Here is a 56,800-nt window from a genome sequence, read left to right as displayed (position 1 = left end):
TGGGTGCTGCGTTCGCAGTTGAAGCGCCTGCACAAGCAGTTCGGCTTCACCATGGTCTATGTGACCCACGATCAGACGGAGGCGCTGACCTTCGCCGATAAGGTCGTCGTCATGTACGATGGGCAGATTGTCCAGATCGGCACGCCTGCAGAGCTTTTCGAGCGACCGAGCCACACGTTCGTCGGCTACTTCATCGGCTCACCGGGCATGAACGTTCTGCCGGTGCAGTTACAGGGCAATGCCGTCCGCATCGGCAGCGAGACACTGTCATTGGACTATGCACCGCAAACGGCTGCCGGGGCCAAGACCGAGCTCGGCATCCGTCCGGAATTCGTCAATCTCGGCCGCGAGGGAATGCCGGTCACCGTCAACAGGGTGGAGGACATCGGTCGGCAGAAGATCGTGCGGGCGACGTTTGCCGGGCAGCCGATTGCCATCGTCGTGACGGAGGACTTTGAAATCCCGGCCGATGCGCGGGTGACCTTCGATCCGGCTGCAATCAATATTTACGCCAATTCCTGGCGCGTCGGCAGGGAGGGCTGAGCATGGAAAAGACCTGGAACAACAAAGCCTGGTTTCTGGTTCTGCCGGTTCTGGTGCTGGTGGCCTTCTCAGCCGTTATTCCGCTGATGACCGTTGTGAACTATTCGGTGCAGGATACGTTCGGGAACAACGAGTTCTTCTGGGCGGGTACGGACTGGTTCGTGCAGACGCTTCATTCCGACCGTTTCTGGGCGGCGCTGCAGCGGAACCTTGCCTTCTCGCTGATCATTCTGGCGCTGCAGATCCCGCTCGGCATCTTCATCGCGCTCAACATGCCGAAGAAGGGTCTCGGCGTGCCAGTCTGCCTCGTGCTGATGGCGCTGCCACTGCTCATCCCATGGAACGTGGTCGGGACCATCTGGCAGGTTTTCGGTCGTGTCGACATCGGCCTCCTCGGCCATACGCTTGAGGCAATGGGGTTTGACTACAACTATGTCCGCGACCCTCTCGATGCATGGATCACCATCATTGTGATGGACGTCTGGCATTGGACAAGCCTTGTGGTGCTGCTCTGCTATGCCGGCCTCGTTTCGATCCCGGACGCCTACTATCAGGCGGCGAAGATCGACGGCGCGTCGCGCTGGTCCGTCTTCCGGTACATTCAGCTGCCGAAAATGAACCGGGTCTTGCTCATCGCCGTGCTGCTGCGCTTCATGGACAGCTTCATGATCTACACCGAGCCTTTCGTCGTCACCGGCGGCGGCCCGGGCAACTCGACCACGTTCCTGTCGATCGACCTTGTGAAGATGGCAGTCGGCCAGTTCGACCTCGGTCCCGCAGCGGCAATGTCGATCATCTACTTCCTGATCATCCTGCTGCTGTCGTGGGTCTTCTACACCGTCATGACCAGCAGCGACGCGAACGCCTGAGAAAGGAGAGGACCATGGCTCAGACAATGAAATACAAGCCTGCGGGCAACTTCTCCTGGGTCGTTTCGACGATCTACATCATCTTCCTGCTGCTGCCGATCTACTGGCTGATCAATATGAGCTTCAAGGAGAATGCCGAGATCACCGGCACCTTCTCGCTTTGGCCGCAGAACCCGACACTGCGCAACTATGGTGTGATCTTTACGGATCCGTCCTGGTACAACGGCTACATCAATTCGATCATCTATGTCGTCATGAATACGGTGATCTCGGTACTGGCGGCGCTGCCCGCGGCCTACGCCTTCTCGCGCTACCGGTTTCTGGGCGACAAGCATCTGTTCTTCTGGCTGCTGACGAACAGAATGGCACCGCCGGCGGTCTTTGCGCTGCCGTTCTTCCAGCTTTACTCCGCCTTCGGCCTCATCGACACGCACATAGCGGTGGCGCTCGCCCACTGCCTGTTCAACGTGCCGCTCGCGGTCTGGATCCTGGAAGGCTTCATGTCCGGCGTGCCAAAGGAGATCGACGAAACCGCCTACATCGACGGCTATTCCTTCCCGCGTTTCTTCGTGAAGATCTTCATGCCGCTGATCGCATCAGGCATCGGTGTCGCCGCCTTCTTCTGCTTCATGTTCTCGTGGGTGGAACTTCTGCTTGCCCGGACGCTGACGACGACTGCCGCAAAACCGATTTCGGCGATCATGACGCGCACCGTCTCCGCTGCAGGGATGGATTGGGGCGTTCTGGCGGCTGCCGGTGTGCTGACCATCATTCCCGGCGCGCTCGTCATCTACTTCGTACGCAACTACATCGCCAAGGGCTTCGCGCTCGGCCGCGTCTGACAAGGGAGGACCACTCATGAACTTTTCCTGGATGGCGTGGACGCTGCCGACTGCATTGTTTTTCCTGACGATTTTCATGCTCTTGGTTGGCATGAGTGTCTGGGAGTATTTCGCACCGGGCGGTTCGCCGCGTGTGGGAATCCTCAGGTTCGAAACCACGCGAGGAGATCGGCTCTTCGTATCGCTGCTCGGCGCAGCATTCATTCATCTCGCATGGTTGGGTCTTGTCGGACCCAACCTGTGGTGGGCTCTTGCCCTCTCCGTAGTCTACGCCATCGGCGTCTTCCGCTACGTGTGACGGTAGGAAAAGACAGATGGCCGGGGGTACTGGCCGCCTGAAACGTGACGACTGCAATCGCAACCCTGGGAGGATACTATGCGAAAGCATTTACTAGCGACAACAGCAGGCATGTTGCTGGCCATGGCGGGCTCCGCCTACGCCGGCATGGATGAGGCGAAAACCTTCCTGGACAAGGAAGTCGGTGAGCTCTCGACGCTTTCCCGCGCCGACCAGGAAAAGGAAATGCAATGGTTCGTTGATGCGGCCAAGCCTTTCGCCGGCATGGACATCAAGGTGGTTTCCGAAACGCTGACCACCCATGAATATGAATCCAAGGTGCTGGCGCCGGCGTTTACCGCAATCACCGGCATCAAGATCACCCACGACCTGATCGGCGAAGGCGACGTCGTCGAAAAGCTGCAGACGCAGATGCAGTCGGGCGAGAACATCTACGACGCCTACATCAACGACTCGGATCTGATCGGTACGCATTGGCGCTACCAGCAGGCTCGCTCGCTGACTGACTGGATGGCGAACGAAGGCAAGGACGTTACGAACCCGGGCCTCGACGTTGACGACTTCATTGGCAAGTCCTTCACCACCGCCCCGGATGGCAAGCTCTACCAGCTGCCCGACCAGCAGTTCGCGAACCTCTATTGGTTCCGTTACGATTGGTTCAACGACGAGAAGAACAAGGCCGACTTCAAGGCGAAGTACGGCTACGATCTCGGCGTTCCGGTCAACTGGTCGGCCTATGAGGATATCGCCGAGTTCTTCACCGGCCGCGAGATCGGCGGCAAGAAGGTCTACGGCCATATGGACTACGGCAAGAAGGACCCGTCGCTTGGATGGCGCTTCACCGACGCGTGGCTCTCCATGGCAGGTAACGGCGACAAGGGCATTCCGAACGGCAAGCCGGTCGACGAGTGGGGCATCAAGGTCGACGAGAACTCGCGGCCGGTCGGCTCATGCGTCGCGCGCGGCGGTGACACCAACGGCCCGGCAGGGGTCTATTCGATCCAGAAGTATCTGGATTGGCTCAAGGCGTACGCGCCGGCGGCGGCGCAGGGCATGACCTTCTCCGAGGCCGGTCCCGTTCCGTCCCAGGGTGAGGTCGCGCAGCAGATCTTTACCTACACCGCCTTCACCGCAGACTTCGTCAAGAAGGGCCTGCCGGTGGTCAACGACGATGGCACGCCGAAATGGCGCTTTGCGCCATCCCCGCACGGCGTCTACTGGAAGGACGGCATGAAGCTCGGCTACCAGGACGCCGGTTCCTGGACGCTGATGAAGTCGACGCCCGTCGACCGCGCTAAGGCGGCATGGCTCTACGCGCAGTTCGTCACGTCGAAGACGGTCGATGTGAAGAAGAGCCACGTTGGTCTGACGTTCATTCGCGAATCGACCATCCGCGACAAGAGCTTCACCGAACGCGCTCCGAAGCTTGGCGGTCTGATTGAGTTCTACCGCTCTCCGGCTCGCGTCCAATGGACACCAACCGGCACGAACGTTCCTGACTATCCGAAGCTCGCGCAGCTGTGGTGGCAGGCAATCGGTGATGCGTCTTCCGGCGCGAAGACCGCGCAGGAAGCCATGGACTCGCTTTGCGGTGAGCAGGAAAAAGTGCTGCAACGCCTGGAGCGTGCGAAGGTTCAGGGCGATATCGGTCCGAAGCTCGCCGAAGAGCATGATCTGGAATACTGGAACAAGGACGCGGTGGCCAAGGGCAACCTCGCTCCGCAGTTGAAGATCGAGAACGAGAAGGAAAAGCCGGTTACCGTCAACTACGACGAACTGGTCAAGAGCTGGCAGTCGAAGTGATCAGCGGCCTTTGGTCGGGTACGAGGCCCGGCCAATAGCAATGCCGGCGGCGCTAGGTCGCCGCCGGCACCAAACCCTTAGAAATGACTATCGTATGAGCCGGCGCGTTTGCGGCGGCAAGGCGAACTACTGCGCCGGAGAAGACAATGAGCGGCCATATTCTCGCGATCGACCAAGGCACGACGTCATCACGTGCGATCGTCTTCGACGCCGGGATGAAGATGATCTCGTCCGCACAAGAGGAGATCAAGCAATACTATCCGCAGCCGGGCTGGGTCGAGCATGATCCGGATGAAATCTGGACGAGCGTGGTCAGCACGGCGCGGCAAGCGCTGACGAATGCCGACATTCGGCTGGCCGATATCGCCGCGATCGGCATCACCAATCAGCGCGAGACGACCGTTGTCTGGGAGCGCAAGTCGGGTAGGCCACTTCACAAGGCGATCGTATGGCAGGACAGGCGGACGGCGGAAGTCTGTGACAGTCTGAAGGCGGACGGCTATGAGAAGTTGTTCAGCGCGAAGACGGGGCTTCTTCTCGATCCTTACTTTTCGGGCACGAAGCTCCGCTGGCTGCTCGACAACGTCAGTGGATTGCGGGAACGCGCCGAGGCCGGCGAGGTATGTTTCGGCACTGTCGACAGCTGGCTGATCTTCAATCTGACTGGTGGACGTGTTCATGCGACGGACGCCACCAATGCATCGCGAACGCTGCTTTTCAACATAACGGAGGGTCGCTGGGACGAAGAACTGCTCGGGCTTCTCCGTATCCCGGCGTCCTTGCTCCCTGAAGTCAAGGACTGCGCCGACGACTTCGGCGTCACCGATGCTGAGATCTTCGGCGCGCCGGTCCCGATCCTCGGGGTTGCTGGCGACCAGCAGGCGGCGACGATCGGCAATGCCTGCTTCAAGCCGGGCATGATGAAATCAACCTATGGGACCGGCTGCTTTGCCCTGCTTAATACGGGGCAGGATTGCGTCACCTCCAGCAACCGCATGATTACGACCATTGCCTATCGGCTAGCTGGCAAAACGACCTATGCGCTGGAAGGGTCGATTTTCATCGCCGGCGCGGCCGTTCAGTGGCTGCGTGACGGTCTTGGCCTTATTTCACAGGCGTCGGAAAGCGGCGCCCTGGCGACGCGAGCAGATCCCAATCAGCAAGTGTATGTCGTGCCCGCCTTTACTGGCCTCGGTGCTCCCTATTGGGACCCGGAGGCGCGGGGTGCGATCTTCGGTTTGACCAGAAACAGCGGGCCGGCGGAGTTGGCACATGCCGTTCTCGAATCCGTCGCCTACCAGACGCTCGATCTCCTCATCGCGATGCGGAAGGATTGGGGCGGCCATCACATCGAGACGGTCCTGCGCGTCGATGGTGGCATGGCGAGTTCCGACTGGACGATGCAACGTCTAGCCGACGTTGTCGGCAACCCGGTGGACCGGTCAGCTGTCGTCGAGACAACGGCACTGGGCGCTGCCTGGCTTGCCGGTTCCAGAGCGGGAGCCTGGCCGGATCAGGAGAAATTCGGAAAGGCATGGGCGTGCAGCCGGCGGTTCCAGCCTGCGATGGAGGAGGCAGAGCGACAGACAAAGATCGCTGGCTGGCGTAACGCCGTGTCGCGCACCTTGTCGGGCGCACAATACGGCAATCAGTTGGTCTGAACGCCCGAGGCCGTCGCTGGAGTTGATTTCTCTACGCGTCCTTTGGACGCTTCGTCCCCAAGCATTCAGGTGACTGTCAGAAAATCTGGCCATGGCTGGCAAATATTGTCGACGCCGTGGACTATCTATGATTCGATCCTGCCGCCGTCGACCCCGAGATCTGGACGCGGAGACGACCAATTGAAAGATAGTGCCACCAAGGTCCGCCTGATTGAACGGCGGCCTGCAATCGGCAGCGTGACGCTTTGCCTTGTTACCACTCTCTACTTGCTTCTGGTGACAAATAGATCGTTCTGGAGCACCGCGTACGGCTATTTCGCGACCGATCATCTGTCATTTGTGCTTTTTGTGATCGGTATTTCAGCGGTCAGCATGGCAATTATTACGGCCTTTTCGGCCAAGTATGTCACCAAGCCGTTTTTGATCCTCTTCATTCTCGCGGCCGCCGCCGGCTCCTGGTTTACCGATCAGTTCGGCGTGATCGTGGACAAGGAAATGATGCGCAACGCGGCAGTGTCGACGGGCGCGGAGGCGGGGCATCTGATAACGCCACGCTTTGCGCTTCATATGTTGCTCACCGGCATAGTGCCGTCATTTCTCATTATGTGGGTGCGCATCCGGCATCGCCCGCTGCTGTCAAAACTTGCTCACAACACCGGCGTGATCGTGGCTTGCCTGGCAGTCTTCGTGGTCGTCGGGTTCGGTGACTATCGCGCCTTCGCTGGCGTCGGGCGCGCGCACCGGGACATCCTCGAGCGGCTGAACCCTTTTGTGCCGATCACCAGCACCATTCGCTTTGCCGTTTCATCAGAGGAGGATGCGCACGTCGTTGCCGAGCCGCTTGGCACAGATGCCCATCGGGTCAACCGGGCGGGTCTCAACAAGCCGCGTGTGACGATCATCGTTGCGGGCGAGACGGCGCGTGCCGATGATTTTTCTCTTGGAGGGTATTCGCAGAAAACCAATCCGGAACTCGAAAAGCAGAATGTCGTCTATTTCCCGAAAACGAGCAGTTGCGGCACGGCGACTGCAATCTCGATCCCGTGCATGTTCTCCATCTACCCGCGGACTGCCTATACGCATCGCAAGGGCCTCGCGACCGAGAACCTTCTCGACGTGCTGAGCCACGCCAAGGTAGACGTATCGTGGCTGGATAATGACACTGGCAGCTATCATGTCACCGACCGCGTTGCCTACACCTCGTTGCCGCAGTCTGCCGATCCGCGCTTCTGCAAGGACGGTGAGTGCCTTGACGCTATTCTGCTCGACAAGGTCGATGACTGGCTCGATCACGTGAAGGGCGACAGCGTGCTGGTGCTGCACCAGCTCGGCAGCCACGGGCCAGCATACTTCGCGCGCTACCCCGACGAGTTCCGACGTTTCGTTCCCGACTGTAGGGCCAATGACTTTGGCAGTTGCACGCCTCAGGAGATTACCAACGCCTACGACAACACGATCCTCTATACAGATCACATCGTTTCGACGGTGATCGACAAGCTGAAACAGCATGCCGACAAAGTTGCTGGTTCGGCGATCTATCTCTCGGATCACGGTGAGTCGCTTGGAGAGAACGGCATTTATCTGCACGGTGCGCCTTATATCGTGGCGCCGTCACAGCAGACGCATGTGCCGTTCCTTGTCTGGGTCGGCGACGAACTCGCTAAATCCGCCGGCTTCGATATGAGCTGTATGGCCAAGGAGGCCGACGTCGAGCGCTCGCATGACAACCTCTTCCACAGCGTGCTTGGGCTCATGGACGTGGCGACCAAAGTGTATGATCCGCATCTGGATGTTTTCGCGGCGTGCCGCCGGCAGACGGATAAGGTTGCAAGTATCCCGTGATGAGCTAACTGGGCGATGGCTCTGCTGCCGCAGCGGCTGAGAGCCTCCCGCTGGTACTGGCCGCCTCTTTCTGGAGCGGCCAAATCAGTCTTAATGCTTGCGGTTTGCCGCTTTCATGCGCTCGGAAAGTTCGGAAAGCCCGAAGGGCTTCACCAGGAAATCGTCTGCGCCACTTTGCAGGCCCTCGATCTGATCCGAGGCCTGGTCATACGCTGTCAGAATAATGACGGGGACGGCATTTGCTTGTCGTCTAAGCGCCTTTAGCAGAGTAAGGCCGTTGCCATCAGGCAGTCGCAGGTCGAGCAGGATTACGCCGTAGCTGCCGGTTCCGGCCGCCTCTGTCGCTTCCGCAAGGTTGAGGCACCAGTCGACGGAATGACCGTCGGCCGCGATATGATCGCGCACGGCGTCTCCCAACAGGACATTATCCTCAACCAATAATACGTTCACGCGTCATCTTCCCTACGGCGTGCCTGCCTTTCGGCAGCATGCCCAGCCATCACGATGGTTTGCTTGGGGGCGTCGCGCAGCGCCGCCAGGGTTTCTAATGCGACCGCTAGCTGACAATGGCCTTAAAGCTGTGTGGGGTCGTGTTGAAATTGCTGTGGCGGGTGCGTCGAGGCGGGACGGCGGTAAGCGGCCAGGACGGATATCCTTCAAACTCACGCCGGTGTTCTGACGTCTGAGCCGGCCAAAAGCGAAAGCTCGCCCGCAGTCTTCATCACCATGGCGATCGTCTGGCTGATGTCAGGCGCGTCCGGCGCATTGACCAGGGCGATATAGGGGCAAGTGAGGGCTGCAATGCAGCGTCCGTCCGGCCCAAGGATCGGCGCCGAGAGATTATGGACGCCAGCTGTTTGAGCGCTCGCCATCATTTCGTAACCGCGCTCGCGAATATGGGCGAGCCGCGCGTAAAATGCCGGGCCGAGCATGACTTCTTCACGGCTTCGGGCATGTTCCGCGATCATCATCTTCCGCTCTTCGTCGCTTCGAAAGGCGAGAAGCACGTGGCCGGACCCAGTGTCGAACAGGCTCATATGCGAGCCGACGCGGATCGAGATACCCCAATAATCCGGCGCCTCGTGCTGGGCGATCACCACTGCCGACCCGCGATCAAAGACGACCAGGTGGTTTGCCTGCTTGGTCCGCTGAGCGAGGTCACGCATCAGTGGTGTTGCGAAGGATGCCAGTCGGCGCGTTGGCGCATGCAACTGGGACAGGCCGAACAGTTTAAGCGTGAGGGTGAACCGATCGCCCTCGAGCTTCGTGACGTAGCCGCGCCGGACGAGGCGGTCGAGCATGCGATAGAATTCGTTCGGGCTGCGATCGAGACGTTTGGCGATCTCCGCTTGGGTCAGCCCTTCCTCGACACCGGCCAAAAGCTCAAGGATATCGAGCCCCTTGTCCAGTGCCGGAGCACGGTACCGATCGACGTCTTCTGCTTCCATCAACTTCCCCTGTGAATATCAACTTACATATACAAATGTGTCGTTGCCGAAAAGCGGGAGCTTATGCAGCGAACTTCTCCATCGACTACGAAAAACGGACAGGCTAGGTTCGAGCTTCACGTGGTAAGGCCACTTGTATTCCGGGGATGTCGACGATGTTTTTGACGGATGGAGAGCTCAGCGAAATCAAGATGTTTCGACGAGAGCTTCACCGCAATCCAGAAGTCTCCGGGGAGGAGGCGAAAACCGCGTTGCGGGTAACGGAAGTGCTGAGTACCACCGGACCCGATCAGATCGTTGCTGGCATCGGCGGACACGGCCTTGCTGCTGTCTATGAGGGGGTAACCTCAGGACCAACCATGATGATCCGTGCGGAGCTTGACGGCCTGCCGATCGAGGAAATCGGCGATATTCCGCACCGCTCGACCGTACCAGGCAGGGGCCACCTCTGCGGCCATGACGGCCATATGGCGATCCTCATGGCACTCGCGAAGGGGCTCGGACGAAGGCGGCCCGCGAGAGGGCGGGTAGTCCTGATGTTCCAGCCAGCCGAGGAAAATGGCGCGGGCGCGGCGGCGGTGCTCGCGGATCCGAAGTTTGCCTCGCTGATGCCCGACATGTCGCTCTCGCTTCACAATTTTCCGGGCATCCCGCTTGGACACGTCCTCCTCAAAGAGGGACACGTTAATTGTGCGTCGCAGGGAATGAAGGTCGTTCTGAAGGGCAAGACATCGCATGCTTCCTATCCGGAGCAGGGCACCGCACCGACTTTCGTGCTGGCCCGGCTGCTTGGCGATCTGACGGCATTGGGCAACAATCGGCCGCTCGGACCGGATTACTCGCTGGTCACGGTCACGCATGCGCGTCTCGGTGAGCCGGCTTTCGGCATAAGTCCCGGTGAGGCGCAAATCTGGGCGACCTTGCGCACGCTGACGGATGAAGCGATGGCCGCGTTGGTCTCACGCGCCGAGCAACTTGTGTTGACCGAGGCGAAGGCCGGACGGTTGCAGGTGGAGATCAGCTACGAGGACGTGTTCCACCAGTGCTACAATTCCGCCGAAGCGGTTACGGTGTTGCGGCGCGCTCTGGGTGACGAAGGTGTCAGCCACGACAAGACAAGCAGCCTGCTGCCAATGAAAGCATCGGAAGATTTCGGTCTGTTCCGGACCGTGGCGCCCGCTGCGATGTTCTTTCTCGGGGCAGGCGAAGACCATCCGCGGCTGCATAACCCGGATTACGACTTTCCCGATGAGCTGATTGCAACCGGTTCGCGGGTTTTCATGCGAGCCATCAGGAACATTCTCGGCTGAGGGCGCCGTGCTGGCCTTGCCTATCAACTACTGAACATTCCGGCCGAGGAGCAAGGCGAGGTGCCGCTTCCAGGGGGCTTTGACCCCGTTCAGCGCACCGTCTCCGCAATTGCTTGCGCTCGCAATTGCACTAAACTCTCTGGTTGAAATTAAGATCACGATCACTGATCGACTTGTGGGTGGATTTGCGCAATATTTTTGGCGACCGATATGTGCGCTGTTTGCGCCGGGCATCAGATCGGCACCATTCGACTTCCTCCAGAGCGCAATGGGATTATCATGTTTGCTCAAGACATCATGAACACCGACATCACGACGATCAGCGCCGACAGCAGCATACATCAGGCAATCGACCTGATGGTTGCCAAGGACATCAGTGGCCTGCCTGTCATCGACAATGACGGCAATCTTTGTGGCGTGCTGACGGAGGGCGACCTCATGCGGCGGATCGAGTTTGGTGGCGGCAGATCTGCCGGTAACTCTGATGAAACATCACTCGTCGATTTCGACAACTATATCCGCAGTCGCAGTTGGCGGGTTTCAGATGTTATGTCCGCGAGCGTGATCAGTGTCACACCGGATACACCGGCGGCTGCTATCGCCGAAGTGATGTTCCAGCGCAAGGTCAAGCGCGTTCCCGTCGTCAGCGGCAAGCGCCTTCTCGGCATTGTCAGCCGTATCGATCTCCTCAAGGGCATCGTTGCAGCACCAACCGAGAGAACGGCAAGCGGTGACGATGCCCTCGCTCGTGCCATTCGCGCGCGACTGCAGGGCGACCTTGGTCTCGACATCCATGCGATCAAGGTAACAGTTCAGGATTCCAGGGTCGTGCTTGAGGGGACCGTCTCCAGCGAACTGGAGCGCCGCGCCATCCGGGTGCTGGTGGAGAACGTCAAGGGCGTCAGCGGCTTCATCGACAAGCTGGGCCTGGCCTAGTCGGCGACCCTCATGCTGCCGAGCGGAGGAGCTTTCTGGCATAGGTTGCCATAAGGCGTTCCTCGTTTGTCGGGATCACGAGCATCTTGAAATCGCCGAGGAAGCGGAGCCTTCTGAGGATTGCTTCGCGAACGGGGGCGGCGTGCTCGCCGATCCCGCCAGTAAAGACGAAAGCATCGATGCCACCCATGGAGACGGCCATCATCGCGGCATGCTGGGCCGTCTTGAGGGTGAAGTATTCCAGCGCGAAGGCGGCTTGCGGATCGTCGCTGCGAAGCAGCGCCTCGACGTCGTTGCTGATGCCGGACAATCCCTTCAGGCCGGAGCGCTCGTAGAGGATGTCCTGAACCGTCTCGACGCCAAGATCGAGGTCGTGAAGCATGTAGAGGACGGCGCCGGGATCGATTGATCCGCTACGCGTTCCCATGGGTATGCCGTCAAGCGCGGTCATGCTCATCGTGGTATCGACGCTGATGCCGTTCTTCAGCGCGCAGAGGCTGGCGCCATTACCGAGGTGGCCGACGACGACGCGACCGGCATAGAGGTCCGGGTAGTCCTGCGCCAGTACCCGCGAGATCCAGTCATAGGAAAGCCCGTGGAAGCCATAGCGGCGTATGCCTTTGTCGCGCATTTCCTGCGGCAGGGCGAAACTGCTGGTCAATATGTCGTGCCCTGCGTGGAAGGCGGTATCGAAGCAGGCGATGTCAGGCGCTCCGCTTGCGAGCCTTGCCGAAGCGGTTATGCCGGCGAGGTTGTGCGGCTGATGAAGCGGCGCCAACGGGATCAGCGCTTCCAGACGACGCGTGACGTCCGGGGTGACAATGACAGGCTCTACGAAAGCTTGCCCGCCGTGGACGACGCGATGGACGACCGCCGCCGTGCGCCAGGCACGGTCGTGGCCGTCGATGAGCTCCATTACGGCGCTGAGGGCCGAATCGTGATTAGTGTCCGCGGGCAGGGAGGTTTGCGTCTCCTGTCCATCGGGGAGCTTTGCGCGCATCTCAGCTGTATCACCAATGCCTGTAACCTTGCCGCTCATCAGCACGTTCAAGTCCCTGTCCTCGAAGATCTGAAACTTGAGGCTCGATGAACCGGTGTTGAGAACAAGCAGCGTGTCGATCATCGAAATATGCTCCAAGTCCCTGAGTCGGGAGCGCGGTGCCGCAGCTTCGCCGCTCTTGCGCGCCACGGTGGCCGCAGAAGGTATAGCTGTCAATTGTTCTCGCTTCGTAACTTCGCACAGAGCGAGTTGCATACGGCGTGGGTGGGCCGTCTTTTGAAGATCAAAATCCTTTGAGATCTCAGGATTTTCTCTTTCCGCGCCACGCCGATCGGCCTATCTAGCGGAACTGCCATCAGGCACACATTGGACTCGGCTTCTCTGCCTGTTCTTTCCCAAGGCATCCAATTCACATTGGCAGATCAATGACAGCTACGCAGACGATAGAGAAAGACGATGCGGAGAGCATCCGCAGGGCAAAGATTGTCGCGCTGGTCGTTGCCGTTTCGTTTTTCATGCAGATTCTCGATGGCACCATCGTCACCACGTCCCTCCCACAGATGGCAGCCAGTTTCGGCGTTCAACCCGTATCGATGAGCATCGGCATCACCGTCTACATGTTGACGATGGCGGCCTTCATTCCGCTCTCGGGATGGCTTGGGGATCGGTTCGGCGCTCGTCGGATCTTCATGGCGTCCATTGCCGTCTTCACGATTGCCTCGCTGTTCTGCGGGCTCTCCGACGGCCTTGCCGAGTTTGTAGTCGCGCGCGCCGTGCAAGGAGCCGGTAGCGCACTCATGACGCCGGTCGGCCGGATCATTGTCCTGAAGAATGCCCGCAAATCCGAACTCGTTCAGGCGATCGCGCTGATTACCTGGCCTGCGCTGACGGCTCCGGTCATCGGTCCGCTGCTTGGCAGCTTCATCACCACCTATGCAAGCTGGCATTGGAACTTTCTCATCAATCTGCCGATCGGGGTGCTCGGCATGGTGCTGGTTCTCCGTTTCGTGCCGGAACAGCGTGAGGAGGAGGCCGGGCGGCTGGATGTGCTTGGGTTCATTCTCAGCGCCAGTGGGTTGACCTTCCTGCTTGCGGCGCTTGAACTCTCGGTGAAATCGCACGGTGGTTTGTTACCAATCCTGCTGATGCTGCTGGCGGGCATTGTCCTGTCCGTCATGGCGACGCTGCATTTCCTTAGGGTCAGTAGTCCGCTGCTCGACCTGTCCGCTTTCAGAGCGCAGACCTTTGCCATCGCGACCCTTTCAGCCGGAACGGCGAGCCGTGTCGCGATCAATGCGACGCCGTTCCTCTTGCCGCTCCTCTTCCAACTCGGCTTCGGTTTGAGCTCGATCGCGGCCGGCGCCTATCTCTTGGTCTACTTCCTTGGAAATCTCGGCATGAAGGCCGTGACGACGCCGCTGCTTGCCAAGCTCGGATTTCGGACCGTGCTCTTCTTCAACGGCATGATCGCTGCATTGTCGATTGCGGCCTGCGGCTTTCTGGTACCCGAGACTCCGCGCGCCATCATCTACATGTTGCTGGTGATTGCCGGTCTCTCGCGGTCGATGGAGTTCACGGCACTGAACACTCTCGCTTTTGCCGATATCAATCCGGCGCAGCGCAGTTCCGCTTCGACGCTGTCGAGCATGTTGCAGCAGGTTTCAATGCTGCTTGGTGTCGCGATTGCGGCAGCGGTGCTCAACATTTCCGTTGCCTTGCGCGGTGTCGAGGGGCCGGAGCTCGTCGATTTCCGCTGGGCCTTTCTTGTCGTTGGTGCGATCGGCGTCATATCGTCATTGCGCTTCCTGCAATTGGCGCCGGATGCAGGCGCCGAGGTGTCAGGTCACAAGATCGGTACGAAATAGTCGGTCAGCTTGGAGTCGACCGGCCTTTGTCGGGAGGAAAGATGGAATTTGGATATGTCTGCACGCCTCAGGAAGTCTACGACTTCTGGTTCGAAGAGTGTGGGCGGGATCAATGGTTCAAGGCGACGTTGGAGCTCGATCGAAATATTCGCCGGCGCTTCCGTGACACCCATCTTGCGCTCGCGCGCGGGGTGACGGAGGAATGGCGCTCGACGCCGCACAGCAGGCTTGCCGCGGTGATCGTGCTCGACCAGTTTCCACGCAACATATATCGGGCCACACCGCTCGCCTTTGCCACCGACGGGGTTGCGCTGCGCGAGGCAAAGCTCGCGTTGGAGGCTGGAGCGGATCAACAGGTTGACCCGGAATGCCGGACATTTTTCTACATGCCTTTCGAGCATTGCGAAGATCTGGAGGAGCAGGAACGTTCAGTCGCTCTGTTCAAGGCGCTTGGTGACGAGGAATATCTCGATTATGCGCTTCGCCATCGGGAAGTGATTGCGGCCTACGGTCGCTTTCCGCATCGCAATGCTCTCGTCGGACGTCGATCGACGACGGCAGAACTGGAATATCTGGCACAGCCGGGCACAGGCTTCTGATCACGTCGCCTTTCTGTCGCCTTTCTTTCTTATGAAAAGCTGGAATCCAATCTGATCCAGCCAACCCGAGCGGGGATATTTTGCGGCCGACACAACTCTTGCTTCGCATTTTCCTAGTCGCAGCGCTGGCGGGCGCCGGTGCGAACCTCGCGGGCGCGCAGACAGCCGCACCGCAGGCCTCGCAGCCGCCGCAGGCGACCGAGGCGTCTGTCGCTGACAGCCCAATCGAGCAGGCGGCGAAAGCGATCGAGAAAGCAAAGCAGGATCTCGTCTCCCTGGAGGATGGCGTCAAGCAGAAGAACGACGATGACGACGCGTTGGTGGCTCTCGCCGGAAAGACCGACGAACTCGGTCGCGCGGTTCTGAACATTTCCGTTGGCCCCAGACCGCGGCTCGATCAGATCAAGAACCGCCTTGCCGAGCTGGGCGATCCGCCGAAGGAAGGTCAGCCAGCAGAAGCGGAGATCGTTACGACAGAACGCAACGCTTTGACTGCGGAGCGCGCCCAGATCAACGCCGTTACCGGTGATGCCGAAACGCTGTCAGCTTCCATCGGCAAGCTTGGCAACCTTATTGCCGAAACCCGCCGACAGCTCTTTGCTGCCACCTTGCTGCGGCGCACCGATGTCTCGCTTTCCGTTATCGATGATGCGGCGAGCGCCTTCGTCCGGGAGGGCACGGAGTTCATCCAAGCCCTCGGCAGCTGGCTGGGATTCGTACTGAAGTTCAAGGCTTTCGCGTTCTTTGCGGCCATCGCGATGTCGCTCGTGACGGCATTGGTGCTCTTGTCCGGCGGCTACCGCATCTTCGGCCGCTACCTTCAGCGCAAGGAGACCGTCGAGCAGCCCTCGTATATCAACCGTCTCTCCATCGCTTTCTGGTCCACCCTGATCCGGACGTTCGCTCTCGCGGCGCTCTTGGTGACGTCTTACTTCTTCCTCAATAGTTTCAATGTTCTGAGGCCGGATATTGCGCCGATCATCGGGGCGCTCTTCGGCGCGATAGGGCTGATCTATTTCGTCAGGCGTTTCACCAACGCAGTGTTTGCGCCGAAGGAACCGCACTGGCGTCTCGTAAAGCTTTCGAACCGTGGCGCGAGCTCGATCGGCGCCTGCCTGCTGGCGATGGCCATCGTCAACGCGCTCGATTACCTCTTCGGCAGCATCAGCGAAGCGATGGGCTCTCCGCTCGTCCTCACCGTCGTCAAGAGTCTGATAGCTGCCCTGATCATCGGTTTCATCCTGATCGCGGCGTCGTTCGGTCGTCCGATGTTGGCTAGGAACGGGGATCCGGACGCGCCGGGACGCCATTGGCCGCACGGCATGGCGATCATTTTGCGCGTGCTGGGCGCAGGTCTGATCATAACGGCGCTGACCGGCTATGTCGGGCTTGCGCGCTTCGTTGCAACGCAGCTGATCATCACCGGTGCCATCATCGTCACGACCTATATTGGTCTTCTGTCCGGTAAGGCTATTTCACGCAGCGAGACTTTTGGCGAGACATCGCTTGGTCGGTTCCTTCAGAAGCGTTTCAAACTCGGCCCCGTCGCCATCGACCAAGCGGGCCTGTTGGTTGGCATGTGCATCTCGGCCATCGCGCTGATGGTTGGAATTCCGTTGGTGCTGCTCCTGTGGGGTTTCCATATTCAGGATCTTGAACTGATCGGCTACCGCCTTCTTACCGAGGTCAGGCTGGGCGGGATCAGCATCTCGCTGATCGGGATAATGACCGGCATTCTGCTCTTTGCGGGCGGCTACCTGCTGACGCGCTGGATCCAGCGCTGGCTTGACGGCAACATCATGGCGCGCAGCCATGTCGACCTCGGGGTCCGGAATTCGGTCAAGACAGGCATCGGGTATCTCGGTGTCGGTCTTGCGGCGATTGTCGGCGTTTCCGCCGCGGGCATCGACCTCTCAAGCTTCGCACTTGTTGCCTCCGCGCTGTCGGTCGGTATCGGTTTCGGCCTCCAGAACATCGTGTCGAACTTCGTCTCCGGCCTGATCCTGCTCGTCGAGCGTCCGTTCAAGGTCGGCGACCACGTCGTCTCCGGCACGGCTGAAGGCATCGTGAAGCGGATTTCAGTTCGCGCGACCGAGATCGAGACGTTCCGCAAGCAGTCGATCATTGTTCCGAATTCCGAACTGATCAATGCTTCCGTGGGCAACTGGACCCATCGCAACAAGATGGGCCGGTCGGAAATTCCGGTTTCGGTGAGCTATGATTCCGATCCGCAGAAGGTCATGGATATTCTGCTCGAGCTCGTCAACGCGGTACCCGTGGTCCTGCGCAATCCTGAGCCGCATGTGGAGTTCCTGCGCTTCGGGCCGTATTCGCTGGACTTCGAGCTTCGCTTCATGCTTGCCGACATGGGTGATGGTCTGAAGGTTCGGAACGATCTGCGTATCGCGATCCTCAAAAGGTTCCGGGAAGAGGGGGTCGAAATCCCGCTTCCTCAGAGCGATGTCGTGTTCCATCGCCAGCCGGATCAGGTCGGAACCACGACTACCGCAGGCAAGGTGCCGGTGAAGATTGAGGACGTCTCCGAGGCGAGCGAATTGGACGAAGAGGCCGGGACGGTGCGGCGGTTGCGCGGCAAGGCGGCTGATGGCAATCTCAAGGGGTGAAGGCGTTGTTCAGCGGCCGTTCAGAGCGGTCGCCATATAACGTCTGCAATCGGGTTTTCGTTGCTGGGGGCAGCAGCGCCGAGACGCTCCAAGGGAGGGCGCTTCATCCGCGCCACACTTTATGGCAAGATTTGCCGTCGTATTGTTTCTTTCACTCGCGGCCGCAGGCCAAACTCACGCAGCTTCCATCACTAATACCGACAGCGCCGCCGTCGTGATCGTCCTCACTGAGGGCGGCAACAAGATGCAGCTTGTGCTCGATCCCGGCGCATCGGAGACGTTCTGCGGGTCGGGCTGCTTTATCACCGCACCCGACGGTGACCGGATCGGCCTCGACGGTGGCGAAACGATCGACATCGTCAACGGATCGGCCGTCGTAAAGTGAACGACGGGTCTCTCTGATCACAATTTTTGTCCACGGATTTTCGGCCAAAGGCCTTTTGCGGCTTGCCTATTTGCATGCAGTCGCGGCTAGCTTTCTCTATCACCTTGCCAAGAAAGGCTGGGACGATGTCGTCCTGATTGAACGCAAGGAACTGACCTCCGGTTCGACGTGGCATGCTGCTGGTCTGCTGCCTCTGTTCAACATGAGCTACTCGGTTGGTCAGATCCACAAGTACTCGGTTCGCTTCTATCAGGAGCTTCAGCAGGAAACCGGCATGAATGTCGGCTTCAGCCGGGTCTCCAACATCCGCCTGGCACGTACCAAGGATCGCTGGGACGAGTACATGTACTATGCCGGCATCGCCGAGACGATCGGCGTCAAGGTGAACGTGCTGACGCCCGAACAGGTCAAGGAAATCTGGCCGCTCTGCGAGACCGACGGTCTGCTCGGTGCGATCCAGCATCCCGATGACGGCTACATCCAGCCGGCTGATCTGACATAGGCGCTTGCCAAGGGTGCACGCGAGCGTGGCGCTACGATCTACCGCAACACCACCGTCACAGCGATCGAACAGCAGCCGGACGGTCTGTGGAAGGTGACGACAGACAAGGGCGAAATCACCGCCGAGCATATCATCAGCTGTACCGGCAACTTTGCCCGCAAGACCGGTGAGATGGTCGGGATCAACACTCCAGTCATCCCGGTCGAACACCAGTACATCGTCACCGAGCCGCATCCGGCCATCCTCGAGCGCAAGGCCAAGGGTCTGCCAGAGATGGGCGTGCTGCGCGAATCCGACAGCGCCTGGTACATGCGCGAGGAAAACGACGGCCTCATTCTCGGGCCTTATGAGCACGGCGCACCGGTCTGTTATGTCAACGGTCCATCGGACGAGCGAATACGAACTCTTTCATGAAGAGCTTGATCGCCTGATGCCGCATATCGAGACCGCCATTGCCTGCGTCCCGGCCTTCGGCGAGGTCGGCATCAAGAAGGTATATAACGGTGCCATCGCCTACACGCCTGATGGTAACCCGATTGTCGGCCCGGCGCCGGGCCTCAAGAATTTCTGGCTCAACGAAGGTCACTCCTTCGGTATCACCGCAGCAGGCGGCGCCGGTTGGCAGTTGGCGGAATGGATCGTAGACGGCGAGCCGACCGGGTGTCGACCCCCGCGATCAAGATCCTCGGCACGACGTACAACGCGACGGTCGTTGGCGAGAGCCCCTTCGATCCAGACAACGCGGCGCTGCGCGCATAGTCTCTTAAGCATGTTTTGAAGAATGTCAGGGCGGCCCTCGTGGCCGCCTTTTTGTTGGTCAATGAAGGCGGCCGATTAATACTTATTCAAATCAGGTATTGTACCGATTTCAGCCGGGGACAGGAGTTTTATCAAAAGGTTTCGAAATGGCATTTTTGGGTATTTCGGGAATGCAATATTCCGGAGGCATGTTTGCTGATGCGCGCGTTATTCTGGCCGAGGATTCGAACGTATTCACGTCGATGATCGGCAAGCGGCTGAAGGAACTGTTCGATATTGACGTGGAAATCTGCCGGTCTTTCGAAGACCTGCAGCTGTCCTACGACAAGTCGACCGACCCGATTACGCTGGCCATCTCCAACATCAATCTGCCGGGTGCCGAGAACGGCGAGGCACTGGAATACCTGGTCGATCTCAGCATCCCGACCATCGTCTTCACCGGGACCTTCCAGGAAGGCATGCGCGACAAGCTCATGGCCAAAGACATCGTCGACTACATCCTCAAGGACAACGTCTTCGCCGTCGACCTTCTTGCGGAGTCGATCTGCCGCTTCCTGACCAACCATCGTCATCACGTTCTGATCGTCGATGACAGCCCGACGGCTCGCGCGCTGTTGTCGAGCCGCCTCAAGCGGTACAATTTCCGGGTCAGCACAGCCGACAGCGGTGCCAAGGCGCTCGAGATCCTCAAGGCCAACCGCGACATCGGTTTGATGATCACCGATTACAACATGCCCGATATCGATGGCTTCGAACTGACCCGGCGCATCCGCGCCAGCATCGGTTCGCATGAGCTGCGCATTATCGGCGTGTCGTCATCGTCGAACCGGCTGCTGTCGGCGCGCTTCCTCAAGGCCGGTGGCAACGACTTCATGCTACGGCCGTTCATCGATGAGGAGTTCTACTGCCGCGTCAACCAGAACCTCGATACCCTGCTGCAGATCCAGTCGATGCGCAAGGAACGGGCCGTTGCCTGACACACAGCCTCCGCCCGACGATGTTAGGCGGAGGCTCGCCCGCCCGCTAGAAATCGAGATTTATGCAATTTCAAGTATTGCCAAGTTCCGATATCTTCTCACGCGTGTTTCTGTGAGTTATCTTCACATAAGTCGAGAAGATGGTCGATTCGGACCGCTGCGGCTTTCTGGGGGATAGGGGTGAATGGCTTTCCAGGAGGATCTCCATCGGGATGGATCCGGACCACGTTTTGGCGGTCAATTGATACTCTTGGTTGAAGATTCCCGGATGTTTTCCGTCGTTCTCTGTCACCGCCTTCATGCGGAACTCGGGCTAAACGTCAAGCCGTGCTCTTCCTTGAAAATCCTTAGAGAAACGATCGCCCAGGCGCCGAACGATTACACAATGGCGATTGTCGACCTCAATCTGCCCGACGCGCCCTATGGCGAAGCGCTCGACTGCACCATACAGGCTGGCATTCCGGCCATTGTTTTCACCGCCACTTTCGACCTCGATACGCGCAACCGCATCATGGAGCGCAATGTTATCGACTATGTGCTGAAGGACAATGAGTTCGCGCTCGACAACGTTGTCGCCAGCGTCAGACGGGTGTTGTCGAACAGGAAAACGCGGGTTCTGGTGGTCGACGATGTTGATTCCGCGCGCCATTTTCTTGTCAGGCTGCTCGAAGCGCAGCAATACGTGGTTGTCGAGGCTGCGTCCGGGCCCGAAGCCTTCGCCGCGCTCGAGGCCTACGACGATATCGAGATTGTCGTCACGGATCATCATATGCCCGACATTAGCGGCTACGAATTGACGCGGCGGATACGGCGACGCTTCGGCTCGGACAGGCTGCGGATCATCGGGGTTTCGTCTTCGAACGATCGCATGCTCTCTGCAAGCTTCCTGAAGGCCGGTGCATCCGATTTTCTCTACAGGCCGTTCGTGGCCGAAGAATTGCAGTGCCGGATCGCCAATAACGTCGAGACCTTGACACAGATGAAGCAACTCCGGGCAGTTGCTGCCTGCGACTACCTGACTGGGCTCTACAATCGCCGCTATTTCTATGATCTCGGGCCGAAGCTGGTGAATGACTGCCTGCGTCAGAACGCCACGGCCGCCGTTGCGGTGCTCGACATCGATCATTTCAAGCGGCTGAACGACACCTATGGGCATGAGATAGGCGATGAGGTGCTGAAGGCGGTTGCAGATCGGCTGGCGACGATCTTCGACGGGGGCGACAACCTGCTTTCGCGCCTTGGCGGGGAGGAGTTTGCGATCCTGTTCCCGATGATGGATTCGATTGCCGCGAGCAAGCTGTGTGACGAGATACGGTCAGATATCTCACGTCTGAAGGTTATGGCGGATGACGAAGAGCTTTCCGTTACCGTATCGATTGGCGTTGCCGAAATTTCCGACTACGAAACCTTCGACAACTATCTGAACGCCGCTGACCAGTTTCTCTATATGGCAAAGCACAAGGGGCGCAATCAGGTCTATTCCGACGCGCGTATGACGGAGGAGGCGGCCCAATAGCCGCCCCCGGGCTGACATCACGCAGCGATAGACTGGCGTGCTGTTGCCATCGTCATCTTGCGCTCTGCACGCTCCTGCTGCGGCGAGCGATGATAGAGTTCGCGATAACACTTGGAGAAGTGCGAGGCCGAAACGAAGCCGCAGGCAACGGCCACTTCGACGACCGGCATGGAAGACTGCACCAGCAGATGGCGGGCGCGATCAAGCCGTATTTCCAGATAATAACGGGCGGGCGAGCGCCCCATTTCCTGGCGAAACAGCCGTTCGATCTGCCGGCGTGACAGGTCGACGCCGTCTGCGATTTCCAGAAGCGACAGTGGTTCGGAGAGATTGCCTTCCATGAGTTCGATGATGGAAAGAACCTTGGCATTCTGGACGCCGAGACGCGCGCGCAGCGGCAGGCGCTGGCGGTCGTTCGGGCTGCGTACGCGATCGGTCAGGTGCTGCTCACAGACTCGGTTCACCAGTGTTTCACCGAAATCCTGGCCGATCAGATTGAGCATCATATCGAGCGACGCGGTGCCGCCGGCACAGGTATAGAGATTGCTGTCCACCTCATAGAGATCGGCATAGACCTCGGCCTGCGGAAAGGCTTCCGAAAAGCCAGGCAGGTTTTCCCAGTGGATCGCACAGCGCTTGCCATTCAGAAGCCCCGCCTGCGCGAGGATATGTGCGCCCGTACAGAGGCTGCCGACGGCAACGCCGCGATTGTAGGATTCGCGCAACCAGGCGCTGACCGACTTGTTATTGAAGTCCTCGACATCAATGCCGGAACAGACCAGCACCATGCTCGGGCGATGCTCGCCACCGAGGTTGCGGCGCTCGTCGGAAAGCGACGTGTTTGCCTCGACGCCGATGCCGCAGGAAGAATAGACCTTCTGCCCGTCAACCGAAGTCAGCCGCCATGTATAGGCTTGGTAGCCAAGCATGCGATTGGCGATACGCAGCGTATCGATTGCCGCCGAGAAAGGCAGCATCGTAAACTGCGGGACCATGAAGAAGACGAGAGACCGTTGCTTATGCGACATCTTGTTCATGAGACAAATCCCTGCTGGAGGTGCGAATGCACTATTCGTTGCTTGGAATACGTCGTTTCGATATCCTGAAAGCGACATTCTCATGGATAAATGCGGCCGCAAAGAGTAAATTTGCGACATTGCTGAAATTGACGATGATCAAATGATGATCGTTGTCTTCAAAAGTTCAAAAACAGGCGATTTTGCAGAATACATGTATCTGAAATTCAAGATTTAATTGGGTGGCCCTAAAGACGGAGAAAGCGGCGCTGCACGAAGGCACGGCGCCGCTTTCACGCGGGGAGGAATGTCGGGTTCATTACATAGCCTTGCGTTCATCCGCGTCATCCGCTGACGGCCAGCCAATGTCCTTGCGCATGTCGAAAGGCATGGATTCGATTTCGCGGGCAACCTGCCACTGATGCCATGCATGAACCAGCTTGCGGGCGTAGTCAGCAAGATGCAGATGGGCTTCGCTTGAGGGCGTCTTGGTATGGCTGAAGGTAATCGTCGTCATGTCCGTTTTCCTTTCCTCGTCGGATGACGCTTGTTTCATGGTTAGAATATGGGTGTTTCGCTCCCATCAATCAAACGAATAGAGTTTATGGATACCATCAGTGTTTTTGAATGATGACGGCAGGCATGCACAGACCGAGCGGAGGCGCTCATCGCAATTGCGACGATAAAGCAGATAGGAGGATTTCACGGGATAGGGGACACTTCAGCACTGTGCCGCCGAACATGGCAACCATACCGCCGGCGCGGTCTCACCCAAGGGCATACGAGCGGCGTCGAATGCCGGCCGTTGCTAGGGGCCTGCGATCGGGCCAGCTACTCCAGCTTCGAGGCGCGACTCCTGCGATCCAATCACCATCCTGTTTCCGCGCCAATCAAAGCTTCCCGCCAACCAGCTCCGCATCCAGATGATTGGAAGCAAGGCATCGCGCGTAACCATTGCGACAAGTGACAGCGGGGATAGGTGCCAATTCTTGCGAACCGCAAGAATAAGCTCCGGCATGTAGGCGGCGCACAAAACTGTGAACCCTGTTGCGAAGAGGCTGGCTCCCGACACGAAGGCAGCACCCAAGCATAGCAACAAGGGTGGCGCCACACCAAGCAGGATCTCCGGTGCGAAGAAGTGCGGGAAGGTGACGCGTCGCAGCCGCGCCCAACGGCATTGCCTTGCCCAGATCTCGCGGAAGGTCCGTCTCCCCAGGGGCTGCTCGAAAGGCCCGGCGACGAGATGCACCTTGAGGCCCATGCTGTTCACCAGCTTTGTGGCGGCGGCGTCTTCGGCGATTTCTGCGGCAAGTGCCTGAATGCCGCCGTGGGCGTCGAGCATCTTCTTGCGCCATAGCATGCTCTTGCCTTGCGCGAAGCCAACTCCAAGGGCCTCCCCGGCATATTGCCAACGCGCTTGATGCGTGTTGAGGAAGGCACATTCGACCTCCGCCCAAAATCCGTTGGGACGGGACCCAAGTGGCGTCGAGCAGACAAGCCCGCTGTCGTGCCGCCAGCCGGCCAACAAGCGTGTGAGATAGTCCGTCGGCATCATGACGTTGGAATCGGCAAGGACGACCCATTCATGCGACGCCGCGTTCCAACCCTTGACGCAGTTGTTGAGTTTCGGATTTGCGCTGATGCGGTCGTCTCCGACAAGGAGCTTCGCCTTTGCGAGCGGCTTTGTTCTGAGGGCATGCTCGACCAAACCAATGATGGGATCGGCCCTGTCGGCAACGCAGAAGATGACCTCGTAGTCGGGCCAATCCAGGCTAAGCGCGCTTTGGAGTGTCTCGCGTGAGAATTGTTCCACTCCACAAAGAGGTATCACGATCGAGACAGGCGAACGCGTGGCGACGCCTGGCGTCCTGTCTTGGCGGGAGCGAATCCGCCATCCCGCAATCAGAAGGCTGAGGGTATTGGCTGCCAGCAGGGCACCGGCGACGGCAATGATATACAGCATCAGTCATTCCAGCGGTGAACAGCGCCGGAATGAAAAACGAGTCGCAGCGCTCGGTGCGTTAAGACATCACTGTCAGATGACGCGCTGATGACATATGTATGCCCGGCGACATCTCCGTCCATTCCGAGATGGCAGGAACACCGCCACGGCGTACGGCCTCCGCGGGGGCAACGCGCTCAGTGCTTTTTCCTTAGAGCTCTCTGAATCTTGACGATCTCGCCCTTCATCAGGATCAGAAAGTGCTTCTTGTCGAGTCGATTGGCGACGTCGCCATCTACGGTCATGTAATCTGTCCGTGGGCCGGCGACTGCCTCATCAGCAATCCTGATCTGTTCGATGACGACGCAGGCATTTCCAGCGTCACTGGTGCATTTGAACCGCCGCGTCTCGTGGTATTGTGACATCGGTACCCCTCCTGGCTGAAGGCAAGCATCATCATTACGGAGACGGCGATTTCAAGCTGTATTTTAGATGGCTCTGAATTATCTAGAGGGTGAATGGTGAGCGAGAGAAAAGCCCGGTGCTGGTTTGGACAGCGCCGGGCCTCTGTGACTGCAGTTGAGGGAAACGCAGTCAGTGCAACGACAAAGGGTGCGTTGCATAAAGGGAACGTCGCTCCGCACAGGATGTTCCGACAGTGTCAGAATCGTTTTGGGTGGCTTTATGGGCGACGCAGTCGGTCGACCCCCTATTTGATGACCGAGGTTGCTTCTGTGCCATGGAAACGGATCGCCCAGAGCTGCTAGGTCTGGCGCGGGGCCTCGGCTGTGAATACAAATGCAGACATTCCGCCCTCGATCGGTCCCTTGCCGAAAACCTGCTCTAGCGTATCGGCCACACGAGCAACGACATCGACCTTTGACTGGCGGGCGTCTATTTCCGCGCGGAGCGGACTACCCTTGCAGAAGCCTGTCGCAGCGTCCCTTGCCGAGGGCGCACGGGCAGTCTTTTCGACCCTTGCGAAGGTCACCGACTGGAAGCCGGCTTGTTCCAACTCCAATAGGATCGCCTCGGCGTCAAAGTAACTATGCGGCGTGCGCTGGAAGAAGCTCAGCGGATCATCCCGAAACAGGGCATCCGTCGAAGCTTTGACCGCTTTTGCGAAGGCGTTGTTCTCGACTGAGTCCCAGGTGTTGAAAAAGAACGTGCCCTTCGGCTTCAGCACGCGGAGGATTTCGCGGTAGGCGCGACCCTTATCGGGAAAGAACATGACGCCGAACTGGCTTGCGATGGCGTCAAAGGTCTGCGCGGGAAAGGGTAGGCTCGATGCGTCAGCCTGTCGCCAAACGACATGCCCCCCAGAATGTCTCAATGCGGCGACATCCAACATGGCCTGGTTCAAGTCGGTGGCGATGATTTCGGCGTGCGGAAGTGCTGACGACATCGCGCGCGTCAGAGCGCCGGAACCCGCTGCGACCTCGAGAACGCGGTGCGGATGAATCGACGCCACGCGCTGCGCCAAATCAGCTGCATAAGGGTCAAACAACATCGGCACCATGTACCGATCATATGCTGAAGGGATATCGCCGTGGAAACACGCGTCGTTCGTCGCCATGGTCGTTACGCTCCGTAGTCGCGCCGCGGAGCGTATATTAGAGCCTTTCACCATGTCTTTGAAGCCGCTGACGGGATCTCGCGTCTCAGCGAGGCTCGGTCATGCCCAAGGCTTGCAGATCGAGATCATCGGCGAGATGTCTCGGCAGCCGCGCCAACTGATCGCGTGTGCGATTGCGTGTCTGGCGGGAGATCTGTCGCGATCTGAATGCGTAGAAGATGTCAAAGATAGCGTTAAGCGTGTTCATCGCGGCCTCCTTTCATCAATATTAGCCGCTAGGAAGGAAGAGTATTGCCGGGTTGACTTTCAATCAAACAAAATGATATGGAATTCAAATTCAGAAAAATTGAAAGATGTGACGATGAGCATTCCCTTTCGCCGTCCCATTCCTTTGCTTGATAACGACGTGCTGCGCACCTTCGTTGCCATCGCAGAGACCGGCAATTTTTCCACCGCTGCCGAGGCGGTCTACCGGACGCCATCGGCGGTCTCCATGCAGATCAAGAAGCTCGAAGAACAGCTTGGTGCCACGCTGTTCCTGCGGGATGCGCGGTCGGTCAGCCTGACCCAGCACGGCGAGGTGCTGCTTTCCTACGCGCGCAACATTCTCGCTTTGTCCAACGAGGCGGTTTCGCGGTTCATCATGCCCGAACTCAGCGGCGTGGTGCGGCTGGGTGCGCCGGAGGATATCGGCGAACGACTGCTACCGAGCATCCTGAAAAGCTTCGCGGAGAGTTTTCCGAGCATCATGGTCGATGTCACGATCGACATGAGCATCGGGCTCAAGAAGCGGATGGAGGAGCAGCGCCTGGATCTGGCGCTGATCAATTGCGCGACGCGCCCGCTGCCGACTGACGGCGAGATTGTATTTCGGGAGCGACTGGTATGGGCCGGCGCCAAGTGCGGTACGGCGCATCGTCGTGATCCGCTACCGATCTCGATCTGGGAGGATGGCTGTATCTGGCGCTCCGAGGCGCTGTCTCAACTTGAGCGCATGAAGCGCGGTTATCGTGTCGCTTTTCTCAGCGGCCATACCATGGCACAGCGAGCGGCCGTGATCTCCGACCTGGCAATCGCGCCGCTGCCGCGCTCCTACGTCACCGATGAGATGACGATTCTCGGCCTGCAGGAAGGATTGCCCGAGCTTGGTTCCTTCGACATCAGGCTGCTTACCGCGTCACAGATGAACAACCCGATGCGGGCTGTCGCCGAAAGCATCCGCTTTGCCTTTGCCGAAAAAGCAAAGGCCGTTGCGGCTTGACAACATAGCGGGGACCTCTTTTCTTCCTCCGGGGTTTAACGCGCGTGGCGGGAGTCGCCGCGCCTGGACGATTGAAAAAGAAGGATTTCGCAATGATGACAATGGCCAAGATCGGCTCCGCCCTCGCAATTCTGCTCGTGCTCTCTTCGTGTGGAAACACGATCCGCGGCATCGGTCGCGACACGGCAAATGCCGTCAATGCGACGCAGGATGCTGGTCGTTCGGTCGGTCGCGCTGCAACCCGGTAAAGCTACGTCAGATCGCTGCCGGCGGGTAGGCCTTTTCCAGCCCGCCGGAACGCGAAAGCCCGGTCCGGAACGCCGCATAGGCAGGATGCTGGCTTGATTTCGCAGCCTCCATTAGGCGTATCTGCAGTCGGGCCGGTGCCGCCTCGCCAATCCATTTCCCAAGGTTCTCGAGTCTCAGCGTGTTCAGGAATGGCGCGCTTGCGGCGTTGTTCAGGTGGCGGTGCAGGCCCTCGATGAGGTTTTCGTCCTGTGCCGCGTTTTCCATCAAAAGGGCAACGTAGGCTTTTTCCTGCTCGCCAAGGCTCGCAAACTTTGAAGCGATTGTGTCTCGGTCGGGAAATGGAGCGGATGTCATCTTTGTTCTCCTTGTCTGGGGCAAGCGGTTTGGCGCGATTCGGGCGCAAGCAGTCGCTGCTTATAGGAAAACCGCAACATCACAGGGAAGAGGTGCTCATCGTATGCGCGACCGATCGTTCGGCGGGCGATCGTCTTGCTCGCCCTAGAGCGCGGCCTTGACCTTCTGAGCGACATCGGTCGGAACCCATTTGGTCCACAGGGCGGCATAGTTCTGCAGGAAGTAAATCGTGGCTTCCTCGTTGCTCTTGTGGTTTTCGTCTTGCCAGGCCAGCACTTCGTTGATCGTCATGTTGTCCCATGACCGGACCTTCAGGTAATCCATCGCCGGTCCGGCCCGATCGGCGAAGGACTTGGTGACGATCGTGTAGGCCCGCGAGACGGGATAAGAATTGACTTGCGGCCGGGCGCAACCGGGGACCGATGTGCATTTGTCCCATTCTGCCTTGTTATGACCGACGCCGAAGCTGAGGAGGGTCATGTCGTATTTGCCGAGAATGGCTGTAGGGGCCCAGTAGTAGCCAAGCCAGCCGATCTTTTTCTGGAACGCGGTTGCGATGGAATCATCAAGTTCTTGCGGGCTGCTCGTCTCAACAAGCTGAAACCCATTCTTGTCGGCTCCCAGCGCGCGGAACAGATTTGCCGTTGAAATCTGGCAGCTCCACCCGACGGGACAACTATAGACCGCGCCCTGCGATGAATTGCCTGGTGCCGGGAAGAGCTCGGGATGCCTGAGCGCGTCCTCTACGCTGCGGATATCTGGATTGGCATCGGCGATAAATTTCGGTATCCACCAGCCCTCGACAGCACCCTCTGAGAGGATTTCGGCCGCCTGGATCAGCTTGCCCTCCCTGACCGCGCTGTCGAGTTCGGTGCGCACTGAATTGATCCAGAACTCCGAAGCAATATCCGGCTCACCTTTTCCGTTCATCGAGAGGAACGTCGGCATCGTGTCGCCGGGGACGATTTTGACCGAGCAGCCGTACCCCTTCTCGAGAATGAACTTATCGAAGTTAGCTGCAATGCCGGCCGAAGCCCACTTCATCTCAGCGATGGTGACGTTACCGCAGTCCGCAGCCTGCGCGGATGCGGCCGCTGCATAAATTCCGAGGGTGAGCAGGATTGAAGTGCAGAGAGATCTCATCTTGCGTTCCCTTTTGCTGCCGCGGCCACAACCTAGGAGTTCCGCTTGCGGAAACCCCTTGTGCTGTTTGTCCTGGCTATCGCTGTGGCGCTCGTCTTGGCACCTTGATGCGCAGCCTACGCGTTCGGTTGCGGAAATCAATTGTCTTCTGCGCTTGAGGTACGGAGTCTAAGCGTATGATTTGAAATCGTTAATGCCAGTCTCGCCAAAAGGTTACCGCCTGCGCCGTAAGATCGCGCCGGCAAAGCAGCCAGCGCCGCCCTGATCGTCGAGAAAAGTCAGAAGATGCCGAAATTCATCTTTGCTTAAGGGGCTGCTAACCTTCCGGTAACAATGTGGCGCTATCTGTTGTTGCGTAGCGGGGGACACCGCTGCTTCTCCGGATCAGGTAGTGCGTCCCGGAGAACGTGAGCTTCGCCGTGTATGGGCGAACGCGCCAGCGTATTTCGGCAGGCCGCGCAACCGAACGGTTGACGCGGCCTTCGCATTTTCAGCGCCTGAGATTGACCGCAGCAGAGACGCCGTTGTAGGGCGGGTCGAGTTCTCCGGAGTTCCACGACAATGACCAAGGCCATCATGCTGCAAGGGACCGGCTCCGATGTCGGCAAGACCGTTCTTGTTGCGGGTCTTTGTCGGCTTGCTGCCAATCGTGGCCTCTCGGTTCGTCCTTTCAAGCCCCAGAACATGTCCAACAATGCTGCCGTGGCTGACGACGGCGGCGAGATCGGTCGCGCGCAGTGGTTGCAATCGCTCGCCGCGCGGGTGCCGTCCTCGGTGCACATGAACCCGGTGCTGCTCAAGCCGCAGACCGAATTCGGCAGCCAGATCATCGTTCAAGGGAAGGTCTGGGGGCAGGCTAGGGGACGAGACTATCAGAAGCTCAAACCGGCACTGCTCGATTACGTCATGCAGAGCTTTTCCCAGGTTTCGGTCGGAGCGGATCTTGTGATCGTGGAAGGTGCTGGCTCGCCTGCCGAGATCAATCTCAGGGCCGGCGATATCGCCAATATGGGGTTTGCGACACGCGCCGGCGTGCCTGTGGTCCTCGTTGGCGACATCGATCGCGGTGGCGTGATCGCGTCGCTGGTCGGCACCCACACGATCCTCTCCGCTGAAGACCGGGCAATGATATCCGGCTACATCATCAACAAGTTTCGCGGTGACGTTTCGCTGTTCGATACGGGCATCGACGCGGTGCGCCGCTTCACGGGCTGGCCGTGCTTTGGCGTTGTGCCATGGCTCAAGCACGCATCGCGATTGCCGGCCGAGGACTCGGTGGCATTGGAGAGGCTGGCAAGCGGTGGCAGCGGCGCACTCAAGATTGCCGTGCCGGTCTTTTCCCGGATCGCAAATTTCGACGACTTCGATCCGCTAAGAGCCGAGCCGGATGTCGAGTTGGTTTTCGTCCGTGCGGGCGAGCGGCTGCCCGGGGATGCGCAACTGGTCGTGCTGCCGGGCTCGAAATCAACGATATCTGACCTTGCGGATATGCGTGCGCAGGGCTGGGATGCCGATCTCCTGGCCCATGTGAAGCGCGGCGGGCGGGTTATCGGTATTTGCGGCGGCTATCAGATGCTCGGGTGGAAGGTGCATGATCCCCTGGGTATTGAGGGGCATGCGACGGAGGTGGCGGGTCTCGGGTTGCTTGACGTGGAGACGGAGATGGCGCCTCAAAAGACCGTCCGCAACAGTGTTGCGACAGCGGTGGAGGACGGTTCCCCGCTTTCCGGCTATCAGATCCACCTTGGCATCACGGCCGGAGAAGATTGTGGCCGGCCGTTCGCAATCGTTGATGGAAAGCCGGATGGTGCGGTATCTGCAGACGGTCGAATTGTCGGAACCTATCTGCATGGGCTTTTCGCGAGCGACTTCTATCGATCTCGTTTGCTCCGGAGTTTCGGCCTTTCCGGCGAGACGAGTGATTATCGTGCCAGCGTCGAGAAGGCTCTGGACGACGTCGCAGCCGAGCTGGAAGCATGTCTTGACCGACGCTGGCTTGACGAGCTCTTTGGCTAGATCTCGCCGGATATTTCACGGCGGCGGCGATCGAGCTCTTCGCTGTAGCGGCGCAACGTATGTGCCTCGCTCAGCTGCCCGACGACCTTGCGCTCAATCAGATTGTTGACGACGGCGAGGGCTTCGCTTTCGGTCTTGTCGAAGATGGCGGCTGCCTGCTTGGCGTTCATTTGCGGCTGCAGGAAATCGTTCTTGTAGCGGATGAATTCGCTGAGATCCTTGCCGGTTTCGTCGGTGTCGGTCAGGTTTGCGTAAATGTCCGGGACGAGAACGAGGCCGCTGTATTTGCCTGTATCATCGACCAGGACCACGCGCTGTGCCGAACCGATGGGGAAGCGTTCCTTGAATTCGTCGATGGTGAGGGCGGCGTTGGCCGTCTTAACATCGGCGCGCATCAGGCGGTCGACAGTCAAGTTGCGGATCCAGCCGACATCGTGAGCGCTGCGAATGCTCTCGCCGCGCAGGTGGAAGCGCCATGTTGCGAAGGAGTAGCCGAAGGTGCTGCGCACGACGAGCGAGGACGTGATGACTGCCGCCAGCACCAGCGCGGTAATTGGAAAGTCGCCGGTAATTTCGAGCGCGAGAAAGGTCATCGTCAGTGGCCCGCCGATAACGGCGACCGCAAGCGAGCTCATACCGACGACGGCGTAGATGACGGGTGTCAGCGTGGCGTGAGCGAAGTAGGGTGCGGAATAGGCGAAGAGTTTCCCCACCAACGCCCCCATGAACAGGGACGCGAAGAACAGGCCGCCTCTGAAGCCGGAGCCGATTGAGATAGCGGAGGCGAAGGCCTTCAGGAGGAAGAGACCCACAAGTGCCGGGATGGCGATATCGCGTCCGAGATTGAGGTGTAGCGCGCCGTGGCCGGCTGACAGCACCTGCGGCGTGATCAGCGCGAGCAGACCGACGACGATGCCGCCAAGGGCAGGACGCAGCGGCGTTGTGATGGAACTCCTGCGAGCCAATTCCTCGATCCAGGCGACGCCCTGCATGATCATGATCCCGATGCCCGCGCAAAACGCGCCGAGGAGGAGGGCCGGTACATAGTCGGCTGGCATGACTGTACCGAAGCTGCCGACGTCGATCAGGAAATCGCTGCCGGCGAGCAGACGCGCAATCTGCGTCGAGACCAGTGCGGAAACGACGACCGGCGTCAGCGAAACGATGGTGTAGGAGCCAATGATGAGTTCGAATGCATAGAAGGCGCCCGTCAGCGGTGCGTGGAAAGCGGCTGCAATGGCTCCCGCCGCACCGCATCCGACGAGAACACGTAGGTCCGAGCGGCGAAGTTGCAGCTTGAGGCCAAGTTTAGAGGCCAGCCCTGCCGCCAACTGCGTGTAGCCGGCTTCCAGGCCGACCGACGCACCGAAGCCGTTCGAAATGAGATTCTGGACCGCGACCAGAATACTATCGGTGAGAGATAGCCGACCGCCATGCAGCGCGTTTGCCTCGATCGGGTCCACCATTGGCTTCTTGCGGGTCTTGGCAAGCACAAACAGCAAGAGCCCGAGCAGCAAGCCGCCGCAAACGGGTGCGGTCAGCAACACGAGCTTGTTGTCGATCTGCGACGAACTCAACCTGTCGACGTCGCTGATTCCGAAGATGAGGCTGTGCATTTCGCGGGAAACGAGGCTCATGCCTGTCACGGCCAGGCCGGAGATTACCCCGACCATCGCGCCGGCGATGACCATCCCCATCTCGCTGCGCCGCAGCAGAGCGCGCATCCGCCCGATATCGAGAAGGGTATGAAACGGACCGAAACGGCGGATATTGGTTTTTAGGAGCATGACAGGAAAATAGGCAGGTATAGGCGCGATCAAGTGCGGTGAGGGAAGGGCAAGCCAATGGCGCCACCCGCTTGCGACGCAATTGCGGCAAAAGCCCGGCGCCGGCAATAATTATTTGTGACGTAAACTACTGATAAAAGACGATAAATTTGGTAGAGAAGGTCGTCTTGGTGCGGTTTTAGGCATGCATTGGCATTCCGCTCAGCGACGGCTTGATTGACTTCGCCAGTGGCCTTGCCTAACGATGAATTCATAACGGATGGTTCCGGACCGGTTGAATCGGTGCGGATGAAAAGGGAATGTGAAGCGGTGGACCCAATCAGGGCACCGCTATCATAGCCGACCCCGCGACTGTAGAGCGGTCAGGGTTTTCCGTCCGACGTTGGTTTCGTGTCACTGACAGTCTGCGATGGTGCAGGCGGGTGGCGCGAAAGTGGCGACGGAAAAGTCACTGGCAGTGCATCATGATCAACCGGGGCAGGACGCCTCTTACGTCTACGAATCGTCCGCCTTTTCATGAAATGCAGCCGGGAAGGCGAGGAAGACCCGCTGGCACGATCTGGGGCGACCGGTTTCCGGTCTGCCCCGGTCGCGGCCAAAACCCGCGAGCCAGGAGACCTGCCAACCGTGCCGGGCGAGAAGCCCATTCCTGGGCGATGCCCGCTGCCAGCACGGAGGTTGTCATGGCTGAAAGACAGATTTGCCGGCTGCGCTCTGCAGCCGTTCCGGTTTCTTGCGGATCGCTTCCGCAGATCGGACAGCATCTACGATGATCCCTCTATCATCCGGCGCGACGTTTGTCCTGGGCGGCGCGCGCTCGGGAAAGTCACGCTTTGCCGAGCAAGTAGTCGTCTCGAGCGGCTTGGAGCGCCATTACGTGGCAACGGGTCGCGCCTGGGACGACGAGATGCGCGCCCGGATCGACAAGCACAAGGCGGATCGCGGCGATCTCTGGCAGACCCACGAAGAGCCTCTTGATCTGGTCGGCTGCGTGCGGGCGATCGATGGCGAGGGACGAGCGATCCTTGTTGATTGCCTGACGCTTTGGGTCACCAACCTGATGATGGAGGAGCGCGACACGGAGGCCGAGTTTGCCTCGCTTGCCGCGTATCTGCCGACGGCGCGTGCGCGCCTTGTCATCGTTTCCAATGAGGTCGGCCTCGGCATCGTTCCAGAAAACCGCATGGCGCGGGAGTTCCGGGATCATGCCGGCCGCTTGCATCAAATGATCGCGGCTCAGGCCGCGGATGTGTATTTTATCGCGGCCGGACTGCCGCTGAAGATGAAGGGTTGAATTTCATGAACCAGCAGAAAATCCCGGCGACCGTGATCACCGGCTTCCTCGGCGCCGGCAAGACGACGATGATCCGCAATCTGCTCTCCAATACCAACGGCAAGAAGATCGCGCTCATCATCAACGAGTTCGGCGATCTCGGCGTCGACGGCGAGGTGCTGAAGGGCTGCGGCGCCGAGAATTGCACCGAGGACGACATCATCGAGCTCACCAACGGCTGCATCTGCTGCACGGTCGCCGACGACTTCATCCCGACGATGACGAAGCTTTTGGAGCGCAAGCAGCGCCCCGACCATATCGTCATCGAGACATCCGGCCTCGCGCTGCCGCAGCCGCTCGTTGCGGCCTTCAACTGGCCGGACATTCGCACGCAGGTCACTGTCGATGGCGTCGTTACCGTCGTTGACAGCGCCGCGGTCGCCGCTGGCCGGTTTGCCGACGATCACGATGCCGTCGAGGCCCGCCGCGTGGAAGACGAGTCGCTCGACCATGAGAGCCCGATCGAGGAGCTTTTCGAGGACCAGTTGACCTGCGCCGATCTGATCGTGCTCAACAAGACCGACCTTCTCGACACCGCCGGCCTTGGCCGTGTGCGGGACGAGGTCGCTTCGCGCATCGCCCGCAAGCCCGTGATGATCGAGGCGCGCAACGGCGAGGTCCCGGCGAGCGTGCTGCTCGGGCTCGGTGTCGGAACGGAAGACGATGTAGTCAATCGCAAGTCCCACCACGAGCTCGAACATGAGGACGGCGTGCAGCATGACCATGACGAGTTCGACAGCTTCGTGGTCGAGCTTGGCCCGGTTGCCGACCCTGCGGCCTTCGTGGATGCGCTGAAGGGCATCATCGGCGAGCATGACGTGCTGCGGCTCAAGGGCTTCGTCGACGTTCCCGGCAAGCCGATGCGTCTGCAACTGCAGGCGGTCGGAAGCCGCATCGACCACTATTTCGATCGCGCCTGGGCGTCCGGTGAAGCGCGCGGCACCCGCCTCGTCGTCATCGGCCTGCACGAGATGGACGAAGCGGCGGTGCGCAAGGCGATCGAAACGCTGGCATAAGGCAGACCGATGCATCTGCTTCTGGCACAGCAGGGAACGATCAGCGACGGCGAGGAGGCGATCGATCTTGGTCAGTCTCCCGGCGATGTCCTGTTCCTGTCGGCTGCCGATACCGAACTCGCAGCGATGGCCGCAGCTTACGACGAAGCGGGGGCCGGATTCTCGCTGCGGCTCGCAAGCCTGATGAGCCTCAAGCATCCGATGTCGGTCGATGCCTATGTGGAGCGGACAGCTCGTCATGCGAAGCTGATCGTCGTCAGGGCGCTGGGTGGTGCCAGCTACTTCCACTACGCACTGGAAGCGCTCCATGCCGCCGCGGCGCGAACCGGCGCGCTGATCGCGGTGTTGCCGGGAGATTCGAAGCCCGATGCGGGTTTGACGCCGTTTTCGAATGTTCCGCTTGAGGATCTGAACGCGCTTTGGGCCTATCTCATCGAGGGTGGCGACGCCAATTCGCGGGCATTTCTCGCCTATGCCGGTGCGATGCTGTCTGGCGCGGAAAAGCCGGAAGCTGCATCGCCGCTGATGAAGGCCGGCATATGGTGGCCGGGCAAGGGCGTGCTTGGGGTCGACGAGTGGAGGGCGGCGGCCTGCGACGAGCGGCTTCGCTCACCTCGGGAAAGCTCGCGTCTCCCGACGGTCGCTATCAGCTTCTATCGCGCGCTTGTGCAAAGCGGCGAGACAAGGCCGGTCGAAGCGCTTGTCGACACGCTGCTTTCGGAAGGCATCCGGCCGTTGCCGGTATTCGCCTACAGCCTCAAGGATCCGGTGTCGAAGGGCATTCTGGAAAGCGTGTTTGATGTCATCAAGCCCGCGGTGGTGATCAACACGACAGGCTTTGCCGTGTCGGCGCCGGGCGCGGATCGCGAGCCGACGGTGCTCGAGGCCAATGATGCCGTCGTGCTTCAGGCGATCTTTTCGGCATCGTCACGTCAGGCGTGGGCGGCGTCCTCGCAAGGGCTCTCGGCGCGTGATCTTGGCATGAACGTCGCGCTGCCCGAAGTGGACGGTCGGGTGCTCTCTCGTGCGGTCTCCTTCAAATCGGCGGCCCGCTACGACGCGAGGGTCGAGGCCAACATTGTCGGTAGCGAACCCGATATCGAACGGATGCGCTATACCGCCAGGCTTGCCGCCAATTGGGCGAAGCTGCGCACCACCGCCGCCAGTGAGAGGCGCGTCGCGCTTGTTCTGGCGAACTATCCGAACCGTGATGGCAGGCTCGGCAACGGCGTCGGACTAGACACGCCGGCGGGTACTGTCGAGGTGCTGAAAGCCATGCGTGCCGCCGGCTATGCGGTTTCAGATGTACCTGCGGATGGCGATCAGCTGATCCAGCGTCTGATGGAAGGGCCGACAAACTCGGGCAGCGACGGCAAGCTTGTCCGCGAATCGCTTTCCTTGAGTCGTTACAAAGCCTTCTTCGTAAAACTTCCGAAAAAGATTCAGGATGAAATCGGCGTGCGTTGGGGTGCGCCCGAGGCCGATCCCTATGTCGTGGACAGCGCGTTTGCGCTGCCGTTCATGCGGCTTGGGGAGGTGCTGGTGGGCATCCAGCCGGCACGCGGCTACAATATCGATCCGAAGGAGAGCTACCATTCGCCGGATCTTGTGCCACCGCATGGCTATCTCGCCTTCTATGCCTTCCTTCGCCATGAGTTCGGCGCTCACGCCGTTATTCATATGGGCAAGCATGGCAATCTCGAATGGTTGCCCGGTAAGGCGCTGGCGCTGTCAGAGGAGTGCTACCCGGAAGCCATCCTTGGCCCCATGCCGCATCTCTATCCCTTCATCGTCAACGATCCGGGTGAGGGAACGCAGGCAAAGCGTCGTTCTGCTGCTGTCATCATCGATCACCTGACGCCGCCGCTGACGCGTGCAGAGAGCTACGGGCCGCTGAAGGATCTGGAGGCGCTGGTCGACGAATATTACGAGGCTTCGGGCGGCGATCCGCGCCGGATCCGGCTTCTCAGCAAGCAGATCCTCGATCTCGTGGCGGACATAGGCCTCGATCGCGATGCCGGCATCGACAAGGGGGAAAGCGAGACCGAGGCATTGAAGAAACTCGACGCCTACCTCTGCGATCTCAAGGAGATGCAGATTCGCGACGGCCTGCATGTTTTCGGCGTCTCGCCGCAGGGCCGGCTGCTGACGGATTTGACGGTCGCGCTGGCGCGGGTTCCGCGCGGGCTCGGACAGGGTGGCGATCGTAGTCTTCAGCGTGCGATTGCGGCGGATCTCGGATCCGAGTTCGACCCGCTCGATTGCGACATGGCCGGAGTCTGGACCGGGCCGTTCCCTGACGTTCTCGCAAGCGCTACGGACGCGATCTGGAGAACGAACGGCGATGCCGTCGAGCGGATCGAACTGCTTGCGGCGCGGCTGGTTGCCGGCGAGTTTTCTTGCCCGGAAGGTTGGGAGGCCACTCACGCTGTTCTTGCGGAGATCGAAACGCGGCTCAAGCCTGCCATTCTGGCCTGCGGGACTGATGAGATCGAAGGCCTGCTTCGAGGGCTCGACGGGCGTTTCGTAGCGCCGGGACCATCTGGGGCTCCGACGCGGGGCCGACCGGACGTGCTGCCGACCGGACGGAATTTCTACTCGGTCGACAGCCGGGCCGTGCCGACGCCGGCGGCCTACGAGCTCGGGAAGAAGTCCGCGGAGCTGCTGATCCGCCGCTACGTGCAGGATCACGGTGAATGGCCGGTCTCCTTTGGCCTGACCGCCTGGGGCACCTCGAATATGCGCACCGGCGGCGACGATATCGCCCAGGCGCTCGCCCTGATCGGCGTGAAGCCGGTGTGGGACATGACCTCGCGGCGCGTCACCGGCTATGAAATCATTCCGCCCGCGCTGCTGCGTCGGCCGCGCGTCGATGTGACATTGCGTATCTCCGGCTTCTTCCGGGACGCCTTTCCGGAGCAGATCGCTCTGTTCGACAAGGCAATCCGCGCCGTCGGGGCGCTGGAAGAGGATGCTATCGACAATCCGATTGCGGAGCGGATGGGCGGCGAGGCTGCCCGTCTCGAAAAGGCGGGATTGGATGCGGCGCAAGCTGTTCGCCGCGCCGGCTACCGCGTCTTCGGCTCGAAGCCTGGCGCCTACGGTGCTGGTCTGCAAGCGCTGATCGATGAGAAGGGGTGGGAGCGTCGCGCCGATCTGGCAGAAGCCTACCTTGTCTGGGGAAGCTACGCTTATGGCGCCGGCGAAGAGGGCCGGGCGGAGCGCGGCGTCTTCGAAGAGCGGCTGCGCTCGATCCAAGCGGTCGTGCAGAACCAGGACAATCGCGAACACGATCTTCTCGACAGCGACGACTATTACCAGTTCGAGGGCGGGATGGCGGCTGCGGCCGAAATGCTGGCGGGCGATCGGCCATCGATCTATCACAACGATCATTCGAGGCCGGAGAAGCCGGTGATCAGGTCGCTGGAAGAAGAGATCGGGCGTGTCGTGCGTGGCCGCGTTGTCAATCCGAAGTGGATCGATGGCGTCATGCGCCATGGCTACAAGGGGGCCTTCGAGATCGCCGCTACCGTCGATTACCTCTTTGCCTTCTCGGCGACGACGGGTGCCGTTGGCAACCATCACTTCGAAGCTGTCTACCAGGCTTTCGTGGTGGATCCTGAGGTCCGCGATTTCATGATCGAGAAAAACCCGGCCGCCTTCGCCGACATGAAGGAGCGGCTGCTGGAAGCGATCGATCGCAGCCTCTGGACGCCGCGCAGCAATTCGGCGCGGTTCGACCTTTCAGACACATTCGGCTTGCATCAAGGCAAGCTTACATCCGGGGAATATTGAGATGACCGACGAAACCACCGAAGCCGCTGGCCACGACGACGCCCGCCACGCCGAGAAGATGGCGAAGAAGAAGGCCGCCCGCGACAAGATCATGGCGACGAAGACGGACGAAAAGGGCCTGATCATCGTCCATACTGGCAAGGGCAAGGGTAAGTCGTCGTCCGCCTTCGGAATGATCTTCCGGCATATCGCGCACGGCAAGCCTTCGGCCGTCGTGCAGTTCATCAAGGGCGCGATGTGGACCGGGGAGCGCGACCTGATCGAAAAGCACTTTTCCGATGTCTGCCAGTTCCACACCATGGGCGAGGGCTTCACCTGGGAGACGCAGGATCGCGCTCGCGATGTCGCGGCGGCCGGCGCTGCTTGGGAGAGGGCGAAGGAACTGATCCGCGACGAGCGCAATTCGATGGTGCTGCTCGACGAGATCAACATCGCGTTGCGTTATGATTACCTCGATATCAACGAGGTCGTGGAGTTTCTGAAGAACGAGAAGCCGTATATGACTCATGTCGTTCTGACCGGGCGCAACGCCAAGGACGAACTGATCGAGATCGCCGATCTCGTGACCGAGATGGAGCTTATCAAGCATCCCTTCCGCTCGGGCATCAAGGGGCAGCCGGGCGTGGAGTTCTGATGACGCAGAGCTGGGTTTTCTGGGCGGTGCTTTCGGCGGCTTTCGCCGCATTGACGGCGATCTTTGCGAAGATCGGCGTTGCCGGCATCAATTCCGATCTCGCCACCCTGATCCGCACCGTTGTTATCGTCTTCATCATCAGCGCCATTGTCGCGGCAACCGGGCAGTGGCAGCCGTTCTCCAGCATTTCAGGCAAGACGTGGCTGTTCCTCTGCCTTTCGGGGGCGGCGACCGGCGCCTCCTGGCTTGCCTATTTCCGCGCATTGAAGATCGGCGATGCTGCACGCGTCGCCCCGATCGACAAGCTTTCGATCGTTCTCGTCGCGGTTTTCGGCGTCGTCTTCCTCGGTGAGAAGCTGAACCTCATGAACTGGCTCGGCGTGGGCCTGATTGCTGGTGGGGCGCTGCTGCTAGCTCTATTCTAAGCGTTTCCGGCGCGTGCAATTTACGCGAGGTGGGTCGCCAATATCAGATCTCGAGCCAGACGCGGATCGGATTGGCTGGATCGGCCAGAAGCTTGATCGTGAAGGCGATGCAGACGATGACGAGCAGCGGCTTGATCAGGCGCGCGCCCGTGCGCATCGCAAGGCGCGAGCCTAGCTGCGCGCCCAGGAACTGGCAGACGCCCATCATCAGCCCGATCTTCCAAATGATCGCGCCGAAGGAAACGAAGACGATGAGAGCGCCGACATTGGAGCCGAAATTCAACAGTTTGGTGTGCGCCGTCGCCTTCAGCATACCGAAGCCGGCGAGCGAGACGAACGACAGCATGAAGAACGATCCCGTGCCGGGACCAAAGACACCGTCGTAAAATCCGATGGCCGGTACCAGCGTAAGCCCGAAAACGAAGGGCGTGATGCGGCGATGCTTGTCGACATCGCCGAGGTTCGGCTTCAGCGCAAAATAGAGTGCGATTGCCACCAGAAGGACCGGCATGATCGCGCGCAACAGGTCGCCCGGCACGATCGTTGCCAAGGCAGCGCCAAGGGAGCCGCCGAAGATTGCCATCAGCGCCATCGGCAGCTGGGTGCGTAGGTGAACATGTCCCTTTCGGGCATAGGCGATCGTCGCGGAGGCTGCCCCGAATACGGACTGTACCTTGTTGGTGCCGAGTGTTTGCAGCGGCGGAATACCCGCGATCAGCATCGCCGGGACGGTAATCAAGCCCCCGCCGCCGGCAATGGAATCGACAAAGCCAGCAAAAAAGCCGGCCGCGGCCAGCATGAAGATGAGATGAGGGGCAAGATCGGACAAGGAGGGAAACTCTGGAACGTGGACGCGGCGCATGTTGCATTTCCAGCCCCATGCTGCAATGGCTTGGTGGACACGGGGGCGGGTTTCATTGTCGCACATGACTGGAAATGTATTCGATGGATTGCGCCGGTACGTGCTCGGCATCGGCTGCGAGCGTGGAACGCCGCAAGACGAGGTAACCGAGCTTGCCAGTGCGGCGCTGGCGGCGGCTGGCATCAGCCCGGGTGAGCTTGCGGGCGTCGCATCCATCGACACGCGCGGCAACGAGCCCGCGATCCTTGGGTTGGCACGTGACCTTGGGGCGCCACTCCTTTTCTTCAGTGCGCTGCGGCTCGAAGAGGAAACGCCGAGGCTGAAAAATCCTTCGACGATCGTCTTCGCCCGGGTGGGGTGTCATGGGGTCGCGGAATCCGCGGCGCTGGCAGCGATTGGACCGCATGCGGCGTTGGTTGTTCCGAAAATCAAGTCGCAGCGCGCGACGGCATCCATTGCGTGTGCCCTGTTGCAGAAAGATTAGCGGGCGCTATGGTGGCGCCGACTTCGCGGCGCCGTCCGGCTGCCCTGCGACAATAACGAAAAGAGGCACACACTCATGCACAAGGTCATTTATGACACGGATCCGGGCGTCGATGATGCAATGGCTCTGCTCTTCCTGCACCGCCATCCCGAGATCGACCTGATCGGTATCACGACCGTCTTCGGCAACGCGTCGGTGGAGACGACGACACGCAACGCGCTGTTCCTGAAGCGCGAATGGAACATTCCTGCGCCCGTTGCCAAGGGCGCCAGCGTGACCGTGGATGCGACCCGCGAGGAAAGGGCGTGGCCGACCTTCGTGCACGGCGAAAACGGCCTCGGCAACATCGAGGTGCCCGAAACCATCGACCTGCCGATCGATCCGCGTCCTGCCCATCGCTTCATTATCGATACGGTTCGCGCCAATCCGGGCGAAGTCAGGCTGGTTGCCGTCGGCCGTATGACCAACCTGGCGATGGCGCTCAAGGAAGACCCGGAGATCGCCGGGCTCGTGAAGGACGTCGTCATCATGGGCGGCAACTTCTATGTTCCGGGCAACGTGTCGCCGGTGGCCGAAGCCAATATCCACGGCGATCCCGAGGCCGCCGACATCGTTCTGACTGCGGCCTGGAAGGTTGCCGTTATCGGCCTCGACGTGACCGCGATCACGACAATGAGCCGCAGTTATCTTGCCGACGTTGCCGCCAAGGGCAACAGGGCAGTCAAGCTGCTGAACGATCTCTCGCAGGACTACATCGACTTCTACAAGCACGCCGTCGAAGACGGCATGATGGTTCACGACAGCTGCGCTTGCGTCTATGTCGTAGCGCCCGAGCTGTTCTCGACCATCAGCGGCGCGGTGCGAGTCGTTTGCGGCGGGATTGCGGATGGACAGACGATCGTGAAGCCGGACGGCCGTCGCTTTCCGCCTGGCGACTGGGATGGCCTGCCAAACCAGGTTGTCTGTACCGGCATCGAATCCGAGAACGTCATCGATCTCATACGCGATACCCTTCTGCGGACGTGAGGATTGGGTCTCGTTACACGGACCACGGAGCGCGAATCACAAGGAACGATCGCGCGCGATAGAATGGTTGGAGCAGGCGTGTCTTCACATCTCGCTTCCGCCCGATCAGCGGCGTTGACCTTGCCAGCGACGGGGCATAGATCATGCCAATGATCGAAGCTGCGTTTTCACATCTGCCGGCTCTTGAGCCGGGCAGCGTCTGGCTTGTTGGTGCAGGTCCGGGCGAGCCCGGACTGCTCACGCTTCTTGCCGCCAAGGGCCTGGCGGAGGCGGACGTGGTCGTTCACGACGCGCTGGTGAATGCCGACTGCCTGAAACTCGCACGGCCCGACGCTCTGCTTGAATATGCGGGAAAGCGTGGTGGCAAGCCGTCCGCCAAGCAGCGCGACATTTCGCTGCGGCTTGTCGAACTCGCCCGTGCCGGAAAGCGGGTCTTGCGTCTCAAGGGAGGCGATCCCTTCGTCTTCGGGCGGGGTGGCGAGGAGGCGTTGACGCTGGTCGAGCACAATGTCCCGTTCCGCATCGTGCCCGGTATTACCGCAGGTATCGGCGGGCTGGCCTATGCCGGCATTCCGGTGACGCATAGGGATGTCAACCATGCAGTGACATTCCTGACGGGGCACGATTCTTCGGGCATCGTGCCGGATGCCATCAATTGGGAAGCCATCGGCAAGGGCTCGCCTGTGATCGTCATCTATATGGCGATGAAGCATATCGCGCAGATCAGCAGGAACCTGATTGCCGCAGGGCGCTCCCCGATGGAGCCTGTCGCCTTCGTCTGCAACGCATCGACCGGCGACCAGCAGGTCCTGGAAACGACGCTCGGCGAAGCGCCTTCCGCTGTCGCTGCTTCCGGCCTCGAACCGCCGGCGATCGTCGTGATCGGGGAGGTCGTGCGGCTGCGTCAGTCGCTTGATTGGCTGGGCGCACTCGCGGGACGCAGATTGCGCCCTGATCCGTTCCAAGACTCGAACAGCAGGGAGACGGCATGAGCGGTTTGTTGATTGCAGCCCCTTCTTCCGGATCGGGCAAGACGACGGTGACGCTGGGGCTTTTGCGCGCACTTCGCAAACGCGGTGTCGCGATCGCCCCCGGCAAGGCTGGCCCAGACTATATCGACCCGGCCTTTCACGCGGCGGCGAGCGGCGTTGCCTGTCTCAACTTCGACCCGTGGGCGATGCGCCCGGAACTGATCGCCGCCAATGCGACCCTGCATCGCTCTGGCGACCGCATTCTCATCATCGAAGCGATGATGGGGCTCTTCGATGGTGCGACCGACGGCAAAGGGACTGCGGCCGATCTAGCCGCCATGCTTGGGCTTTCCGTGGTGCTCGTCGTCGATGCCTCGCATATGTCGCAGTCGGTGGCGGCGCTGGTGACAGGATTTGCGGGCTTCCGTGCCGATGTCCGTATCGCCGGCGTGATCCTTAACAAGGTCGGCGGTGAACGCCATGAGATGATGCTTCGCAAGGCGCTCGAAGCGATCCGCATGCCGATCGTTGCCGTCGTCCGCCGCGACAATGACATTGCCCTTCCCGAAAGGCATCTCGGCCTTGTTCAGGCGGGAGAGCATCAGATGCTTGAGAGCTTCATCGAGCATGCGGCGGATGCCATATCGGAAGAATGCAATTTCGAATTCCTGCTGCGCATTGCGCGCCAAGGCCTGAACCGTCCGTCGACGGCGAACATTGCGCGGCTGCGGCCGCTCGGCAGCAGGATCGCCGTGGCCCGCGACATCGCCTTCGCCTTTTCCTACGAGCATATGTTGCTTGGTTGGCGTCGACGCGGCGCGGAGATCAGTTTCTTCTCACCGCTTGCCGATGAGGCACCGGATTCGACGGCAGACGCCATCTATCTTCCGGGCGGCTATCCGGAGTTGCATCCAGGGCGGATCGCCGCTGCGAGCAATTTCAGGGCAAAGCTTATCGATGCAGCGGGCAAGGGCGTGCGAATCTACGGTGAGTGCGGCGGATACATGGTTCTAGGTGAAGGCCTCATAGACGGCACCGGCAAGCGTCACGAAATGCTCGGTCTCCTGCCTGTCGTCACGAGTTATGAGGAACGCAAACGTCACCTTGGCTATCGGCGCGTGAGACCGTTGAACTCGTCCTACTTCGAAAAGCCCATGACGGCACACGAGTTTCACTATTCGGCGGTGGTTTCCGAAGGGGAAGCCGATCGCGTTTTTCAGGTGACGGACGCGTTGGGCAATGATCTCGGGCAAGCGGGCCTCCAGCGTGGCCAGGTTGCGGGATCCTACATGCACCTGATTGACCTTGCCGAGGGGACAAGATGAATGCTCCGATCGTTCACGGCGGCGGCATCACGGCTGCGGCTGCAATCTACGGCGGCGAGCTTGAACATTGGCTTGATCTTTCGACGGGGATCAATCCGTGCCCCGTTCCACTCCCAGACGTGCCGATGCGTGCCTGGCATCGCCTGCCTGACACCTATCTGGCCGATCGGGCGCGCGTTGCGGCACAGGGCTACTATCGCAGTGGTGACATTTTCCCGCTTCCTGTTCCCGGTACGCAATCCGTGATCCAGCTGTTGCCGCGGCTCTTCGAGGTTGCCGGACGGGTAGCAATTCTGGGGCCGACCTACGGCGAATATGAGCGCGCGTTCAGGAGGGCAGGTCGCTCCGTTGATCTTGTCGCCGGCCTTGATGACGTCGCAGCCGATCACGCAATTGTCGTCATCGTCAATCCGAACAACCCCACCGGTCGCTTTTACTCTCCCGAGAGACTCGTCGCATTCAGCAAAGAGATGGAGGCCAGGGGAGGTGTTGTCATCGTGGACGAAGCCTTCGGGGACACATGCCCGCAGTTAAGCTTGGCGCCTTTTGCCCCGCGGCTGGCGAACGTTCTCATCTCCCGTTCTTTCGGCAAGTTCTTCGGACTGGCAGGATTACGCCTGGGGTTTGTCCTCGCGGTGCAGCCGATCCTGAAGCGCGTCGAAGACCTGCTTGGGCCATGGGCGGTGTCAGGTCCGGCGCTTTCGATCGCAACAGACCTTTTCGCGTCAGATGTTGCCCCGATACAGCGTAGGCTATCGGAAAGGGCCAGCGCGTTGCGCACTACGCTCGAGCAAGGCAGCTTGCGCATCGTCGGCAGGAGCGATCTGTTTGCGCTTGTCGAACACGGGCACGCCGCCGACTTGCACCGGCATCTTTGCCGGCATCATATTCTGGTCCGCAAGTTCGACTATGAGCCGCGCTGGTTGCGTTTCGGTCTCGTTCCTGACGCGGCTGGCGACCAACGGCTTTCCTATGCACTGCAGAGTTTCACATCATGATGCTTGACCATAACCTTCTCGTGCTGGTTCTTGCCCTTTTGCTGGATCGGATTGTCGGTGATCCGGATGCCTTGTGGATGCGCCTGCAGCACCCGGTCGTGCTGTTTGGAAACGCGATCTCCCGCGTCGACCGGATGTTCAATCGTGATGAGTTTCACAAGCGCGAACGGCGTCGCAACGGCGTCTGGTCGATTGCCGGTCTCTTGATCCTCAGTGCCGTTGCGGGTGTCGCGCTGCATTGGCTTTTCTCGCTGTTTGGTTTGGCCGGAATTCTGCTGGAGGTGATTTGCGTTGCAGTATTCATGGCACAGAAGAGCCTTGCCGATCATGTGGAGGCTGTTGCCGCCGGGCTGAAAACCGGAGGCATCAGCGGTGGCCGGCTGGCCGTTTCGCGAATCGTTGGGCGTGATCCGGAAACCCTCGACGAGCCAGCCGTCTGCCGTGCGGCGATCGAGAGCCTGGCCGAGAATTTCTCAGATGGCGTGGTTGCTCCGGCCCTCTGGTACGCAGTTTTCGGCTTGCCCGGCTTGTTTGCCTACAAGATGCTGAACACGGCGGATTCGATGATCGGCCACAAGTCCGATAGATATGCCGATTTCGGTTGGGCGGCGGCGCGCCTGGACGACTTCGCCAACTGGCCGGCAGCGCGCCTCTCGATTTTGTTGATCGCTGCTGGAGCGTGGTTGCGCCGAGGCCGCACCGCCTTTCAGGAGGCACTGCGCGTTGCCGTGCGGGACGGCGGACTGCATCGGTCGCCGAATTCCGGGCGACCGGAGGCGGCGATGGCCGGGGCTCTGAATGTGCAGCTCGCCGGGCCGCGCGTGTATTCCGGGGTTGTTGTCATGGAGCCGATGATCAATGGTGGCGGGCGCGATACGGCAACGGTCGTCGATATCGAAGATGGCGTCTCGGTCTTCTATGCAAGCTGCTCGATCCTTGCCGCGGCCGCCCTGGTCCTTTTCCTGCTTCTGCTCTAGGCGTGAGCGGAAGTGCTCCGCTCATGCGCGGCCAGCAAACGCTTCGTTGTGCTTTGCTGTTTAAGCAACACTGGTCCTGCAAATTGCATGCCGAGACGGCGGAAAGCATTGGCTTTTTGAAATGGATTTGCCTATGAGGAGGGTTAACTCGTCATTTCAAGAGGTAAGTGCGTGACCGCCACATTCGATAAAGTTGCCGACATCATTGCAGAAACCAGCGAGATCGATCGCGATACGATCAAGCCGGAAAGCCATACGATCGACGACCTCGGTATCGACAGCCTCGACTTCCTCGATATCGTCTTTGCGATCGACAAGGAATTCGGCATCAAGATCCCGCTCGAGAAGTGGACGCAGGAAGTCAACGAGGGCAAGGTTTCGACGGAAGAATATTTCGTGCTGAAGAACCTCTGTGCCAAGATCGACGAGCTGCGCGCCGCCAAGGCCTGACCGGCACCGTCATCTTTTTCTCCGCCCTGCCGCTGTTAACCATGGCGGCCGGGCGGTTTCGTTCCTAAGTAGGCCTAGCCGCAGGGCAAGGTGTCCTTGTGGCCGGAGGATTCGATGCTACTGGAATACTTCCAGATGATTGACCGCATCGAGGCGGTCGACCTTCAGAAGGGGACGCTCAAGGCGCGCTCAGTCGTGCCGGCGAAGAGCCCGGTCTTCGAAGGTCATTTTCCCGGCATGCCCCTGGTTCCCGGCGTGTTGCTGATCGAAACGATGGCGCAAGCGTCGGGCATGCTCGTGCTCGCAGCTACCGATTTCACTGTCATGCCATTCCTGATGTCCGTCGACGGCGCCAAGATGCGTACCTTCGTGGAACCAGAGGCGGTGCTTGAGATCGAGGCGTTTCTGGAGCACGACGGTTCGGGATTTGCTGTAACCAAGGCCAAGATCACAAGCGGCGGCAAGAAGGTTTGCGATGCGCAGCTGAAGCTCAGGACCATGCCCTTCAGCGAGGTTCCGCTTGGAGATATCGTCAAGAAGCGTGCCGGTGAAGTTGGCCTGATGGATGCGATCGCTGCACAGGGAGTGAATGGATGAGCAAGGCTCAGAATGATGTCGTGATCACGGGCGTCGGCATTGTAACGTGCCAGGGCGTTGGCAAGGAGCCGCATATCGCACTGCTCAACGCCGAGGGCGCGCCGCAGACAGTGGTCGAGCTTGAGAAGTTCAAGCCGTATCCGGTCCATCCGCTTCCGGAGATCGACTGGTCGCAGCAGATCGCCAAGCGCGGCGATCAGCGGCAGATGGAAAACTGGCAGCGCATCGGTGTTTTCGCCGCCGGGCTCGCACTCGATGATGCCGGCTTCAAGGATGATGCGGAAGCCTGCGGCACCATGGACATGATCGTCGCGGCAGGTGGCGGCGAGCGCGATATCAACGTCGATACGCTGATCGTTGACGAGGGCCTGAAGCGCAACGACCGCGAGGCTCTCCTGAATGAGAAGCTCACAACGGAGCTGCGGCCGACGCTGTTCCTGGCTCAGCTTTCGAACCTGCTGGCCGGTAACATTTCCATCGTCCACAAGGTCACCGGTTCTTCGAGGACCTTCATGGGCGAGGAATCCGCTGGCATTTCCGCTGTTGAGACGGCCTTCTATCGCATCAAGTCGGGCGAATCGACGCACGCGCTGGTCGGTGGCGCCTATTCAGCGGAGCGCCTGGACATGGTGCTTTTGTTCGAAGCCATCAACGTCTACTCCCGCGACGACTGGCAGCCTCTCTGGTCGCGCGATCAAGGCGGCGTCATTTCGGGCTCGGTTGGCGCGTTCCTCGTGCTGGAATCGCGTGCCCATGCCGAAGCACGCGGCGCGCACATCTACGCATCGATTTCGTCGATCGAAGGCGATCGTGGCAAGCGCGATGTCGGCAAGCTCGAGAAGCGCCTCGGGCGGCTGCTGGAAACCGCCTCTGACCTTTCGCCGGAAAGCACCGCGATCTTCTCCGGCTCCACAGGTATTCCCGACCTTGCCGGGCGCGAAAGGGCTGTCCTCGAACGTCATTTGCCCGGTGCGGCTGTCCGCGGTTTCGGCGGCGTCACCGGCCACGGTCTTGAGGCACATTTCACGCTCGGTCTGACGCTGGCGGCGTTGGCCGTCGACAGCAAGGCTAAGGTTCCGGTTTTCGACCCGGCCCACGAGAAGCCGATGGCGGCCGCGACCAAGGCAGCTATCGTTACGACAGTCGGTCATCAGCGCGGCGAAGGCGTCGCGGTTCTTTCCGCGGAAGCGTGAGGGGTGTGCAAATGAAAGATTCGGCTTACAAGGATCATCTCGGCCGTCCGATCGTCGCAGTGACGGGTGTGGGTATCATCACCTCGCTGGGGCAGGGCCTGAAGGACAACTGGTCGGCACTCACCGCCGGGACCTCTGGTATTCACGCGATCAAACGCTTCCCGACCGAGGGTCTTTCGACGCGCATTGCCGGCACGGTTGACTTCATCGATATTCCGGTCGCCAACGCGGTCGAACGCTCCTATGCGTTCGCGCGGGAGACTACAATTGAAGCGCTCGCCGATGCTGGTATCAGCGGTGATTTCGACGGTCCGCTGTTCCTGGCTGCGCCGCCGATCGAACCGGAATGGAGCGCGCGCTTTGATCTCGCCGACCGCTCGCCGCCGGCCGATCATGCCGGCGATGCCTACGACCGGTTCCTGGCAGCCATGCGCCTGCGTCCTGACGCTGCATTCCACGAAGCATCGCTGTTCGGTGCGATTTCCGAGCGCTTGGCCGATCGCTTCGGCACGCGTGGCCTGCCTGTGACGCTGTCGACCGCCTGCGCATCCGGCGCAACTGCAATCCAGCTCGGTATCGAAGCAATCCGCCAGGGCCGCACGTCGCGGGCGCTGGCTGTTGCGACCGACGGTTCTGTAAGCGCAGAGGCACTGATCCGCTTCTCGCTGCTATCAGCTCTCTCCACGCAGAACGATCCGCCGACGAAGGCTTCGAAGCCGTTCAGCAAGGATCGCGATGGCTTCGTCATCGCCGAAGGTGCCGCGACCCTGGTACTGGAGTCGCTTGAGGCTGCCGTCGCGCGCGGCGCGAAGGTTCTCGGCATCATGAAGGGCGCTGGCGAAAAGGCCGACTCCTTCCATCGTACCCGCTCGTCTCCGGACGGCGGACCGGCGATCGCGACGATCCGTGCGGCGCTGGCCGATGCTGGTATGGATGAGGGCGATATCGGCTACATCAACGCTCACGGCACCTCGACGCCAGAGAACGACAAAATGGAATATGGCTCCATGCTGGCTGTGTTTGGTGAACGGATGGCGTCCATTCCCCTGTCGTCGAACAAGTCGATGATCGGCCATACGTTGACGGCCGCAGGAGCCGTGGAAGCTGTGTTCTCGCTGCAGACGATGCTGACCGGCACGCTGCCGCCAACGATCAACTACACAAACCCCGATCCATCGATCGTTATCGACGTGGTGCCAAACAAGAAGCGGGAGAGCCAGGTCAACGCCGTGCTTTCCAACTCCTTCGGCTTCGGCGGGCAGAATGCCAGCCTTGTCATGGCACTCGAACCGGCTTAATCGGTTCCCGACAAAACATCGAGATAGAACGCCTTCGCGGCGAAGGACTTTGCCATGCGCGCTTTGCAACTGATTGACGATCGCAAGCTTGAGATCACCGACCTTCCGGAACCGGATGCTCCCGGCCCGGGTGAGGTTACACTGCGCGTCAAGGCAGTTGCTCTCAATCATATCGACGTCTGGGGCTGGCGCGGCATGGCGTTCGCGAAGCGCAAGATGCCGCTGGTAATCGGCGCGGAAGCTGCTGGCGTTGTCGAAACGATCGGGCCGGGTGTCGCCAATGTGCTGCCGGGCCAACTCGTGTCGATCTATGGCGCACGCACCTGCGGTCTCTGCCGGCCATGCAGCGAGGGACGTGACAATCTCTGTGAGCATGTTTCCGGCGTTCACGGCTTCCATCTTGACGGTTTCGCGCAGGAGAAAGTGAACCTGCCGGCGCGTCTGCTAGTTCCCGCTCCTCCGGGCGTTAATGCCATTGGCGCGGCACTGGCTCCGGTTACCTTTGGAACGGTCGAGCACATGCTGTTCGACAACGCCAAGCTGGAGCCGGGGGAAACCATCCTCGTGCACGCAGGCGGTTCCGGCATCGGTACGGCGGCGATTCAGCTCGCCAAGAGGATCGGTTGCACGGTTATCACCACCGTCGGCTCCGATGACAAGATCGAGAAGGCCAAGGCGCTCGGCGCTGATCACGTCATCAACTACCGCACCGACCGCTTTGAAGGCGTCGTGCGCAAGCTCACCAAGAAGAAGGGCGTCGACGTCGTTTTCGAGCACGTCGGCAAGGACACGTGGGCAGGCTCCATGCTGTCGATGAAGCGCGGCGGTCGTCTCGTCACCTGTGGCTCGACCTCCGGTGTTTCCACCGACATGAACCTGATGATGCTTTTCCAGCAGCAGCTGAAGTTGCTCGGCTCCTTCGGCTGCCGCATGGAGAACATGGCGAACGCCATGCAAAAGATGGGCCGCGGGCTGGTCCATCCAGTCATCGATACCGAAGTCGGCTTCGACGACATCGACCGCGCACTGGAGCGGATGGAAACGCGCCAGATCTTCGGCAAGATCATCCTCAAGATGGATTGAGCCCTTGAAGCTCTTCATCACTAAAATCGTGCTGGCCCTCATCCACTTTCGCCAGTGGTTGATCGCCCAGGCGATGTTCGGTTTCCTGAACTTCCTGAAGCTGTTTCCGGCTGACGGTGCGATCAACTTTGCGGACTGGCTAACACGCAAACTCGGCCCGCGCGTGAAGCGCCACCGGCTGATGCTCACAAATCTGCGCAACGCTTTTCCTGAAAAGAGCGAAGCGGAGATCCAGGAAATCGCGTTGGCGAGCTGGGGGAACATGGGACGTCTCGCCGCCGAGTACGTGTTTCTCGACCGGCTGTTCGATTTCGACTATTTGCGCAAGGAGCCGGGCCGGGTCGAGGTGTCGGGCATACCGATTTTTATCGATCTGCTGGAAAATCAGCGGCCGTTCATTGTCTTCACAGCGCACACGGGCAATTTCGAGCTGCTGCCGGTGGCCGGCGCGGCATTTGGTCTCCATGTTTCCGTGCTCTTCCGCCCACCGAACAACCCCTATGTCGCGCAGAAAGTCTTCGATTTTCGCAGCGCACGAATGGGCAAGCTGGTGCCGTCTCACGCCGGCTCGTCCTTCGCCTTGGCGCGGCAGCTGGAGGCGGGGCAGGGCGTTGGCGTCCTCGTCGACCAGAAGTTCCGCAAGGGCCTGAAGACGACGTTTTTCGGGCTCGATGTCAAAACCAACCCATTGCTCGGAAAGCTCGTCCGTCAGTTCAATTGCGAGGTCTATCCGGCCCGCTGTATCCGGCTTCCGGGAAATCGCTATCGGCTGGAAATCGAGCCGAAGCTCAACATTCCTCGGGATGCGAACGGCAATCTCGATATGGTGGCGACCGCGCAGCTTCTAAACGACAAGGTCGAATGCTGGGTGCGGCAATATCCCGAGCAGTGGCTCTGGTATCATGACCGCTGGAAGATCAAGCACGACGTGCTGAAGTAAGCGCAACCCGATCCCTACATCTTATCATTGAAAAACAGGGGTATGCGTTCATTGAATATGAACGTGTGTCATGTTACCGATTACCATCAAGGCGAGTGGCTAGGCGTCCGCGGTTTCAACTTGCGTGAAGCAAAGCTCGGCCGATCTCGGTCGCATTCTCTTCCGGAATGCATTTGGAGGCGTCTTGCTGGGGCTTTTTCGGGCGTTCTCATTGTGTTGTGCGCAGATCGATGCAGCTATCGCAGCGGGCGATGACGCGCGCGTAAGCATACTCGATTGCTCGGTCGAGCCACTCGTCGACGCAATCCTCGGGCACTCTGCGACGAATATCCTCGAAGTTCATATGCAGCTCGAATTCGTCAGCTGTCTCATTGACCAGTATGCGGACGACAGTGAGTCCGTTCGCGGCTATGTTGCGCTGCTTTCCACGCTCATGGAAAAGTACTTCGGTGGGGCCGCGCCTCGCTGGCGGATGATGCCGGTCGAGAGGCAGCCTATTGTCGATCCCTTTGCGTTCACGCCGAACGTCGACAATGGCAACTTCCTGAATGCGGCAATCCTCGATGCCATACCGGATCGTGTCGCTGTGCTGACGAGGGACTATCGGTATCTCTATTCCAATACCGTCAACTCGACCTATCTCGGCAAGAAGGCGATCGATTTGATCGGTCGTCACCTGATCGAATTTATTGGCGAGAAGCGCTTTCATGGAGGCGCGAAGGCAAGGCTCGACGCTTGTTTTGCAGGGCGCGGAAGCGACTACGCTTATGAGCGCGGCGACGGCGATGCGGTGAAAACGGTTCGTTGCCGCATGTCGCCATTGCGAGATTCTTCAGGAAGCGTGATCGGTGCCTTGATCATCATGCAGCATACCGGGAGCGAAGGCGCCGACCGTCGCTTGATCAACTCTTCGTCCAAACGGCAAGCTCATATCCATCCGGATCACTGAAGTGAAACCGGCGTCCACCAGGGAACCCGGTGATCGGTTTCACAATGGTCCCACCGGCGCCTTCCACGCTTGAAAGGGCGGCCTCAAGATCGTCCGCATAGAGAATGACGAGGGGGCCGCCAGGCTGCGGAGTGCCCAGTGTCGTAAAGCCGCCCTTGAGCCGCCCGTCATCGAATTCGCAGTATTCGGGGCCGTAGTCGGTAAAGGACCAGCCGAAGGCCCTGCGGTAGAACGCTTTGGTGGCTTCTATATTGCCGACGTTGAATTCGATGTAGTCGATACGTCGGGTGTCCGCTGTTGCAGCCATCATCGCCTCCTATGCTTCCATCAATGCCTTCAATGCCGTCAGATCCTTCGCGATATGCGCGGCATCGGCCTCGAATTGCTCGTCTGTCATGCCGGGGATGCGCAACAGCGTGAACATGACCTCGCAGCCACCGCCGTTCGGCACGATCCGTAGTGCGTTGTAGACGCGCAGCCCGCTCTCGATTGTTACCGTATGGTCGATGACGCCGAACTCGTTGTGCGGGACGAAACTGACCTTCACCGCGCCGAGAGCCCCGGTAGCAATCCAGTCTTCGCCGCTGTGCTCCAACCCTGAGGCCAATCCGGACGCCCAGAGTGGCATGTTCTCAGGGGCGGCCGCAAAGGCATAGACGTCGCGCCAATTCCGGTCGATGGAGCGGTGGATGATCCTTGCGGGCATCGTAGACATGGCGTTTTCCTGTGGTGCTCTAATGGAGATAGCAAAACAAACGGTTTCGTATTGAAGAAAACGGACGTTCAACCTGCTATCTGCTGCTGAAGCTGCATGGGCGTCAGCGTCGAAATTTCGCGTACATCGCGGGTCATATGCGCCTGATCGGCGTAGCCGGCCGCAACTGCCAACTCTGCGAGCGGGAGGCTCTTGCTACGGCAAAGGCCGAGCATGCCCTGAAATCGGCGAATTCGGGCGAGCGTCTTCGGTCCGTAACCGAAATGGGCGTGGCAACGTCGACGAAGTTGGCGCGCGCCGATGGAGAGGTCGTCGAGCATGGCATCGACCACGTCCCGGGACTGCGAAATGTCGCTTGCCCGCGCAAATACCGAGGCCATGTCCCTTGCCGATGTTGCATGTTTCGCGGCCTCTTGCTCAAGAGAGGATCTTAGCTGCAAGAGCCGTTCGTCCGAATTGGCGCAGGCGCATAGCAATTCATTCAATCTGAGTGCCGCGGCTCCCCAGAAATCTTCCAGAGGAATTGATTGACCGACAATGTCGCAGAGCTGCACCTTCAGCCACTCGGCGGCTGCTCCCGGGGCGAAGCGCGCGCCCACTATCCTCTCGCCACCGGCGAGCGTCGGGAAGGCGCTGCTGCGGTCCGGGCCTGCGACCACAAGCCTGCCGCCCACCCAGACGATGTCGCAATAGCCGTCGGGTACGATCGCGATCCTCTGATCGGCTCCTTCGTGAATATCGTGTGACCAAAGGCAGCCAAAATGAGCACCAAGCGCAGGCGCGGGCGCATACTCCGTGTATCGGCCGGCGCGCGCGGCGAGAACTGCATCCTCATGTGTTCCTGCGCGGCTCATCGGCTCTCTTCCTGTGAGACTAAGAGGGAATATGGCTTAGTTTGCAACGCCGGCAATACGAGGCCGATTCGAAGCCGAATCGAACTTGCCGTTTGAGCCAGAGAGTGCCACAACACCGGTCCAAAATGACTCATCGGAGGTGTATCGTGGAAAAGGCAGAAATCGGGCTGATCGGCCTTGCCGTCATGGGTTCCAACCTGGCGCTCAACATTGCGGAAAAAGGCAACAAGATTGCCGTCTTCAACCGAACGCCTGAGAAAACGGATGAATTCTACGAAAGCGCCGGCGACCTAAAAAAGCAGATCATTCCCTGCAAGACGATCGAGGAATTCGTCGAAGCGATCCGCCCGCCACGTCCGATCATCATCATGATCAAAGCCGGTGAGGCCGTCGATCAGCAGATGGAAGCGCTGCGCCCCTACCTCTCCAAGGGCGACATCATGATCGATGCCGGTAATGCAAACTTCCGCGATACGATCGCTCGTTTCGACCGCCTGAAGAACACCGACCTGACCTTCATCGGCATGGGCGTCTCGGGCGGCGAGGAAGGTGCGCGCCATGGTCCATCGATCATGGTCGGCGGCACCGAGGACTCCTGGAAGCGCGTCGAGAAGGTGCTGACGTCGATCGCCGCCAAGTACAACGGCGATCCTTGCGTTGCCTGGCTCGGCAATGACGGTGCCGGTCACTTCGTCAAGACGATCCACAACGGTATCGAATATGCCGACATGCAGATGATTGCCGAGATCTATGGCATCCTGCGCGACGGCGTCGGCAAGAGCGCCAAGGACATCAGCGGCATCTTCGGCGAATGGAACAAGGGTCGCCTGAATTCCTATCTGATCGAAATCTCCGAAAAGGTGCTGGCCGCGACCGATCCGCTCGCCGGTGGCTCGATGGTCGACATGATCCTCGACAAAGCCGGCCAGAAGGGCACCGGCAAGTGGTCGGCGATCGAAGCCCAGAACATGGGCATTCCGGCAACCGCGATCGAGGCTGCCGTCGCCGCCCGCAGCCTGTCGTCGATGAAGACCGAACGCGAAGCCGCCGAGAAGATCTTCGGCAAGCCGGAATACAAGTTCCCGATCGCTTACGGACCGGAACTCAACAAGGATCTGGAACTGGCGCTGTTTGCGGCCAAGATCGGCGCTTACGCGCAGGGCTTTGCGGTCATGGCGGAAGCATCGCGCGAGTTTAACTGGTCGCTTCCGATGCCCGTTATCGCCAAGATCTGGCGTGCCGGCTGCATCATCCGCTCGCAGTTCCTTGACGAGATCACCTCGGCCTTCACCAAGGCGCCGGATGCGGCCAACCTGATCGTGACGCCTGCCTTCTCCGAGATGGTCAAGGAATCAATCCCGGCGCTACGCCGTGTCGTCACGGCGGCCCTGCAGGCCGGCCTGCCGGTTCCGGCGCTTACCTCGGCGCTGACCTATTTCGATGCCTATCGCCAGGGTCGCGGTACGGCCAACCTGATCCAGGCGCAGCGCGACTTCTTCGGCGCGCACGGCTTCGATCGCCTCGACGGCAAGGATTTCCACCACGGCCCTTGGGGCAGTGGCGCGTCAACGTTCTAAAAGCTGCTGAAAAGGCCGGCCGGGTGGTTTCGGGCCCGAAGGCGTCGCTTCAGAAGCGAATATCCTCGATCGGTCGAACCAGGATGCGGGCGTTGCCAGCATCGAAATCGTCAAGCGTTTCGTTGTGATGCGCAACGATATCAGCGAAGTTCAGTGTTCCCGAATCGGCCGTCGC

The 56,800-nt window shown here is 59.9% G+C and carries 55 protein-coding genes, 1 pseudogene and 1 riboswitch (2 of these 57 only partly in view); of the genes and pseudogenes, 39 read left to right on the top strand and 17 right to left on the bottom strand.

Annotation, left to right across the window (positions count from 1 at the left end):
• The 7 genes from ATY80_RS22010 to ATY80_RS21980 form a co-directional block, all read left to right on the top strand.
• A protein-coding gene (locus ATY80_RS22010; protein ID WP_088694425.1) for an ABC transporter ATP-binding protein crosses the window boundary here: on the top strand, positions 1–543 show its 3' portion. 528 nt of this gene lie to the left of the window's left edge; only the last 543 of its 1,071 coding nucleotides appear in the window; its start codon lies off the left edge, out of view; the stop codon is at positions 541–543.
• Between the two features lie 2 nt (positions 544–545).
• Entirely contained in the window at positions 546–1,412 is an 867-nt protein-coding gene (locus ATY80_RS22005) for a sugar ABC transporter permease (protein WP_088694424.1), read from the top strand.
• A 14-nt stretch (positions 1,413–1,426) separates the two neighbouring features.
• A complete protein-coding gene (locus tag ATY80_RS22000; RefSeq protein WP_088694423.1) occupies positions 1,427–2,254 on the top strand; it encodes a carbohydrate ABC transporter permease in 828 nt (275 codons plus the stop codon).
• A 16-nt stretch (positions 2,255–2,270) separates the two neighbouring features.
• Positions 2,271–2,552 carry a DUF2160 domain-containing protein gene (locus ATY80_RS21995; RefSeq protein ID WP_088694422.1) on the top strand — a complete coding sequence of 94 codons (282 nt, stop codon included), beginning with the start codon at positions 2,271–2,273 and terminating at the stop codon, positions 2,550–2,552.
• 78 nt (positions 2,553–2,630) lie between these two features.
• Positions 2,631–4,355, top strand: coding sequence for an ABC transporter substrate-binding protein (locus ATY80_RS21990; RefSeq protein ID WP_088694421.1), 1,725 nt, complete (start codon positions 2,631–2,633; stop codon positions 4,353–4,355).
• 146 nt (positions 4,356–4,501) lie between these two features.
• Complete coding sequence (gene glpK / locus ATY80_RS21985) at positions 4,502–6,016, top strand: glycerol kinase GlpK (protein WP_088694420.1); 1,515 nt, start codon at positions 4,502–4,504, stop codon at positions 6,014–6,016.
• A gap of 180 nt (positions 6,017–6,196) precedes the next feature.
• The gene (locus ATY80_RS21980) at positions 6,197–7,858 is read left to right on the top strand and encodes a phosphoethanolamine--lipid A transferase (protein WP_088694419.1); all 1,662 of its coding nucleotides are present in this window, start codon (positions 6,197–6,199) and stop codon (positions 7,856–7,858) included.
• Positions 7,859–7,948: 90 nt separating this feature from the next.
• On the opposite strand, the gene ATY80_RS21975 is transcribed toward ATY80_RS21980, so the two are convergent.
• Entirely contained in the window at positions 7,949–8,308 is a 360-nt protein-coding gene (locus tag ATY80_RS21975; protein ID WP_088694418.1) for a response regulator, read from the bottom strand.
• Between the two features lie 212 nt (positions 8,309–8,520).
• Positions 8,521–9,306: an IclR family transcriptional regulator gene (locus tag ATY80_RS21970; protein ID WP_088694417.1), complete on the bottom strand. Its 786-nt coding sequence runs from the start codon at positions 9,304–9,306 to the stop codon at positions 8,521–8,523.
• A gap of 155 nt (positions 9,307–9,461) precedes the next feature.
• Between ATY80_RS21970 and ATY80_RS21965 the strand changes: the two genes are divergently transcribed.
• Both ATY80_RS21965 and ATY80_RS21960 read left to right on the top strand, forming a co-directional pair.
• Positions 9,462–10,616 (top strand): amidohydrolase, encoded by a 1,155-nt coding sequence (locus ATY80_RS21965; RefSeq protein ID WP_088694483.1) that lies wholly within the window; start codon positions 9,462–9,464, stop codon positions 10,614–10,616.
• 279 nt (positions 10,617–10,895) lie between these two features.
• The gene (locus ATY80_RS21960; protein WP_088694482.1) at positions 10,896–11,552 is read left to right on the top strand and encodes a CBS domain-containing protein; all 657 of its coding nucleotides are present in this window, start codon (positions 10,896–10,898) and stop codon (positions 11,550–11,552) included.
• Between the two features lie 10 nt (positions 11,553–11,562).
• Here ATY80_RS21960 and ATY80_RS21955 read toward each other — a convergent pair whose 3' ends face one another.
• The gene (locus tag ATY80_RS21955; protein WP_088694416.1) at positions 11,563–12,675 is read right to left on the bottom strand and encodes an acetate/propionate family kinase; all 1,113 of its coding nucleotides are present in this window, start codon (positions 12,673–12,675) and stop codon (positions 11,563–11,565) included.
• A 302-nt stretch (positions 12,676–12,977) separates the two neighbouring features.
• Between ATY80_RS21955 and ATY80_RS21950 the strand changes: the two genes are divergently transcribed.
• The 8 genes and pseudogenes from ATY80_RS21950 (at position 12,978) to ATY80_RS21920 (ending at position 21,779) form a co-directional block, all read left to right on the top strand.
• On the top strand, positions 12,978–14,417 hold the full coding sequence (locus tag ATY80_RS21950; protein ID WP_088694415.1) for a DHA2 family efflux MFS transporter permease subunit: 1,440 nt from the start codon (positions 12,978–12,980) through the stop codon (positions 14,415–14,417).
• A gap of 41 nt (positions 14,418–14,458) precedes the next feature.
• Positions 14,459–15,016, top strand: coding sequence for a DUF924 family protein (locus ATY80_RS21945; protein ID WP_088694414.1), 558 nt, complete (start codon positions 14,459–14,461; stop codon positions 15,014–15,016).
• A gap of 80 nt (positions 15,017–15,096) precedes the next feature.
• Entirely contained in the window at positions 15,097–17,640 is a 2,544-nt protein-coding gene (locus tag ATY80_RS21940) for a mechanosensitive ion channel family protein (RefSeq protein WP_088694413.1), read from the top strand.
• Between the two features lie 121 nt (positions 17,641–17,761).
• Complete coding sequence (locus ATY80_RS21935; RefSeq protein WP_088694412.1) at positions 17,762–18,025, top strand: hypothetical protein; 264 nt, start codon at positions 17,762–17,764, stop codon at positions 18,023–18,025.
• Positions 18,026–18,080: 55 nt separating this feature from the next.
• Positions 18,081–19,185 (top strand): annotated as a pseudogene (locus ATY80_RS21930) (FAD-binding oxidoreductase); the annotation flags it as partial.
• Positions 19,161–19,286 carry a hypothetical protein gene (locus ATY80_RS30055; RefSeq protein ID WP_280950700.1) on the top strand — a complete coding sequence of 42 codons (126 nt, stop codon included), beginning with the start codon at positions 19,161–19,163 and terminating at the stop codon, positions 19,284–19,286. The pseudogene ATY80_RS21930 and the gene ATY80_RS30055, both read left to right, overlap by 25 nt.
• A gap of 146 nt (positions 19,287–19,432) precedes the next feature.
• A complete protein-coding gene (locus tag ATY80_RS21925) occupies positions 19,433–20,263 on the top strand; it encodes a response regulator (RefSeq protein WP_088694411.1) in 831 nt (276 codons plus the stop codon).
• Positions 20,264–20,447: 184 nt separating this feature from the next.
• Positions 20,448–21,779 (top strand): diguanylate cyclase, encoded by a 1,332-nt coding sequence (locus ATY80_RS21920; protein ID WP_088694410.1) that lies wholly within the window; start codon positions 20,448–20,450, stop codon positions 21,777–21,779.
• Positions 21,780–21,796: 17 nt separating this feature from the next.
• On the opposite strand, the gene ATY80_RS21915 is transcribed toward ATY80_RS21920, so the two are convergent.
• From ATY80_RS21915 to ATY80_RS29080, 6 genes are all read right to left on the bottom strand, one after another.
• A complete protein-coding gene (locus tag ATY80_RS21915; protein ID WP_088694409.1) occupies positions 21,797–22,816 on the bottom strand; it encodes a GlxA family transcriptional regulator in 1,020 nt (339 codons plus the stop codon).
• Positions 22,817–23,114: 298 nt separating this feature from the next.
• A complete protein-coding gene (locus tag ATY80_RS21910; RefSeq protein WP_088694408.1) occupies positions 23,115–23,312 on the bottom strand; it encodes a hypothetical protein in 198 nt (65 codons plus the stop codon).
• 291 nt (positions 23,313–23,603) lie between these two features.
• Positions 23,604–24,758 (bottom strand): glycosyltransferase, encoded by a 1,155-nt coding sequence (locus ATY80_RS21905; protein WP_088694407.1) that lies wholly within the window; start codon positions 24,756–24,758, stop codon positions 23,604–23,606.
• A 176-nt stretch (positions 24,759–24,934) separates the two neighbouring features.
• Entirely contained in the window at positions 24,935–25,162 is a 228-nt protein-coding gene (locus ATY80_RS21900; RefSeq protein ID WP_088694406.1) for a hypothetical protein, read from the bottom strand.
• Positions 25,163–25,500: 338 nt separating this feature from the next.
• Positions 25,501–26,313, bottom strand: coding sequence for a class I SAM-dependent methyltransferase (locus ATY80_RS21895; protein ID WP_088694405.1), 813 nt, complete (start codon positions 26,311–26,313; stop codon positions 25,501–25,503).
• Positions 26,314–26,398: 85 nt separating this feature from the next.
• A complete protein-coding gene (locus tag ATY80_RS29080) occupies positions 26,399–26,560 on the bottom strand; it encodes a hypothetical protein (RefSeq protein ID WP_007788387.1) in 162 nt (53 codons plus the stop codon).
• A gap of 72 nt (positions 26,561–26,632) precedes the next feature.
• Between ATY80_RS29080 and ATY80_RS21890 the strand changes: the two genes are divergently transcribed.
• The gene (locus ATY80_RS21890; protein ID WP_189637232.1) at positions 26,633–27,574 is read left to right on the top strand and encodes a LysR family transcriptional regulator; all 942 of its coding nucleotides are present in this window, start codon (positions 26,633–26,635) and stop codon (positions 27,572–27,574) included.
• A gap of 92 nt (positions 27,575–27,666) precedes the next feature.
• Entirely contained in the window at positions 27,667–27,822 is a 156-nt protein-coding gene (locus ATY80_RS21885) for an entericidin A/B family lipoprotein (RefSeq protein ID WP_088694404.1), read from the top strand.
• 7 nt (positions 27,823–27,829) lie between these two features.
• Here the strand turns inward: ATY80_RS21885 and ATY80_RS21880 are convergent, their stop codons facing one another.
• Together ATY80_RS21880 and ATY80_RS21875 are read right to left on the bottom strand one after the other, a co-directional pair.
• A complete protein-coding gene (locus tag ATY80_RS21880; RefSeq protein ID WP_088694403.1) occupies positions 27,830–28,177 on the bottom strand; it encodes a hypothetical protein in 348 nt (115 codons plus the stop codon).
• 144 nt (positions 28,178–28,321) lie between these two features.
• Positions 28,322–29,320 (bottom strand): glycine betaine ABC transporter substrate-binding protein, encoded by a 999-nt coding sequence (locus ATY80_RS21875; protein ID WP_088694402.1) that lies wholly within the window; start codon positions 29,318–29,320, stop codon positions 28,322–28,324.
• A 561-nt stretch (positions 29,321–29,881) separates the two neighbouring features.
• On the opposite strand from ATY80_RS21875, the gene ATY80_RS21870 reads away from it, so the two are divergent.
• On the top strand, positions 29,882–31,336 hold the full coding sequence (locus ATY80_RS21870) for a cobyric acid synthase (RefSeq protein WP_088694401.1): 1,455 nt from the start codon (positions 29,882–29,884) through the stop codon (positions 31,334–31,336).
• Here ATY80_RS21870 and ATY80_RS21865 read toward each other — a convergent pair.
• On the bottom strand, positions 31,333–33,123 hold the full coding sequence (locus tag ATY80_RS21865; protein ID WP_088694400.1) for a chloride channel protein: 1,791 nt from the start codon (positions 33,121–33,123) through the stop codon (positions 31,333–31,335). The genes ATY80_RS21870 and ATY80_RS21865 overlap by 4 nt on opposite strands.
• 243 nt (positions 33,124–33,366) lie before the next feature.
• Positions 33,367–33,764: riboswitch (cobalamin riboswitch) on the top strand.
• 128 nt (positions 33,765–33,892) lie between these two features.
• Between ATY80_RS21865 and cobU the strand changes: the two genes are divergently transcribed.
• The 5 genes from cobU to ATY80_RS21840 are packed head-to-tail and all read left to right on the top strand — an operon-like array spanning position 33,893 to position 40,326.
• Positions 33,893–34,417 (top strand): bifunctional adenosylcobinamide kinase/adenosylcobinamide-phosphate guanylyltransferase, encoded by a 525-nt coding sequence (cobU, locus tag ATY80_RS21860; RefSeq protein WP_088694480.1) that lies wholly within the window; start codon positions 33,893–33,895, stop codon positions 34,415–34,417.
• A gap of 5 nt (positions 34,418–34,422) precedes the next feature.
• Positions 34,423–35,472, top strand: coding sequence for a cobalamin biosynthesis protein CobW (gene cobW / locus ATY80_RS21855; protein ID WP_088694479.1), 1,050 nt, complete (start codon positions 34,423–34,425; stop codon positions 35,470–35,472).
• A gap of 9 nt (positions 35,473–35,481) precedes the next feature.
• The gene (cobN, locus tag ATY80_RS21850) at positions 35,482–39,267 is read left to right on the top strand and encodes a cobaltochelatase subunit CobN (protein WP_088694399.1); all 3,786 of its coding nucleotides are present in this window, start codon (positions 35,482–35,484) and stop codon (positions 39,265–39,267) included.
• A gap of 1 nt (position 39,268) precedes the next feature.
• Positions 39,269–39,901 (top strand): cob(I)yrinic acid a,c-diamide adenosyltransferase, encoded by a 633-nt coding sequence (gene cobO, locus ATY80_RS21845; RefSeq protein ID WP_088694398.1) that lies wholly within the window; start codon positions 39,269–39,271, stop codon positions 39,899–39,901.
• The gene (locus ATY80_RS21840) at positions 39,901–40,326 is read left to right on the top strand and encodes an EamA family transporter (RefSeq protein ID WP_088694397.1); all 426 of its coding nucleotides are present in this window, start codon (positions 39,901–39,903) and stop codon (positions 40,324–40,326) included. The genes cobO and ATY80_RS21840 overlap by 1 nt, the downstream gene beginning before the upstream one ends.
• Before the next feature lie 43 nt (positions 40,327–40,369).
• Here the strand turns inward: ATY80_RS21840 and ATY80_RS21835 are convergent, their stop codons facing one another.
• Positions 40,370–41,155 (bottom strand): TSUP family transporter, encoded by a 786-nt coding sequence (locus ATY80_RS21835; RefSeq protein WP_088694478.1) that lies wholly within the window; start codon positions 41,153–41,155, stop codon positions 40,370–40,372.
• Between the two features lie 97 nt (positions 41,156–41,252).
• Here ATY80_RS21835 and ATY80_RS21830 point away from each other — a divergent pair, with 97 nt between their 5' ends.
• The 13 genes from ATY80_RS21830 (at position 41,253) to ATY80_RS21770 (ending at position 53,479) form a co-directional block, all read left to right on the top strand.
• On the top strand, positions 41,253–41,672 hold the full coding sequence (locus ATY80_RS21830) for a cobalamin biosynthesis protein (protein WP_088694396.1): 420 nt from the start codon (positions 41,253–41,255) through the stop codon (positions 41,670–41,672).
• Positions 41,673–41,747: 75 nt separating this feature from the next.
• Positions 41,748–42,698, top strand: coding sequence for a nucleoside hydrolase (locus tag ATY80_RS21825; RefSeq protein WP_088694395.1), 951 nt, complete (start codon positions 41,748–41,750; stop codon positions 42,696–42,698).
• Positions 42,699–42,847: 149 nt separating this feature from the next.
• Positions 42,848–43,690, top strand: coding sequence for a uroporphyrinogen-III C-methyltransferase (gene cobA / locus ATY80_RS21820; protein WP_189637238.1), 843 nt, complete (start codon positions 42,848–42,850; stop codon positions 43,688–43,690).
• Entirely contained in the window at positions 43,687–44,994 is a 1,308-nt protein-coding gene (locus ATY80_RS21815; protein ID WP_088694393.1) for a cobyrinate a,c-diamide synthase, read from the top strand. The genes cobA and ATY80_RS21815 overlap by 4 nt, the downstream gene beginning before the upstream one ends.
• On the top strand, positions 44,991–45,992 hold the full coding sequence (cobD, locus tag ATY80_RS21810; RefSeq protein WP_088694392.1) for a threonine-phosphate decarboxylase CobD: 1,002 nt from the start codon (positions 44,991–44,993) through the stop codon (positions 45,990–45,992). The genes ATY80_RS21815 and cobD overlap by 4 nt, the downstream gene beginning before the upstream one ends.
• A complete protein-coding gene (gene cbiB / locus ATY80_RS21805) occupies positions 45,989–46,969 on the top strand; it encodes an adenosylcobinamide-phosphate synthase CbiB (RefSeq protein ID WP_088694391.1) in 981 nt (326 codons plus the stop codon). The genes cobD and cbiB overlap by 4 nt, the downstream gene beginning before the upstream one ends.
• 171 nt (positions 46,970–47,140) lie before the next feature.
• A complete protein-coding gene (locus tag ATY80_RS21800; RefSeq protein WP_007533215.1) occupies positions 47,141–47,419 on the top strand; it encodes an acyl carrier protein in 279 nt (92 codons plus the stop codon).
• A gap of 114 nt (positions 47,420–47,533) precedes the next feature.
• Complete coding sequence (locus tag ATY80_RS21795; RefSeq protein ID WP_088694390.1) at positions 47,534–48,016, top strand: 3-hydroxyacyl-ACP dehydratase FabZ family protein; 483 nt, start codon at positions 47,534–47,536, stop codon at positions 48,014–48,016.
• Positions 48,013–49,209, top strand: coding sequence for a beta-ketoacyl-ACP synthase (locus ATY80_RS21790; protein WP_088694389.1), 1,197 nt, complete (start codon positions 48,013–48,015; stop codon positions 49,207–49,209). Before ATY80_RS21795 ends, ATY80_RS21790 begins: the two co-directional genes overlap by 4 nt.
• A gap of 11 nt (positions 49,210–49,220) precedes the next feature.
• Positions 49,221–50,507, top strand: a complete 1,287-nt coding sequence (locus ATY80_RS21785; protein WP_088694388.1) for a beta-ketoacyl-ACP synthase — start codon at positions 49,221–49,223, stop codon at positions 50,505–50,507.
• 54 nt (positions 50,508–50,561) lie between these two features.
• Positions 50,562–51,590 (top strand): zinc-binding dehydrogenase, encoded by a 1,029-nt coding sequence (locus ATY80_RS21780; RefSeq protein WP_088694387.1) that lies wholly within the window; start codon positions 50,562–50,564, stop codon positions 51,588–51,590.
• A gap of 4 nt (positions 51,591–51,594) precedes the next feature.
• Positions 51,595–52,530, top strand: coding sequence for a lipid A biosynthesis lauroyl acyltransferase (locus tag ATY80_RS21775; protein ID WP_088694386.1), 936 nt, complete (start codon positions 51,595–51,597; stop codon positions 52,528–52,530).
• A gap of 184 nt (positions 52,531–52,714) precedes the next feature.
• Positions 52,715–53,479 carry a PAS domain-containing protein gene (locus tag ATY80_RS21770; RefSeq protein WP_088694477.1) on the top strand — a complete coding sequence of 255 codons (765 nt, stop codon included), beginning with the start codon at positions 52,715–52,717 and terminating at the stop codon, positions 53,477–53,479.
• Here ATY80_RS21770 and ATY80_RS21765 read toward each other — a convergent pair.
• From ATY80_RS21765 to ATY80_RS21755, 3 genes are all read right to left on the bottom strand, one after another.
• Positions 53,433–53,786: a VOC family protein gene (locus tag ATY80_RS21765; RefSeq protein ID WP_088694476.1), complete on the bottom strand. Its 354-nt coding sequence runs from the start codon at positions 53,784–53,786 to the stop codon at positions 53,433–53,435. The two genes, ATY80_RS21770 and ATY80_RS21765, sit on opposite strands and share 47 nt — an antisense overlap.
• A 9-nt stretch (positions 53,787–53,795) precedes the next feature.
• Positions 53,796–54,194, bottom strand: coding sequence for a polyketide cyclase (locus ATY80_RS21760; protein ID WP_088694385.1), 399 nt, complete (start codon positions 54,192–54,194; stop codon positions 53,796–53,798).
• 68 nt (positions 54,195–54,262) lie between these two features.
• Positions 54,263–55,048, bottom strand: coding sequence for a helix-turn-helix domain-containing protein (locus tag ATY80_RS21755; protein ID WP_088694384.1), 786 nt, complete (start codon positions 55,046–55,048; stop codon positions 54,263–54,265).
• A gap of 125 nt (positions 55,049–55,173) precedes the next feature.
• Between ATY80_RS21755 and gndA the strand changes: the two genes are divergently transcribed.
• Complete coding sequence (gene gndA / locus ATY80_RS21750) at positions 55,174–56,625, top strand: NADP-dependent phosphogluconate dehydrogenase (protein WP_189637231.1); 1,452 nt, start codon at positions 55,174–55,176, stop codon at positions 56,623–56,625.
• Between the two features lie 49 nt (positions 56,626–56,674).
• Here the strand turns inward: gndA and ATY80_RS21745 are convergent, their stop codons facing one another.
• Positions 56,675–56,800, bottom strand: the 3' portion of a protein-coding gene (locus ATY80_RS21745; protein ID WP_088694382.1) for a cysteine hydrolase family protein. Its footprint extends 432 nt past the window's final position; only the last 126 of its 558 coding nucleotides appear in the window; its start codon lies off the right edge, out of view — the gene reads right to left on this strand; it ends in the stop codon at positions 56,675–56,677.

The sequence above is a fragment of the Rhizobium sp. R711 genome, assembly GCF_002211365.1.
Taxonomy (GTDB): domain Bacteria; phylum Pseudomonadota; class Alphaproteobacteria; order Rhizobiales; family Rhizobiaceae; genus Rhizobium.
Note: the sequence above shows the minus strand (reverse complement) of the source record. Positions and strands in the feature narration are given on the sequence as shown.

Excerpts from the sequence above, each read along its gene's own strand:
- ATY80_RS22005 (WP_088694424.1), top strand. The coding sequence starts at position 546 with ATGGAAAAGACCTGGAACAACAAAGCCTGGTTTCTGGTTCTGCCGGTT.
- ATY80_RS21990 (WP_088694421.1), top strand. The coding sequence starts at position 2,631 with ATGCGAAAGCATTTACTAGCGACAACAGCAGGCATGTTGCTGGCCATG.
- ATY80_RS21905 (WP_088694407.1), bottom strand. The coding sequence starts at position 24,758 with ATGCTGTATATCATTGCCGTCGCCGGTGCCCTGCTGGCAGCCAATACC.
- ATY80_RS21955 (WP_088694416.1), bottom strand. The coding sequence starts at position 12,675 with ATGATCGACACGCTGCTTGTTCTCAACACCGGTTCATCGAGCCTCAAG.
- ATY80_RS21895 (WP_088694405.1), bottom strand. The coding sequence starts at position 26,313 with ATGGCGACGAACGACGCGTGTTTCCACGGCGATATCCCTTCAGCATAT.
- ATY80_RS21760 (WP_088694385.1), bottom strand. The coding sequence starts at position 54,194 with ATGTCTACGATGCCCGCAAGGATCATCCACCGCTCCATCGACCGGAAT.
- ATY80_RS21925 (WP_088694411.1), top strand. The coding sequence starts at position 19,433 with ATGGCATTTTTGGGTATTTCGGGAATGCAATATTCCGGAGGCATGTTT.
- ATY80_RS21785 (WP_088694388.1), top strand. The coding sequence starts at position 49,221 with ATGAAAGATTCGGCTTACAAGGATCATCTCGGCCGTCCGATCGTCGCA.
- ATY80_RS21780 (WP_088694387.1), top strand. The coding sequence starts at position 50,562 with ATGCGCGCTTTGCAACTGATTGACGATCGCAAGCTTGAGATCACCGAC.
- ATY80_RS21935 (WP_088694412.1), top strand. The coding sequence starts at position 17,762 with ATGGCAAGATTTGCCGTCGTATTGTTTCTTTCACTCGCGGCCGCAGGC.
- ATY80_RS21995 (WP_088694422.1), top strand. The coding sequence starts at position 2,271 with ATGAACTTTTCCTGGATGGCGTGGACGCTGCCGACTGCATTGTTTTTC.
- ATY80_RS21945 (WP_088694414.1), top strand. The coding sequence starts at position 14,459 with ATGGAATTTGGATATGTCTGCACGCCTCAGGAAGTCTACGACTTCTGG.
- cobD (WP_088694392.1), top strand. The coding sequence starts at position 44,991 with ATGAATGCTCCGATCGTTCACGGCGGCGGCATCACGGCTGCGGCTGCA.
- ATY80_RS21865 (WP_088694400.1), bottom strand. The coding sequence starts at position 33,123 with ATGCTCCTAAAAACCAATATCCGCCGTTTCGGTCCGTTTCATACCCTT.
- ATY80_RS21870 (WP_088694401.1), top strand. The coding sequence starts at position 29,882 with ATGACCAAGGCCATCATGCTGCAAGGGACCGGCTCCGATGTCGGCAAG.
- gndA (WP_189637231.1), top strand. The coding sequence starts at position 55,174 with ATGACTCATCGGAGGTGTATCGTGGAAAAGGCAGAAATCGGGCTGATC.
- ATY80_RS21920 (WP_088694410.1), top strand. The coding sequence starts at position 20,448 with ATGGCTTTCCAGGAGGATCTCCATCGGGATGGATCCGGACCACGTTTT.
- ATY80_RS21875 (WP_088694402.1), bottom strand. The coding sequence starts at position 29,320 with ATGAGATCTCTCTGCACTTCAATCCTGCTCACCCTCGGAATTTATGCA.
- ATY80_RS21885 (WP_088694404.1), top strand. The coding sequence starts at position 27,667 with ATGATGACAATGGCCAAGATCGGCTCCGCCCTCGCAATTCTGCTCGTG.
- ATY80_RS21795 (WP_088694390.1), top strand. The coding sequence starts at position 47,534 with ATGCTACTGGAATACTTCCAGATGATTGACCGCATCGAGGCGGTCGAC.
- glpK (WP_088694420.1), top strand. The coding sequence starts at position 4,502 with ATGAGCGGCCATATTCTCGCGATCGACCAAGGCACGACGTCATCACGT.
- cobN (WP_088694399.1), top strand. The coding sequence starts at position 35,482 with ATGCATCTGCTTCTGGCACAGCAGGGAACGATCAGCGACGGCGAGGAG.
- ATY80_RS21815 (WP_088694393.1), top strand. The coding sequence starts at position 43,687 with ATGAGCGGTTTGTTGATTGCAGCCCCTTCTTCCGGATCGGGCAAGACG.
- ATY80_RS21890 (WP_189637232.1), top strand. The coding sequence starts at position 26,633 with ATGATATGGAATTCAAATTCAGAAAAATTGAAAGATGTGACGATGAGC.
- ATY80_RS21950 (WP_088694415.1), top strand. The coding sequence starts at position 12,978 with ATGACAGCTACGCAGACGATAGAGAAAGACGATGCGGAGAGCATCCGC.
- ATY80_RS21825 (WP_088694395.1), top strand. The coding sequence starts at position 41,748 with ATGCACAAGGTCATTTATGACACGGATCCGGGCGTCGATGATGCAATG.
- ATY80_RS21900 (WP_088694406.1), bottom strand. The coding sequence starts at position 25,162 with ATGTCACAATACCACGAGACGCGGCGGTTCAAATGCACCAGTGACGCT.
- ATY80_RS21755 (WP_088694384.1), bottom strand. The coding sequence starts at position 55,048 with ATGAGCCGCGCAGGAACACATGAGGATGCAGTTCTCGCCGCGCGCGCC.
- ATY80_RS29080 (WP_007788387.1), bottom strand. The coding sequence starts at position 26,560 with ATGAACACGCTTAACGCTATCTTTGACATCTTCTACGCATTCAGATCG.
- ATY80_RS21965 (WP_088694483.1), top strand. The coding sequence starts at position 9,462 with ATGTTTTTGACGGATGGAGAGCTCAGCGAAATCAAGATGTTTCGACGA.
- cobO (WP_088694398.1), top strand. The coding sequence starts at position 39,269 with ATGACCGACGAAACCACCGAAGCCGCTGGCCACGACGACGCCCGCCAC.
- ATY80_RS21790 (WP_088694389.1), top strand. The coding sequence starts at position 48,013 with ATGAGCAAGGCTCAGAATGATGTCGTGATCACGGGCGTCGGCATTGTA.
- ATY80_RS21765 (WP_088694476.1), bottom strand. The coding sequence starts at position 53,786 with ATGGCTGCAACAGCGGACACCCGACGTATCGACTACATCGAATTCAAC.
- ATY80_RS22000 (WP_088694423.1), top strand. The coding sequence starts at position 1,427 with ATGGCTCAGACAATGAAATACAAGCCTGCGGGCAACTTCTCCTGGGTC.
- cobU (WP_088694480.1), top strand. The coding sequence starts at position 33,893 with ATGATCCCTCTATCATCCGGCGCGACGTTTGTCCTGGGCGGCGCGCGC.
- ATY80_RS21960 (WP_088694482.1), top strand. The coding sequence starts at position 10,896 with ATGTTTGCTCAAGACATCATGAACACCGACATCACGACGATCAGCGCC.
- ATY80_RS21910 (WP_088694408.1), bottom strand. The coding sequence starts at position 23,312 with ATGACGACGATTACCTTCAGCCATACCAAGACGCCCTCAAGCGAAGCC.
- ATY80_RS21840 (WP_088694397.1), top strand. The coding sequence starts at position 39,901 with ATGACGCAGAGCTGGGTTTTCTGGGCGGTGCTTTCGGCGGCTTTCGCC.
- cobA (WP_189637238.1), top strand. The coding sequence starts at position 42,848 with ATGATCGAAGCTGCGTTTTCACATCTGCCGGCTCTTGAGCCGGGCAGC.
- ATY80_RS21880 (WP_088694403.1), bottom strand. The coding sequence starts at position 28,177 with ATGACATCCGCTCCATTTCCCGACCGAGACACAATCGCTTCAAAGTTT.
- ATY80_RS30055 (WP_280950700.1), top strand. The coding sequence starts at position 19,161 with ATGGATCGTAGACGGCGAGCCGACCGGGTGTCGACCCCCGCGATCAAG.
- ATY80_RS21830 (WP_088694396.1), top strand. The coding sequence starts at position 41,253 with ATGACTGGAAATGTATTCGATGGATTGCGCCGGTACGTGCTCGGCATC.
- ATY80_RS21915 (WP_088694409.1), bottom strand. The coding sequence starts at position 22,816 with ATGAACAAGATGTCGCATAAGCAACGGTCTCTCGTCTTCTTCATGGTC.
- cbiB (WP_088694391.1), top strand. The coding sequence starts at position 45,989 with ATGATGCTTGACCATAACCTTCTCGTGCTGGTTCTTGCCCTTTTGCTG.
- ATY80_RS21970 (WP_088694417.1), bottom strand. The coding sequence starts at position 9,306 with ATGGAAGCAGAAGACGTCGATCGGTACCGTGCTCCGGCACTGGACAAG.
- cobW (WP_088694479.1), top strand. The coding sequence starts at position 34,423 with ATGAACCAGCAGAAAATCCCGGCGACCGTGATCACCGGCTTCCTCGGC.